Below are 57,671 nucleotides of genomic sequence, written 5' to 3' on the forward strand. Positions count from 1 at the left end.
AAATTTTGTCAATGCCCATTGAGCCCAAACCACCACAACTACTGGCCATGGATTTCTTTTGTACGATAACGCCTACTGCCATCGCAACAGCGATAAGCATAAGTAAACCGAAAGTAAGGAGGAATAAAGACATTATCTAGCCCCTTTTATTGCTACATTGAATTGAGTGACGACGCGCAAATTATACGCTTTCATGGCGTCACTCACAATTAAATTATGGGGTGTTGTACAGCTTAATTCAAGTACGGCTGAAATGCTTCACTCGCGTAACTCTTGATCCCTTCAGGACTTTTATACATCAAATACACGGGGAGTTGATGCTCAGTGGCATACGTCTTTGCACGCTCAGTGCCCATCACAGTCAATGCTGTCGCTAGGCCATCAGCCGTCATCGCAGATGGATGTAGTACCGTTACAGACACCAGCTCATGTTTAACTGGGCGACCCGTTGTAGGGTCAATAAGGTGTGTAAAGGTTTCACCATCCATTTCATAAAAAATACGGTAGTCACCTGAAGTTGCAATGCCATTTTTGCCAGGCTCTATCACGCGATGAATTTGGCGTTGACCAACAGGCGCATCGGGTTTCTCGATAGCAATACGCCACTCTCCATCCGGCTTCTTGCCAGAAACGCGAAGCTCGCCACCGATTTCTACCATATAGTCATGAATATCATGACTCTCAATCACCTCAGCCACCTTATCTATGCCATAGCCTTTAGCGGTTGCAGAAAATGATAATTCCAGCCCCGTAACTGTTTTCGCAAGACCACGGTCATTTAAAATAAGCTTATCAACACCGATACGAGTGCGCATATCGTCTAACTCGACCTGTGACGGACGCATTGTTGGTCTTTTGTCAGGACCAAATCCCCACAAATCGATAAGCGGTCCCATCGTAACATCAAGCGTTTTGGTCGACTTTCCAAGGCGGATAGATTCAGCAACTACCAAGCGAAAGTCTTCACTGATAGGCATAACGGTATTTGCGGCTAAACGGTTAAACTGGTTAATCTCAGAATTTGGGATATAGGTGGACATAGATTGATTAACAGCCTTTAATGCTTGCTCAACCTCCTCGTGCAACTGCGCTTGTTCGAGCGGCTTTTCACCGGGGAATACCTTGATGTTGTAAGTCGTGCCCATGGTTTTACCAGACAGCACGATCTCCTTGGCTTCAGGTTTGGCGTCTTGGCACCCTGTTAAAAAAACGAATAAAAACGAAATAATAAAAAATCGAGATAAAAAAGCGTAACTTGCTTGCATCAGAACTTCCTGAGTTTAGTACCAACGGGTATAAAAAAGCCCTCGAGCAAAGCATTTTGCTGGAGGGCTGATATTCTAACTTAAGTTCATTGTTAGACCGAAACCTAATTAACCACCGAAGTCATCAAGTAGGATGTTTTCGTCTTCAACACCTAAGTCTTTAAGCATGTTAATAACTGCCGCGTTCATCATTGGAGGACCACACATGTAGAACTCACAATCTTCCGGTGCTTCATGATCTTTCAAGTAGTTTTCATAAAGTACGTTATGAATGAAGCCTGTGTAACCTTCCCAGTTATCCTCTGGTTGAGGATCTGAAAGGGCAACATGCCATTGGAAGTTATCATTTTCTTCAGCTAGACCGTCAAAGTCTTCCACGTAGAACATTTCACGCTTAGAACGTGCACCGTACCAGAAAGACATCTTACGCTTAGAGTTAAGACGCTTAAGCTGATCGAAGATGTGTGAACGCATTGGCGCCATACCAGCACCACCACCAACAAATACCATTTCTGCATCTGTGTCTTTCGCGAAGAATTCACCGAATGGACCAGAAATAGTAACCTTATCACCTTCTTTAAGTGACCAGATGAATGATGACATCTTACCACAAGGTAATGTTAGGTTATTTGGCGGCGGAGTTGCGATACGTACGTTTAGCATGATGATGCCAAACTCTTCTGGGTAGTTAGCCATTGAGTATGCACGGATCGTTTCTTCGTCAACTTTAGACTCTAGCTTAAAGAAACCAAAACGTTCCCAGTCAGCACGATATTCTTCAGGAATATCATAGTCTGCATATTTAACATGGTGAGCTGGTGCTTCAATCTGAATGTAACCACCGGCACGGAAAGGTACAACTTCACCTTCAGGGATGCCTAGTTTTAGCTCCTTGATGAAAGTTGCTTTGTTATCGTTAGAGATAACAGTACATTCCCACTTTTTAACACCGAAGATTGATTCTTCAACTTCGATTTCCATGTCGTTTTTAACGTTAACCTGACACGCTAGACGACAGCCTTCACGTGCTTCACCTTTAGAGATGTGGTCAAGTTCGGTTGGTAGAATATCACCACCACCCTCTTTAATATGTACGCGACACTGACCACATGAGCCACCGCCACCACATGCAGACGATACGAAAATACCCGCGTTTGCAAGTGCACCTAGTAGCTTACCGCCAGCAGGAGTCTTGATCGCTTTTTCAGGATCGCCGTTAATATCAATTGTAACGTCACCGCTTGCTACAAGCTTCGATTTCGCTGCAATGATGATAAGCACTAGCATCACAACGATAGCGATGAACATGCTTACGCCTAATACAATAGTTTCCATCGTATAGTTTCCTCGCTACCTTACAGTGAAATACCAGAGAATGACATGAAGCCAAAGCCCATTAGACCTACAGTAACAAAGGTAATACCTAAGCCACGTAATCCATCAGGAACGTCTGCATACTTCATCTTCTCACGAATACCTGCTAACAATACGATAGCAAGTGCCCAGCCCACACCTGAACCTAGACCATAAACTACAGATTCACCGAAGTTTAAGTTACGCTCAACCATGAATGATACCGCACCGAAAATCGCACAGTTAACTGTGATTAGCGGTAGGAAGATACCTAGTGCGTTATATAGCGCAGGGAAGAACTTATCCAATGTCATTTCTAGAATTTGAACAAGCGCTGCGATTACACCGATAAACGTCAAGAAGCGTAGGAAGCTAAGATCCACTTCAGGGAAGCCTAACCATTCCAATGCGCCCGGCGCTAGCACTGCGTGATAAACCAAGTTGTTTACTGGTACAGAGATACCAAGAACTACAACTACCGCAATACCTAGACCTAGCGACGTTGTTACTTTCTTAGATACCGCCAAGAAAGTACACATACCTAAGAAGAAAGACAAAGCTAAGTTTTCAATGAAAACTGCTTTTATAAATAAATTGATATATTGTTCCATCTCTCTCCCCTTATGCCTTCGCTTCTACTTGCTCTTTCTTCCAAGTACGTAGTGCCCAAATAAATGCACCTACGATGAAGAACGAACTGAATGGCATAACTAGTAGACCCATAGGCTGATACCAACCACCTTCAGAGATAAGTGGTAAGATTTCAACGCCAAACAATGTTCCCGCACCGAATAGCTCACGAATAAAGCCAACTGTTAAAAGCACAACAGAATAGCCTAAACCGTTACCAATACCGTCAAGGAACGACATTGTTGGTGGTGACTTCATTGCGTATGCTTCTGCACGGCCCATTACGATACAGTTAGTAATGATAAGGCCGATGAACGTTGATAGTTCTTTTGCTGTTGAATAAACAACGGCTTGAAGCACTTGGTCTACAACGATTACTAAAGATGCAATAATCGTCATTTGGACAATGATACGCACACTTGAAGGAATGTGATTACGGATCATTGAGATAAATAAACTTGAAAACGCAGTAACCAATGTCAACGCAATTGACATGATAAGTGCATTTTTAAGGCTTGAAGTTACCGCTAGTGCAGAACAGATACCCAACACTTGCAGTGCAATCGGGTTGTTCGCAAAAACAGGACCAAACAAGACTTCCTTCATTTCTTTTGCATTAGCCATTAGTTCAATGCTCCTTTACGTACTTTCGCAAGGAATGGACCAAACGCTTTGTCGCTTGTCCAGAAATCTACTGTATGATCAACACCATTAGAAGTAAGTGTCGCACCAGATAGACCATCTACCTTGTGTTCGTTACCGCCAGCACTACCTTTAACAACGTCGATAGGAAGCTCTTTACCTTCCCAAAGTGCAGTCCACTTAGGGTTTTGGATTTCGCCACCAAGACCAGGAGTTTCACTGTGCTTATAAAAGTTGATTGACTTAATCGTCTCACCATCAGCTTCTAGCGCAAGGAAGCCATACATCACACCCCAAAGGCCATAACCTTGGATTGGTAGAATGATAGTAGACACTTTACCTTGGTCATCTTTTGCAAAATAAACTGGAGAGTTATTTGTGATACGTTGAATACCCGCTTTGTCTTCTTCTTTTGAAAGCTTGTAACTACGTTTGGCATCAAACTTAGTCGCTTCAAAATCAAAAGTTTCCGCTTTAACGTCTTCAACAAACTCACCCGTTTTAAGACTAACAACACGTGATTCGATATTTTGGTTAAAAACTTCAGATACGTTTTTAACTTTATCGTAGCCAGCAACGGCTAAAATGTTACGTTGAATATCTTCGTTTTTGTTTGCTTGCTGCATAGGACGAAGCTGAACCGAAGCAAAAGATACTACGATTGCACACACTAAACATAAGCCAACAACTACGCCGAGCGTTTTGCCCATTGATTCATTATTAGTTGACACGTGCCAATCTCCTCTTCACATTTGACTGCACTACGAAGTGGTCGAATAGTGGAGCAAAAAGGTTAGCGAATAAGATTGCTAACATCATGCCCTCTGGGTATGCCGGGTTAACAACACGGATAAGCACAACCATTACACCGATTAGCGCACCGTATAACCACTTACCTTTGTCTGTGAAAGACGCAGATACTGGGTCTGTTGCCATAAAGAACATACCAAATGCAAAACCACCAAGTACTAAGTGCCAGTGCCAAGGCATAGCAAACGCAGCATTTGTTTCAGAGCCAATTGCATTTAGAACGAATGACATTACAACCATACCAATGAATGTACCTAGCACGATGCGCCATGAAGCGATACGAACATAAACTAGGAACAAACCACCAAGTAAGATTGCCAGTGTTGATGTTTCACCTACAGAGCCTTGGATAAAGCCGTAAAACGCGTTAAACCAAAGGTCCATATTGCTGTAGTCTAGTGAACCTGCAGTCGCTTGACCTAAGTAAGTTGCACCAGAGAACGAATCAACAGCTGTCCACACTGTGTCACCAGAAATGTCAGCAGGGTATGCGAAGAATAAGAACGCACGGCCTGCAAGTGCTGGGTTTAGGAAGTTACGACCTGTACCACCGAAGATTTCCTTCGCGATTACAACACCGAACGTAATACCTAAAGCAGCTTGCCATAGCGGAATTGTTGCAGGCAGGATAAGCGCGAATAACACTGAGGTTACGAAGAAGCCTTCGTTTACTTCGTGCTTGCGAACTGACGCGAATAACACTTCCCAGAAGCCACCAACCGCAAACACGGTTGCGTAAATAGGCAAGAAGAAACACGCACCATAGAACATCTTGGCGCCCCAACCTGCATCAGCAGTTAATTCACCACCAAGCGCTTGGAAAATAGCTACCTGCCAAGTATTAGCAAGCTCAAAACCGTTACCTAGTGCAAGTGCAGCTTGGTGACCGATGTTGAACATACCAAAGAACATTGCAGGGAACGTCGCCATCCACACTAAAATCATAATACGTTTTAGGTCGATGTTATCACGAACGTGCGTTGCACCTTTGTTTACATAACCAGGAGTATAGAAGATAGTTGCTACGGCTTCGTAAAGCGCGTACCACTTCTCGTGTTTACCACCAGGTTCAAAGTGAGGTTCAATGTCTTCTAAAAATTTCTTTAAGGCCATTTTTAACCTTCCTTCTCGATAGTAGTCAGGCAATCGCGCAGGATTGAACCGTACTCATATTTGCCCGGACATACGTAAGTACATAGTGCTAAATCTTCTTCATCTAGCTCTAGTGCACCCAACGAAATCGCAGAATCTAGATCACGTGAAATAAGATCACGTAATAATAGCGTTGGCAAAATATCGAGTGGCATAACACGCTCATAGTTACCGATTGGTACCATCGCACGCTTAGAACCACCAGTAGACGTTGTCATCTTGAACAAACGGCTAGGTGTTAAGTGTGAAATGAATGTACGTGTTACTGAGAATTTGTCACTACCCGGAGCGATCCAGCCAAATAGCTCTTTCTCGCGACCTTCAAGTAAAACTGATACTTGAGTATGGTAACGACCAAGGTAAGCGTGAGGGCCAGTTGCTGTTTTACCAGCTAACACAGAGCCAGAAATGACTCGGTTATCACCGTCTTCAAGCTCGCCTGCAACTAAATCTGTTAGCGACGCACCGACATGAGTTTTTACTAAGCGAGGGTTCTTAACTCGAGGACCTGCTAGAGCAATAACTCTGTCTGAGTAGATTTCACCTGTCAGGAACAACTTACCAAACGCGATGACATCTTGGTAACCAATGTGCCAAACTTGCTTGTTTGTACCTACAGAATCTAGGAAGTGAATGTGAGTACCCACGTTACCTGCTGGATGCACACCTGCAAACTCATGAACTTCTACTTGTGAGATAGAAGAACTAGGTACGTTAGCACCCGCTTTCTTACACACAAATACTTTGCCTTCAGTCAAACGAGATACAACCGCTAGACCCGCTTCAAACGCTTCCACGTTTTCTGCGATGATAACAGCAGGATCTGCTGCTAACGGATTAGTATCTGTTGCTGTCACAAAGATTGAGCTAGGTGTTGCACTCGGCACAGCGACACGGCTGAATGGACGTGCACGAAGCGCTGGCCATTGACCAGACTCGATTAGCACTTCCTTCACTTTTTCAGAGTCTAAGTTGCTTAAATCAGCAGCTGAAAACTTCTCGAAAGTGATTTGCTCGTCGCCTTGAACTTCGATCACAACGGATTGAAGTACACGCTTAGCACCACGGTTAATTTCTTTAACTACACCAGAAGCTGGCGCAGTAAACTTGACGCCTGGGTTCTTTTTATCTTCAAAAAGAACTTGGCCTTTTTTGACTTGGTCATCCACACGAATATGCATGGTAGGACGCATACCGATGAATTCTTCACCTAGCACAGCTACTCGTTTGACAGCAGAACCATCATGAATAACTTGCTGAGGTGCGCCCTCTATTGGTAAGTCCAGACCTTTTTTTATGTTGATCATACGCACTTGCATTACATTAACGGAAAGAAACTGAAAATATCTTTAGTCACCACAGCGCCACCTCGTTTGTACTAAGTATTAGGTATAAAGAGCAGAAAGTTATGAGTCCGGATAGGGTTCCCAAACAAGCCCCTTTAAAATACCTCTCAACGCGCACAAAAAAGCAGCGTCGTGATAAAAGTCCTCACATATTTCTCTGATTTTAACATTAATCGTACTGAGTATGCGAGTGGAATTATGAAATTAATACGACTTTAACGTGGATTTAGATTAGTTGAAAAATCCATCACTGGAAGGAGTATAGACCAAAGTTGCATAGATAAAATTTTTCTTACCCTAATCTGCAAAATAAGTAAAAATTCACGGTCAAACAAAAACGGGCAAAGTACCAATTAGCACTTTGCCCGCAAAATCAAAAACAGTGAGATCAAAAACCGTGAAATTAAACGAGGTGATTAATTTCTACCGTTGCATCCACATCAGCTTCGTAATCTACGCCATCAACCCCGAAGCCGAATAGCTTCAAGAATTCGTTGTGATAACCAACATAATCCGTCAATTCATCAATTGTATCTGTGTCAACAGTATCCCAAATAGTTTGCACACGAGCTTGAACGCCGTCTTCTAGTTCTTTATAGTTTTGGAACAAGTGACCGCCATCATCAAAGCGTGGTGATTGACTATATAGATTTTCAGTAAACAACCCATGGATTTGCTCAATTGTGCCCTCATAAGTTCCATCACCTTTCATCACTTTGAATAGCGCAGAGATATAAAGAGGCATAATTGGAATAGCAGAGCTTGCCTGCGTCACTACTGCATTCAGTGAAGACACATACGCTTCGCCTTTAATATCCGCTGTGGTTTCACGAATTGCCTGCGTCGCACGGTCCAAGTCTTCTTTTGCTTTACCAATAGTCGCGTGACCGTATATCGGCCAAGTCAGCTCTTTACCAATATAAGTATATGCCGTTGTCTTGAAACCATCAGCCAGTACATCAGCTTGCTTAAGCGCATCAATCCAAAGTTCCCAGTCTTCACCACCCATCACTTTAACCGTATTAGCAATTTCGTCTTCGTTAGCAGCTTCAACTGTCATTTCATCAATGACGCGCTTTGAAGTATTTAGGTTTTTAGTTGTGATAGCTGAGCCAATTGGCTTAAGTGTTGAAGAGTAAACTTCATCAGATTTAGGGTCTTTACGACGAGGAGACGCAAGGCTATATACCACTAAATCTACTTTACCCAATTCAGCTTTGATTATGTCGATAGTTTTTTGCTTCAACTCATCAGAAAACGCATCACCATTGATATTTTTAGACCATAAACCCGCTTCTTCTGCAGCTTGCTGGAATGCAGCCGTATTATACCAACCCGCTGACGCGGTTTTCTTCTCTGAGCCTTCTTTTTCAAAGAAGATACCTAGCGTTTTCGCACCGGCACCAAATGCAGCGGTGATACGCGACGCCAAGCCATAGCCTGTCGATGCACCAATTACTAATACATTCTTAGGACCATTTTCGATTTGGCCTTGTTGTTTTACGTATTCAATCTGTTCTTGAACGTGTGCAGCACAGCCTACTGGATGCGCATTAGTACAAATAAATCCACGAATTTTTGGTTTGATGACCATAAGAGATCCTATCCATTGATTTGATACAAAATAAAAGTGAGATTGGTCTCACTTTATTAAAATTACTGCGTAGTGTACTGGCAGATATGTAAAACACACATCTGATCAGCTATCGAACTTAGAGCCACCCAAGCATTTTGGTGACTCTGGCGTCTGACCTTCTTTGTCCGAAAACTCTTCTGGTGTATAGGCATGAATGGCCAAAGCGTGAATATGGTTTTGTAATTCATCTTTTAGCACTTCATTGATCTTTCGGTGACGTTGCAGCAACCTCTGGCCGATAAATTGTTCGCTTACAACAATGACTTTAAAATGAGACTCTTCGCCACGGCTGTGCATATGGCTTTCATTGATAACGTTCAGATGCTTGCACGCAACGGCTTCAGCTATTTTGTCATAAATCTGTGATTGCATTGACATTATACTTTGTCTCCTTGAGCAATTCGTGACGCTACTATACGCCGTTCAGCGCGTATTTCCAACACTTCGAAAAGTAAGATTAATACGCCCCTGAGTCACCTTGGCCTGCTTTGGCAAAGCATGTTGATAGTCGCGCTGACTATCACCTTGCATTACCAATAGGCTGCCAGTTTCCAATAAAATGTCGGTTACAGAGTGGCTTACTTTGTGGCGTATTTTAAATTTGCGGGTCGCGCCAAGCGACAGTGAAGCGATTGTGGGCGTCAAACCAAGTTCGGGTTCATCATCACTGTGCCAGCCCATACTGTCTTGACCATCACGATAAAAATTAGCCAATACCGCATTAAAAGGAATATTAAATCTGCGTTCTAGCGTTTGTCTCATCCCAAGCAATACCGAAGGCCAAGGAGCATTTTCAAGTCGCTTTCCAGAATAACTGTAATGCACGTCAGGGTCGGCAATAAATCGTTCAAGTCGAGGCGTTTGATGGGTCTTACCAAATAAGGTGATGGTATTTTGCTGCCACGCAAGGCTATTCAGTAGTACATTATATAGCGCTAGACTTTTATCGAAGCTAATAGCCTGTGCTTGATAGCTAAAACCGCACGGCAAGTTCCGTGCTTTGTCTACTGCTCTCATGTTAAACTACCCGCTGCTTTTATTTATAGAACATTCACATGACGACTGATGCAATTCTAGCCGGAAACCCTTTTACGCTACATAGGTTTCCACTCGATCAAAAAAATCGTAGCTTACAAGCTTGGGATTCAGCCGACGAATACCTGTTAGATTATGTCTTTGAACATCACCGCGATGCAAATCGTATTCTCATTCTCAACGATAGTTTTGGCGCATTATGCTGTGCACTTGCTGACAAGCACTGTACGGTAGTGACCGACTCTTATGTAAGTACCCTCGCCTATGAGTATAATTTAGAGGCCAACGAACTTGCGGACGCTAAGGTTGATGTACTCACTAGCATGGATGAGCTGCCAAAAGATATCGATCTGATATTAATAAAAATTCCCAAAAATTCAGGGCTATTGCAATCGCAACTTGCACAATTAAGTAAACTGACTACAGACATTCCCGTAATTGCGGCTGGCAAAGCAAAAGAAATTCACACCTCAACATTAAAAAGCTTTAGCCACTTTTTGACGGAGCCAACGACTAGCTTAGCGGTAAAAAAATCGCGTTTAGTGTTCAGCAAGACGTCAGCCAAAGCCATTGATAGTAAATTCCCTGTGTCTTGGCCGCTGGAAAAAACCGATTTTGCCTTGTCGAATGAAGCAAATGTCTTCTCACGAGATTCTCTTGATATTGGCGCACGTTTTTTTATCAATTACCTTCCTATGGGGAAAAAACCATTGAAGGTCATTGATCTCGGCTGTGGTAACGGTGTTATTGGATTGATGACGCTCGCAAAAATGCCAAATGCCACCGTCACCTTTATCGACGAGTCCGCGATGGCAGTGCATAGCGCGGAGCAAAATATCGTCAATAACCTACCCGAGCGTGTTGCTGATTGTCAGTTCGTACAAAACGACTGCCTTACGGGTTTTGAAAATTACGGTGCGGATCTGATACTGTGTAACCCGCCATTCCATCAGGCCAATGCAATCACCGATCACATCGCTTGGCAGATGTTTTTACAAGCTAAGGCAGCGCTTCGCCATGGGGGAGAGTTAAGAATTATCGGTAACCGCCACTTGGAATATGACGACAAACTCAAGCGCTTATTCGGTAACAGCAAGACACTAGGCAACAACAAAAAATTCACTGTTTTAAGTGCAATAAAAAGGAGCTAACTTCATGCGTTTTTCATTGCTGATTATTCTGCTAACCTTGATACTCGTGGGCTGTGAAAGCTCACCACGCAGTGTCATTCTTCATCCGGAATATCAAGGTCCTTCGTCAAACGCGCTTGCCGCCAACGTGGCGGTACAAGTAAACGACCTACGGACTACAAAATACACCATTCGCGTGAAGAACCAAGAACCCGCACTTTACGTACCTGATGCTAATTTACCGGTTAACTTCAATCAGGTATTAACGCAAGCACTCACTGCACATGGCGCGCAAATAACACCGGTTGCAGCAACGCAAGTCACTGTGGATATCAATCGCTTTAAAGCCATTATTGAGGAGTCTTTCTCGACTCACCAAAGTGATGCTGAAGCTGACGTCACCGTACTTATAAAGCAAGGCACTCGCAGTTTCAAAAAGCAATATAAAGGTAGCGCTAATTTAAATGGTCCACTAAAACACGACCAAGCTAAAATCGAAGAACAGCTCAACAATCTAGCTCAACAGGTTGTTACTCGAATCATTCAAGATCCTGAATTTATTCAATTTGTGAGAGGAAGTTAATGAAAAAAATAATTCTAAGCTTAACCATCCTATTATTAAGTATGAATGTATTTGCCGAAATGAACGGTAAATTTGTACAAAAGAATAACCTATTCCCTCGAGTTCAAATCAATACTAGTAAAGGGCCTATTATTGTCGAACTAGACAGATCGAGAGCGCCTATAACAGTAAATAACTTTTTAACTTACGTTATTAACAAAGATTATAACGGCTCTGTCTTTCATCGAGTTGAGCGTGATGAAGCCAACGAAAAAGACTTTGTTATCCAAGGTGGAGGTTACGACAAAGAGTACGATGGTATGTTTGAGCGCGAAGCTATCTTCAATGAAAGCGGTAATGGCTTGAAAAATGATATGTATACTATTGCCATGGCCTACCAAGACAACAAACCACACTCAGGTACTAGGCAGTTTTTCTTTAATATGGATGACAACGATCACTTGAACCCGGGTAGAGGCTGGGGTTTTGCCGTATTCGGGAACGTCTCTGAAGGTTATGAAACACTGGACGCAATTATGAAGGTGGAAACCGGCTACAATGAAAAACTTGGCTATACCTTTATACCTAAAGAGCCCGTCATTATTCTTTCAGTTGAAGTATTAAAGCAGCCAGAGTAATTACCTTTTATGTTGATATCATCTAGCTTTTCGCAATATCTCGGTTATTACAAAGACAAACGTCTATTAACTGTCTTTGCTTTTGGAATAAGTAGCGGTTTTCCTTGGGTATTGATTGGCTCTGTGATGTCAGCTTGGCTTAAAGATGAAGGGTTAAGCCGTAGCACCATTGGCCTATTTGGCCTAGTATATGGTGCCTATACAATCAACTTTTTGTGGTCCCCACTCGTTGACCGAATAAAAATCCCCCTGCTGTACAATCGCTTAGGGCAACGACGAAGTTGGATAGCAGGTTGTCAGTTTATTATTATTATTGCCACCTTTGCATTAGCCACTATTTCAATTAAAGACCATCTTTCACATGCCGCATTATTGTGCTTTATTATTGCGTTATTTTCAGCTACCCAAGATATTGCAATAGATGCTTATCGCATCGACATTTTACCAGAAGACGAAAGTGAAAAGGCAACGGCAGCGGCAGCGATGGCGACTTCAGGTTGGTGGTCTGGCTATGCCTTACTTGGTGCAATTCCATTCTTTATGGCTGATTTACCTGGCTTTAGTTGGCCCATTATCTATCAGATGCTAAGCGTCATCGTAGTGTGTTTATTAGTTGTCACTTTGTTGGCAAAAGAACCAAAATCTCATCGGGAGCAAGTACAAGCACAGCTACAGAAGAGTTACGAGCATAAACTTAACCACAGCGCATCATCAAATGCTTCTAAAAAGATCTATGCCTGGCTTGCTGTGACTCTGGTTGAACCCTTTAAGCGATTTTTTGAAAAGAATGGGGTTAAAACTGCATGTGCACTACTCGCCTTTATTTTCCTATTTAAGATAGGAGAAGCTTTCTTAGCCCGTATGTCCATCGTATTTTATAAAGAAGTGGGGTTTTCAAACACCCAAATTGGGCAATATTCTAAGCTTGGTACCGGTGTGATCACTATCGTATTTGCTTTTCTTGGCAGTATCTTTAACCATAAATACGGTATCGTAAAGGGCTTATTTATTAGCGGCGTTGCTATGGCCGCATCAAATTTAATGTTCTCTTGGATTGCAATTGCAGGACCTAAAGAACACCTTTACGCACTGGCAATTGTAGTGGATGGCTTTACCCAAGCTTGGTCACTAGTAGCGATGGTAGCATTTATTTCTATGCTCTGTGATAGAGCGTTTAGCGCAACCCACTATGCCTTACTTGCATCACTTGGCAGTTTAGGCCGTACTGTGCTGTCAGGCTATAGTGGTTTTGTGATAGATGATTTGCTTGGAGGTAATTGGGCACTCTTCTTCGCGCTAACTGCGCTTATGGTGCTTCCGTCGTTATTGTTTTTATATTTAATTCGGCACAAGCTTTATGCTATTGAAAAGGCGTATCATGCTAACAAAGACTAGAGGTGCAGGTCCTTGCACCTTTTACGTTATTGCTAACTAAACGCTTATTGATCTTCTTTGATTAGCTGTAAGCCCTCATAAGGATCAACTTCTAACGCTTCGCAGTAACGTAAAAACTCAATGACATCCAATCGACGCTCTTGGTTTTCAATTTTACCGATGAATGAATGAGGCGTACCTAGCACCTGCGCAAGACTACGCATTGTGTGACCTTTCTCGTGGCGTTTCGATTTTAGCCACTTCGTTAGTTTGCCGTTTTCTTCAGAAGAAACCGTTTTACCCATCATAATTAAACATCTCCTACTAGATGAAAGACTAAATTATCTAAATGAAATATGCCCGTCTCATTTAGTTATTCTCTAAATATTACAGTTGTAGCTTATCGAAGAACTCTACAATGCAAGATGTTAAGCTTGTATGAACTCAGCATTTTGTCTTTAGAACTCGATCAAGCCTACAGTTTACCCCGAATGCGGTACAACTTACCAGCTAGCTGCGATAAATTGTGCCAAACCAGTAACACGTAGACAAAATGTTAACTTGTCCCTATGTACCCAATTAGGTATAGACTAAAACACGCGTAACACCTAATTAATTTTTACTTTTTATTAATTCATTAAGGGTTGTAATATCCAGTAACACTTTAACAAATTTTTTAAAAAATGTACCAGTATTTGAAATAAATTATTTTTCTTTAAAAAATAAAAACTTACAGCTAACATTTACTAAGTGGTTAAAAAAGAGGCTATTACTAGATGATTCGATTACTGTTTTTACTGCCAATTCTATTGTGCTTAGGCTGGGTTTACTTCCTTCGTTCAAACGGCGTGCCGCTTAAGCAAGGGAAAAAAGGCTTTATCTACATCTTAGTATTTTCATCTTTTGTTTTAGGTTTTTTTGTCTTAATGATGTATCTAACAGGTAGTTTGTGAAAAATAAAGCAAATTGAGTTTTGATGGGCAGAAACAAAAAGAGCCATGACAAAAGCATGACTCTTTAGCTTAGCAGAACGTAGTGCGAATAATGTCTAGACGCTGAAACTTGCACCACAGCCACAAGTGGTTGTTGCATTGGGATTATTCACAAAGAAACGTGCGCCCTCAAGCCCTTCGGTATAATCTACGATACCGTCAATTAGATACTGAATACTCATTGGATCGACAACCATAGTGACACCGTTTTTTACGATTTCCAAATCACCTGGATTTACTTTTTCATCGAAAGTGAAACCATATTGAAAGCCTGAGCAACCGCCACCCGTTACATACACGCGTAGCTTAAGATTGGCATTCTCTTCTTCTTCAATAAGTTCCTTTACGCGGCTTGCAGCAGCGTCAGAAAACTGAATTGGTAATTGTTCAGACATAGATTTAGACCCCTAATCCTGTAATCTGCAAATTATCTAATACCTGAGTATTTTAATCAAGTATAGCGTTTGTACCAGTCACATTTGTTAAGCTACCTCTTTTTAAAGAAAAAGAGAGCCCCATTGATTACACCGCAAAATTTTTCTATTTTTTCCCATCGAGAAACTTTTAACTCTATGTGCTGCAAACTTATGCGCCCATATTGATATAAATTGGTAATAGCACGTTTAACCAAGGAAAATATGACTATTGCCTTAGTTAAGTTGCGTTGACACAAGGACTTAGTATAAAAAATTTGATATTCTTAAACGGTTTACTATTGTGGAATGACGTTCATGTCGTTGGATACATTAAGACGAAGCCTTGCAAAACCTAAAACTTCAGCACAACTGTGCCTACTTGGTGCCGGTGCAGGCCTGCTTGCAGCGATACTTATCATTGCTTTTCGTCTTACTATTGAATTAATCCAAGGCACATTTCTCGATAAACCAGATGACTTTACTGAGCTTTCTGAGCTACATCGACTATTTTTGCCTGTCCTTGCCGCGCTACTCATCGCTGTCTTTGCTGCTTTGACAGGGTTTAAGCACTACCGTTTGGGCATTCCATATGTGATCAATCGGATCAAACACCACTACGGTCATATGCCAATTTGGAATTCTGCCAACCAGTTTTTTGGTGGTGCTGTTGCTTTGATCAGTGGTTTCTCTGTTGGTCGGGAAGGACCATCTGTACACATGGGGGCTACAGCTGCAAGCGTTCTATCAGAGCGTTTACATCTACCACTCAATGCTGCGCGAACTTTGGCCGGATGCGGTGTAGCTGCAGGTATTGCCGCCTCATTTAATACCCCACTCGCGGCAGTGATATTCGTCATGGAAGTCGTGCTCCGGGAGTATAAAATCCACATTTTCGTTCCCGTGATGTTGGCTTCAGTGATCGGTGCGATGAGCACGCAATATGTGTTTGGTAACAGTTCCGAGCTGGCACTCATTCATATCACCCCGTTGAGTTTTTGGCATTACCCTTATTTAATTATTTGTGGTGCAGCATTAGGGGCGGTTGCTTTTGCCTTTAATCAAAATCTAATGCTGATCATCAAAACTTTTAAGCCCATCAGTATGTTTCCTCGTCTTCTATTAGCGGGTTTAATTGCGGGATTAATTGGCTATGCCGTACCAGGGGCCATGGGCTCAGGTATGAGCGCTATCACCCAAGCAGTTGAATCTCCGCATAATTTACAACTACTTACCACAATTTTGATTGCCAAGCTGATGGCAACTTTATTTGCGATTGGACTTGGTATTCCCGGTGGTATTATTGGTCCAGTGATTGGGCTTGGGGTTATCATGGGCACCTTAATGTCTTTCTTTGCCCAGTTTATAGAACCAAGCGTTGATGTTGCAGGAACTTATGGTGTACTCGGTATGGCAGGCTTACTTGCTGCGACTTTGCACGCCCCGCTTGCTGCGCTTACTGCGGTGATGGAGCTGACTTCAAACCCAAAAATAATCGTTCCAGCTATGCTGGTGATCACCACCGCTTACGTTACGGCTTTACAGGCGTTTGGCAATCGCTCCATTTTTATTCAACAACTGGACTTTCAAGGACTACCTTACCAAGTATCGCCCGCAAAAGAGGCATTGCAGAAAGTGGGGATAGTGGCTGAGATGGATGAGAATTTTAAACTGCTCTATTCCGACGACAAAGAGCAAATAAAAGAAACCCTATCCGCGGTTGATAGCCAAACACCGCTTATTGTTTATGACGAACAAAGCGGCTACCGCTTAGCCGAATACGATTTGAACTTAATCTCCGAGGGCAGCGTATCGGTCTCTTATATCGAGCTGCAAGGATTAAGCACACAAGCGACCTTAGCAGATGCTTTTGATGTGCTAAAAGATAAACGTTCAGGCGCGGTGTATATATACAATCAAAAGGATGATAAACAAATACTTGGATTATTGCGATGGGACCAAATTCGTCACATACTCACCACCAGAAACAGTTTACTCTAGCCTAAAAAGTGGAATTTCTAATGAGCTTATTGCTAACGTATAAAGCCTTACATATCTTTTTTATGATTGCCTGGTTTGCAGGGATTTTTTATCTGCCACGTCTCTTTGTATATCACGCGATGACTGAAGAAAAATCTTGCAGCTCAATGCTCAAAATCATGGAGCGCCGCCTACTCTATTTTGTAACCCCATTTGCTATTCTCACCGCTGTGTTTGGAGTCTTAACGATTACAGAATACGGACGCGAATGGTTTAAGCACAGTATGTGGCTGCACTACAAGCTGACTTTAGTGATTTTACTTTATATTTATCATGGCTATTGCTTTAAATTGCTTGCCGATTTCAAACATGATCGCAATCGTAAAAGTGACAAGTTCTATCGTTTTTTCAACGAATTTCCCGTGCTAATCCTATTAGCCATTGTCTTTCTTGCCGTTTTAAAACCTGCACTGTAACCGTGCATTATTGGGGGTACTTGGGTATAATATGCGCCCAAGTAACCGCCCACAATCTGCGTGTTATCTGGTTGGGTAAGCGACCTGCAACCCGGTAGTCAATTTGTCTTTAGGAATCGCCAAATGTTCAGTTTCCAAGGTGAAAACATTCTTTCTGTCAATCAATTAGACAGAGATTCTATTGAACACATCTTCTCCATTGCCAAAAAAATGGAACCCTATGCTAAAAAGCAAAAACGTACCCAAGTACTCAATGGGGCGATTTTGGCAAATCTATTCTTTGAACCAAGTACGAGAACACGCGTAAGTTTCGGCACCGCATTTAACCTGCTCGGCGGCCTAGTCCGTGAAACCACAGGTATGCAAAGCTCAGCACTGACAAAAGGCGAATCTTTATATGATACCGCCCGTGTGATTTCCGCTTATGCTGACGCGGTGGCAATGCGCCACCCAGATGCAGGTTCAGTAGCCGAGTTTGCAACCGGTTCCGATGTTCCTGTCATAAACGGGGGCGATGGCCCTAATGAGCACCCTACCCAAGCTCTGTTGGACTTACTGACAATTGACCGAGAGCTTAGCCGCTTTGGTACTGGAATTGATAACATGCACATCGCCCTAGTCGGGGATTTAAAATACGGCCGCACCGTGCATTCTTTATCAAAGTTACTTAGCCACTACAAAGATATCCACTTTACAATGGTTGCACCGGATGGCTTACAAATGCCTCAGTCAATTTTAGATGTCGTAGACAATGCCGGTCACCGTATCGAAGTCGTGTCTAAGATGGAAGGCAATTTAGCTGCCGATATCGTTTACCAGACCCGTATTCAAGAAGAGCGTTTCCCTTCTCAAGAAGAAGCAAACAAATACCGTGGTGGTTTTAGGATCAGCCAAGCGATTTATGACGCTCACTGTAAACCTAGCTCAGTATTAATGCACCCATTACCTCGCGACAGCCGTAGCGATGCAAACGAGCTAGACAACGACCTAAATAACAACGACAACCTAGCTATCTTCCGCCAAGTTCAAAATGGTGTATTGATCCGTATGGCACTTTTTGCCCTAACGCTAGGTGTTGAAAACCAAGTGGAAAAACACGAGGTAGAAGTACCTTGGTTTAGCCGCAAACGTGAAAGCTAAAAAGGATCGACAATGACAATCAGTCAAGACTTATTCAAACGCGCCCAAGACTCAATCCCTGGAGGCGTTAACTCTCCTGTTCGCGCTTTTAATGGTGTAGGTGGTACGCCACTATTTATCACCAAAGCCGAAGGCGTTCACACCTTTGATGCCGATGGTAAACAGTACATTGATTATGTGGGTTCTTGGGGCCCGATGATCTTAGGTCATAACCATCCTGAGATTAAACAAGCAGTGCTTGAAGCGGTTGAAAATGGCCTATCGTACGGCGCGCCGACGGAAACTGAAATCCTAATGGCGGAAAAAGTAAAAGCGCTAGTACCATCTATTGAAAAAGTACGCATGGTAAGCTCTGGTACAGAAGCGACCATGAGCGCTATTCGCCTTGCTCGTGGTTACACCGGCCGCGATAAAATCTTAAAGTTTGAAGGCTGCTACCATGGTCACGCTGACTCTTTGCTTGTTAAAGCAGGCTCAGGAGCTCTAACCATGGGCGTGCCTAACTCACCGGGTATTCCTGCCGATTTTGCCAAGCATACGCTAACGGTTTCATTTAATAATCTTGATGAAGTAAAAGCGATTTTTGAGCAGTACAAAGATCAAATCGCCTGTGTGATCATCGAGCCAGTTGCTGGAAACATGAACTGTATTCCACCGGTAGAAGGCTTTTTAGAAGGCCTGCGCGAAGTATGTACTAACAATCAAAGTGTGCTTATCTTTGATGAAGTCATGACAGGCTTTCGTGTTGCACTTGGTGGTGCTCAACAATACTACAACATCACCCCAGACTTGACCTGTTTAGGTAAAGTGATTGGTGGCGGTATGCCAGTGGGTGCGTTTGGTGGTAAAAAAGAGATCATGGATTACATCGCACCTGTTGGTCCCGTTTATCAAGCAGGTACGCTATCTGGTAATCCAATTGCTATGGCTGCCGGTTTAAAAGCGCTAGAGCTGCTTTCAAAAGAAAGGCTACACGCAGAGCTTGAAGCTAAGAGTAAGGCCCTGTGTGAAGGCTTCCAAGCGGCTGCTGATGAAGCAGGTATCGCACTTACGACTAACTACGCAGGTGGTATGTTTGGCTTCTTCTTTACTGACGCTAAGAAAGTAACCAGCTATCAACAAGCAACTGAATGTGACCTAGAGCGCTTCAAAAAGTTCTTCCATCTGATGCTAGATGAAGGCGTTTATTTGGCCCCATCTGCATTCGAAGCGGGTTTCGTGAGCACAATGCATTCTGACAAAGAAATTGCTAACACTATTAATGCTGCAAAGCGTGCATTTGCCAAGTTGTAATCACTGATTGTAACCCACATTAGTTTGTATTTAAAAAGCCCGTTCAGGGCTTTTTTTGTTTTTTCAGCTACGCTTTGAATAAGCTTTTCAAAAGCTTCGGTCTAGTTAACCAAGGCGTACTTAATTAATAACGCTGTGCTAAGTTAAAACTATCATACAGAGGAAGTGATGGCTGGATTTAATACACTAATTAATCCTGCAACCCGTTTGATGGCGCGGTTGCGATACAAAACCAAAATGGCCGTTGTATTTGGTATTTTATTACTACCGCTAAGCCTCAGCTTGTTTTTTCTAAACAGTGTACTTAACCATTCTATTTCTGTCAGTGAGATGCAAAGGCAAGGGCTCACGCTTTACCCTAGTATGTTGGAAAACATTTTAGCGGGTAAAGCTTCCGATAATTCAATTTTATTGCAACGCGCTAAGTTACCCAAAGTGAGCGCCGCAGGTGCAAGCGCCCTTGAGCAGCTCTCAATTGCCTCTCAACTTGCCGTCGATGATGATCTTGGACGCAGTTACCTGAATCGCACACTTGTTGAGTCTGCGCCAAGACTTATATCGCAAATCAATGCAATTGAAGCGCAAGCAAGCGATATCATCAGTAGAGGCAGTTTTACTCCAGATAGTTTTATTGCGCTGTCCAATTTAAACAAAGGATTGCCAGGCGTCACGACACTATTTTCAGGCAAGCTTAACATTGCTATCAATGATAATCAGCGACTCAAAAAGCAGCTTAGTCAGCCCTTAGCTGAGCTTGAGTCTAGCCTCTCTGATTACCAGCAAGCGGTGAAAACAGGTTTGTTAGACCCTGATGAACTGGCACTCTCACAAGCGCAATTTAACCGTTACTACCAAAGTGCAAGTGATGCTATCAAGCAGTTTGTTAATGTTGCAACACCCACGCTTGCCGGGCTTGTCGCCGAAAAACAAAACCAGCAACGGTGGATCAGAAACACCGTTGCCATGGCTTCGCTACTCTCACTGATCATCGCTATTTATCTTATGGTTGGCTTTTACTTGTCGGTCATGGGCACCATCACGACTTTCTCACATGCCGCGCAGGCCGCCTCTCGAGGGGATTTAAGCATCAAAGCGCAGGCAACTGGCTCTGACGAGCTTAGCCAAATTATTGAACAATTTAATGCGGTACTACATGCCTTTATCTCTTTACTTGGTAGCGTTCGATTAAGTAGTGACGAGCTACAGCAAGCAACAAAAACACTCAATAAGATAAGCCAAGATACTGAGAAGGACGTCGCCCAGCAAGAGAATAAAATCCAGTCTATTCACCACTCACTCGAGAATATGGCACAATCCGCTCGCTCGGTTGAGGATGCCGCATTTAACGCCACAGAGCTGGCCTCCGTAGCAGCCAAACAAGTAAAGCAAAGTAGTGTCAATACCACAGCCCTAGCAGAACAAATGACCGAGCTACAAACTGAGTTTCAACAAAGTCGTGCGGCCTTAGATAAGCTCGCAGAAGACACGCAAAACATTAGTCAGGTGAGTTCCGCGATTAGAGAAATTGCCGAGCAAACCAATTTACTCGCGCTCAATGCCGCAATTGAGGCTGCTCGTGCAGGTGAACAGGGCCGAGGGTTTGCAGTAGTAGCGGATGAAGTTAGAACGCTTGCGCAAAGAACGCAGCAACAAACAGAGGAAATACACAATATTATTCAATCTTTACAAGCTGCATCCAGAGACACGCAAGACAAAATGCGCAGCAGTGAAGACAATATGGCACAAAGCGTTATCGCCGCGAATGATACTAATGAAGTCCTACAGCACGCCGAGCAAAGCATGCGAGACATAGACGAGCAAGGGAAACTGATAAGTCAGCTGGTACAACAACAAACTCAAGCAACAGAGCAGGCTTTAAATGAATCCTCTGAGATTAACGAGCTTGCTCAACACACATTGAGTTCAGCACGAGAAACTCAAGCTAATGCGTTCTTACTTACCGATACTGCAGCCGTTATGGAGGAAAATATAACTAAGTACAAAACGGAATAAAAAAGGGAAGCTAAGCTTCCCCTATAACATGGTATTAAGTATTAAAACTTAAATGTCGCACTCAAGCGAATCTTACGAGGCTCTTGGAAGTACTTAGGTAACAGGTAGTCTGGATCTGGATCACCACGATACCCTTCGAAATTATCACCTTCATCAGGTACTGTTTTTCTAATTTCAGAAACTTCATTATACTTGGTCGGTTTATCGTTATTAAACACGTTGAACACGTCCGCTCTGAATGTCAGATCGTGATCATAAACAGTCGTGTTATATTGTAAGCTCAAGTCTAGACTCCAAGTGTTAGGGGTAGTCCCTAAAGAGCCACGAGGTACGAGCTCGCCACCGCGATAAAATGACTCTGCATCGTAGTAAGATGCGAATACATCTGTCGGGTGATATCCATAAGCCCCATATGGACGACCCGTCTGCCATAAGAAGTTTGAACCTAACAGAATATTTTCTGTGATTTCGTAAGCAAACTGAGCTTTGATCTGATGACGTCTGTCATTAGGCAAGTTGCCTTTTGCACCATCAGTCAAGCCTGGTTGGTCAAAGTTGGTTGTTGCACCCGCATCATCTTGCTCGTTATCTGAGCGTACGAAACCTTCATTATTACCCCAGCTATGCGCCCAAGTATACGTTAGATCTAACATCCAACCATCGCCCCAAGCTTTGCTAAGGTTGATGTCAACTGCCCCATATTGACGCTCTGACTCTGGATAACCTAGGTATGAAGCTGGAATAGTATACTCTTGATTTGCTAGCGGTCCATCACCATCAGGGTCAGTCGCAAAGGTTACATCTGAACCAGGGTTGGTTAGCACATAGTAATGGAAACCATCACACACTGTACAACCACTGCCAAACTCAGCTTTTAAATAGTCGTCAAAGCCTTTGTCAACCGCAATGTCCTCAAGCGAGCTACCAAGATTACGGTAAGTCCCTTTAACACCTAAGCTCCAATCATCATCAAGCATCATCTGAAAACCTAAAATAAATTCATCTTGATACATAGGATCTAGGTCTTGATTAACGGTTTCAGCGGTGTTTTTCAAAGTACCATCTGCTAGTACCAATAAGCCACCTGTCGCTTCACCTAAAATTGGCTCTTTAGAAATATCATCGGCGATACCAAGTACTTCAAATTGCTGGCGAGTATAAAGCTCATCACCTGCCATACGAACGTTTGTATTCGTTGCAACCGGTAAGAAATAGCGGCCAAAATTAGCAAATACTTTAAACTCACCTTCCCCGTATGGGTCCCAACTTAAACCAACTCGAGGAGCCCATTGGTCGCTCACATCAATAAACTTTTCACCTGCTTTATTATAGTTTTCAAAGGTTTCGTTTCTTAAGCCTAAAGTAACAGTTAGATCGTCAGTGACAGTCCACGTATCAGTAATATAATAGGCTGAACTATTGGTTTCAAAATCACCGATATTGCGGTATATCTCTTTACGTACTGACGTACACGATGAAGGGTCTCCTGCACGTACAGCGTCCATATCCGCACAGCCTTCGTAACGATATGAAGCACCGCCAGCACGCTGTGTCTGGTTAACCGCCTCTAACTCTTCTCTATCAATACCAAAACGTAGAGTATGATTATCCGTCACATACCAATCAAAATCTAAGCGGTAAGCTGTTCGTTTATCTTCTTCCAAGCTAGGTGTACTTAGTGCCCAATCACCCAGATCAGTACTAGAGAAGCGCTCGTATACACGTGGATACTCACCAAAAGGTGAACTACCTGCGTTAACGTTACTGTAGTTTGCTTCATTTACACCATACATTGCGCTCATTGTGAATGTATCAGTCAAAATACCTGTATATTTGAATGAGTAAGTTTTACCACCACGCTTTTGAGTGTAGTCTCCTCGACGAGAAGTCGTTTTGTGCGCTTTTGAATCCCAGTTATATTTCACACTATCAAGATCACTTGAGCTATCCCACCCAGTAAACTCAATAATGTGATCATCTGTAATGTAATAATCTAATTTAAGAGCAAGGAACAAATCGCCTGATTCACGAACGTATTTTGTTGACTCCTCTGCGTAATCAGAATCACGTTCGTTATAATTAGCAAGGCCAAAGAAGAAAAGTTTATCTTCTATCAACGCACCACCAGCGTACAGTGTATATTCGTTTTTACCTACTTTTCGTTCTTCTTGGTCACGGTGATAAATATCCGTACCATAAAGAGCTTCACCTTCCGCCGAACGATAAGCCTGAGGACTAGTCTCGCGCAGTGAGCTTGGCTCTAAAACTACCCCGCCACCGTACTCAAAAGTATTGCTACCGCGACGTGTTGTGGCATTAATTACACCACCCGTTGAGCGACCAAACTCGGCAGAGTAACCACCTGTTTTCACCTCAAAGCTATCGTAAAAGTCAAACGGAACATCTGCACCACCTAGACCATTACGGAAGTTTGTGACATTCATACCGTTAACATAGTAGCTGTTTTCACCTACTGATGACCCACCAAACGAAGCGATATTACCGAATGATTCATCACCTTTTGTCGTGCCTGGTGCTAACATTGCAACTGAGGCAATATCTCGCGAAACAGGAACTCGAGCAAGGAACTCTTGGTCGACAATAGTCACCGCTTCACTGGATGCCACATCTATCGAACTAATGCGAGATCCTACAACCTCAATCACTTCAGTACCATTGCTAGAAGTAACAGAGAGTGGAATATTTGTACGTGTACCCACTCTAACATTTACATCTGTTTGCTGGTGTAATATTTGGCCATTCTTTTTAACGGTCACATCATAGGTACCCGCTGGCAACAACGGGAATCGGTAACTACCGTTATTACCTGTAGTAACTACACGCTGCAGTCCAGTATCTTTATTAAGTATCTCAATAGTAACGCCTGATACTGATTCTCCCGCAGTGTTCTCTACAACACCGTATAGAAACCCTGAAGATGTAGCGTCGGCTGCGATCGCGGTACCTGAAACCAAGGCACCAACTACAGCCAAAGAAAGGATATTTCTTTGAAATGTCTTCATTATTATATTTCCTTTGAACATTGTAATTGTTATATGTTCAGTTTCTGTTCCCTGAACGGAAATATACTATGACAAACAAGAGAATAATTAAAGATTAGTTTACAAAAATACTTTCAAGTTCCTAAATTACTAACAACCTGGTCTGGGTTCAAACATACTCTCTCTAATAGGTAGCTGTAATACAGGACCACAACTCGGAGGCGACTGCTTACCCGTTTTCGGATTGATAAAGGCCCAGCGAATGGACTTTGGACGCTCATCAACAATCGCTTGTGGATTCAGCGGCTTGAGATACCGAATATAAAGTTCAAGCGCTCCTTGACTGCCCGTTAATCCCGTTGGCTTATTATCATCACGGCCAATCCAAGCCACGGTGACCGTATTTTGGTCAAAACCTGCAAACCAGCTATCTCTTAAATCATTACTAGTCCCCGTTTTCCCTGCAAGTTGAATTGAGGGGAAGTGAAGGTTAAGACGTTTAGCAGTGCCTTTTTTAGTTACACGCTTCATGCCATATTTCGTCATGTATACCGCATCGCTGTCTAGCGTTTGGTTTTTTTGCACGGGATGTTCGTATACCAGCTTACCCAGTGAATCGGTGATCGCCATGACACTAGTCAACTCGCTCTGCTTACCATCTGCAGCAAGTGTGGTGTACGCCTGTGCAACATCAAAACTGGATAACTCTAACGCGCCCAACAATAAAGAAGGATAAAGTGGAATCGACTTAGAAACACCAAGGTCATTCAAAGTTTGCGCGACTCGATTCACACCCACATCCAAGCCAAGGTTTACTGCTGGAATATTGATACTATTGCTGAACGCTTCAAACATTGGTACTTGGCCTCTGAATTTATGATCAAAGTTCTCTGGAGACCAAACTTTACCTGAACCGTCAGTCACTTCGAGTGGACTGTCATCAAGTAGCATACCCAAATGGTAGTTTGGATTCGACAAAGCGCTCAAATAAATAGCGGGTTTAACCAGTGAACCTATATTGCGCTCGGTGTCTAATACCCGATTAAAACCTGAAAACTTCAACTGGCGACCAGCAACTAACGCCGATACGCCCGCTTTTTCAACATTAACTGACAGCATCGCGGTTTCTAGCTCTTCCGTTTTGAAACGGCGCTCTAAGTAAGGTAAGCCCTTTTTAACAGCATCTTCCATCGCCGTTTGCTTTTGTAAATCTAGGTAAGTAAAAATCCGAATTCCAGAGTCGACAATGTCATCATCAGGCACCAGTTTCTTTAACTCGCGATTCACCAACTCCAAATATCCAGGATAAGACTGCATACGGCTCGCTTTTAAAGGCTGTACATCAATCGGCCTAGAGAGCGCCGCGCGATACTCAGGGGTTGTGATGAGGCCATTTTCCACCATCAACCTTAAGACTAAATCGCGCCTTTCCATTACCCGCTCAGGATATCGTCTTGGGTTATAAAAAGACGGTCCTTTAACCATTGCAACTAACATAGCGACTTGGTCAAACTCAAGCTCGTCCACTGGTTTACCAAAATAAAAATCGGCCGCAAGCCCCATACCATGAACGCCTTGATTATAGGCTTGTCCCAAAAACACTTCGTTTAAATAGGCTTCAAGGATTTCATCTTTGCTATAACGGAAATCTAAAATCAATGCGATGAATGCTTCATTCACCTTGCGGATTAAGGTGCGATCTCTGGTGAGATAAAAGTTCTTTGCGAGCTGTTGCGTAAGCGTACTGCCACCTTGCACAGTTCGCCCCGCTTTGATGTTGGCATACAGCGCACGCAAAATAGACAGCGCAGAAACACCATGATGTTCGTAAAAGTCTCGATCTTCTACCACCAGCAGTGTTTCTTTTAAAATATTAGGGAATTTATCGAACGGAACAAACTCTCGGTCTTGGCGCGATTCATTGCCGATCCGAGCAATCTGCACCGGCTCTAAGCGAGCGCCGGCTAAGCGCCGACCTTGATTATCAACAATATTGGCAAGCTTTTTACCAGCAAAATTAAGCGTAAAAATACGCGCCACTTCTGGGCCATCGTAGAATTCGAACGCGCGACGATGGATGGTGATTGTGCGACCTTGAACGATATATTGACCGGTACGGCTGATACGATTTACACGAGAATAGTTAAGCCGCTTCAGCTCCCACAGCACTTCATCCTCATTAAGGAATTGATCGGGGAAAAACTGCATCGATCTGGCATAAACCTGAACGGGAAGTTCCCACTTATTGCCCTCAAACTGCCGGCTTATTTTGGCGTCTAAGTAGATGATATAGATTGCAACAAGGAATATCGCCGCAATAGTCCCTTTCCAAAAGAAAGACCACAACGTGCTCAGTACACGGCTTTTAACTCTTTGCATCTTAGAACCGTTTTGCTGGGTATTGTTTTTACGCGAAGTGTTCGCTTTGACGTTTGATTTGTTGGCAGGTTTTCGTTTCTTTTTATCCGTCATGACCCAAGTAAAACTAAAAAATGAATCGCAAGATGGTAGGGTAACCTAAATTAACAACTGCTGAAAGTAGAATAATATATATAAAGAAAAGTGAGCCCTGTTGGACTCACTTTGTTTAGACAACGAGAACTTTACAATATTGACTGAGAGCCAAATTGGTATTATTGTCCGCGAACTGTCACGAACTCGGGATAGGCATCTACGCCGCAATCATGTTGATCCATACCGCTTAGTTCTTCTTCTTCGCCAACGCGGATCCCCATGCTCGCTTTCAATACACTCCAGACAATATAAGAAGCAATGAAAACAAAACCTAAAATAGTGATAAGTCCCACAGCCTGACCTTGGAAAGTAGCGTCTGAGTTTGAAAATGGCACCATCATCACACCTAGCGCACCACATATACCGTGAACAGAGATAGCACCGACAGGATCATCAATTTTTGCCTTATCTAGTGCAACGATACTAAACACCACCAATGCACCGCCTATGGCACCGAGAATAAGCGCTAATACAGGTGTTGGAGAGGCAGGCTCAGCGGTAATAGTCACCAGACCTGCTAGCGCACCATTAAGTACCATAGTTAAATCCGCCTTGCCCCACATTAATTTACACACCAACAGTGCAGCAACCGCACCTGCCGCCGCCGCCGCATTGGTATTTAGCATGATTTGGCTGACCGCGATGGCATTTTCTTTGTCGGCAAGGAACAGTTGAGAGCCACCGTTAAAGCCAAACCATCCCATCCACAAAATAAAGGTGCCTAGTGTAGCCAGTGGCATGTTGGAACCAGGAATTGGGTAAATCTCACCATTTTTGCCATATTTTCCTTTGCGCGCACCAAGTAACAGAACACCCGCTAGTGCCGCAGCAGCACCGGCACCATGCACAATGGCTGAACCGGCAAAGTCAACAAAGCCAAGCTCAGATAAGAAACCACCGCCCCACGTCCAATAGCCTTCTAACGGGTAGATAAAACCAGTTAACACCACACAAAATGCTAAAAACGCCCACAATTTCATACGCTCGGCAACAGCGCCAGAGACAATTGACATAGCCGTTGCAACAAATACCACTTGGAAGAAAAAGTCGGATTGCAGTGCATGGTCGGCATCATCAGCTGCACTGCCAATGAGCGCACCGAGACTTGGTAAAACCCCACCTTCGGCATTATCGACATACATGATGTTGTAACCAATAAGCAGATACATAGTACAAGCAATGGCGTACAGTGCGACGTTCTTGGTAAGGATTTCAGTGGTATTTTTTGAGCGTACTAATCCCGCTTCAAGCATAGCGAATCCGGCAGCCATCCACATAACTAAGACACCAGAGATCAAAAAGTAAAAGGTATTTAATGAAAATTTTAGTTCTATTATTGTATTTTCCATTGTTCGGCTCCCCTTAAATGGCTTCTTCATCAAGTTCGCCGGTACGGATCCGAACAACTTGGTCTAAGTCGTAAACAAAGATTTTTCCGTCACCAATTTTTCCAGTGAACGCAGCCTTTGTAACCGTTTCCACAACGCGCTCGGCGTTTTCGCTTAATGTCGCAATTTCTATTTTTATTTTTGGAATGAAATCGACTTGATATTCTGCACCGCGATACAGTTCGGTATGACCGCGCTGACGTCCAAACCCTTTAACGTCAACAACCGTCATACCTTCAATCCCTAGATCGGCTAACGCTTCACGTACCTCATCAAGCTTAAATGGTTTTATTATTGCACTTATCATTTTCATGCTGAGTCCCCTTAGGACAGTTGATCCTGTTGTATGCAGTAATCCAACCTTTATGCCAAATTTTTTATTCCTTAATTAACAATGAATTAAAGTGAGAGGTGGAATTTCACGCATAAAAAATGCACCATCTAGGTGCATTGATATTAAGTCTGAACTGAATTGGTGCATAAACACCCAAATAACGAAAAGCTAATGCGCGATAACGCAATTTCGTTGTTTGTCCTTCGCTTTGTAGAGCGCCTTATCTGCCTTGCGCATTACTTCGCTTAAACTCTTTGATTGGCAAGCCGCGAGGCCAATACTGATGGTGCAATAATGCTTACCCTCAGGAATTTTGAATGCTTGCTGTGCAAGGCGCTCTCTAAAGTCTTCTAGCATGTGCTTTGCCATCTTCATATCTGAGCTTGGAATAAGCAAAGCAAACTCTTCCCCACCGATACGTGCGACAATGTAGTGACCAAATGCACTACGCAGTAAATCAGCAACTTGTTTAAGTACATCATCACCGCTTTCATGGCCATATTGATCATTAATAGACTTAAAGTGATCGAGGTCTAACAATGCCAATATATGCTGGCTCGGTTTGTTCTTGATTAAACGCTCTGCTTGCTGACAAAAATAGCGGCGGTTATAAAGCCCTGTTAAATAGTCTCGATGCGCATATTCTTTGATTTCTGCGATCAAATTGAGCTGTTCCATCGTCTGCATGATACGACAATGAAACTCTTCACTCATAAAAGGTTTTGCCAAAAAGTCATTGGCGCCGTATTTGATAAACTTTGCTGACAAACCATGACTTCCTGCGCCAGACAGACCAATAATCGCCAACTCATCTCGTCCACGACTATTACGAACGGATTTTACCAACTCAAAGCCATCCATCGTCGGCATCGCAAAGTCCGTCAGCAGTAGCTTAATTTCATGGTCAGATAGCAACATCTCCAATGCCTGTTCGCCATCTTGCGCCTCAAGCACTGTAAATAATTGCTTTTCAAGCATCTGCTTCATTACCGCTCGACTAATCACAGAATCATCGGCGATCAGCGCCTTGCAACCTTGGTTTCTCAATAGTCTAGATGCTAACTTGACCGCGTATAGGTATGAATCGCGGTTATCTTTAATCACATAATCCACCACACCCATTTCAAGCATTTGCTGGCGGCTATATTCATCTATTTTTGAGGTCAACACCACGGTGGGTATTTTGTGGCTAAGCGTGAGCTGCACGACCTCTGCGTCCATCGCATCGGGCAGCGTTAAATCTACCAGCGCCAATGTATATTGGTGCTGTGCTAAGAAGTCCTTACTTTCCTTGAGGGACCAAGCAAAATCGATTTCGACATCTAGATGCTGAGCAGCAAGGTGTCGCAATACCTGTTGTACGACTTTACTGTCTTCAACAATTAAAATTCTTTGCATGGATTGAGATCTCTTAAGTACAACGAGAAGCGCAGTGAAACAAGAATTTAATGAGGCTAAATACTTTATTACTACATAATTAAGTATTAAATATACGCGAATCTTGCACTAAAAAAAACCAAATCGGCTCAAATTCGTTACTTTTCGATAAACGAGGTTACAACAGCCTATTTTTCAAACCTGCCGTTTTTTTTGTTGAGTTTGTCTCAACGGCTTTGAATTTCAGATGAAATACTTCTTTAATGCAGACATACCTAATGCAATATCGAGGAAGCAATGAAAAAACTACTACCACTATTGCTCGTGAGTTGTGCCCTACTCTCAGCACCAAGCATAGCTGAAGAGCACAACCGCGCAATTGAGATAGATCATAAAATAACAACTGAGCATCGAGCCGAAATAAAAGGTGAACGTATTAACTACACCGCGACAACAGGCACGCAGCCGGTGTGGAATGAAAACGGCGACGCAGTTGCAACGTTGCATTACACCTACTACAAGCGCACAAAAATCAAAGATATGAGCAAACGTCCGCTGCTGATCTCATTTAACGGTGGTCCGGGCTCTGCTTCCGTGTGGATGCACATTGCCTATACAGGCCCAAGAGTATTAAAAATTGATGACGAAGGATATCCACTGCAACCTTACGGCTTGAAAGACAACCCATATTCAGTGCTAGATGTTGCCGATATTGTTTATGTAAACCCAGTCAACACAGGTTATTCTCGCGTACTCAAAAATGCTGAAGGTAAATATCCGAGTAAAGCCGAACAAACAAAGATGTTTTTTGGCGTCAACGCGGACGTGAAGTACTTAGCCGAATGGCTCAATACATTTATTCATCGCAATGAGCGTATGCTTTCTCCTAAGTACCTGATTGGTGAGAGCTACGGCACGACTCGAGTGTCAGGTCTTGCGCACGCGATGCAAAACAATCAGTGGCTTTATCTCAATGGCGTGGTGTTGGTATCTCCTACAGAAATCGGCATTAAACGAGAAGGTCCGGTTGAAGTGGCAAACCGTTTACCGTATTACGCTGCCGCCGCTTGGTACCACAAAGCGCTGTCTTCTGAATTGCAAAATAAAGATTTACTCGAAGTACTTGCAGAGGTTGAACAATATACGGTTGATCAGTATCTTCCCGCACTCGCCAAAGGCGCATTTATCAGTGCCCAAGAAAAGCAAAGTGTGACACAGGCCGTTGCTAAATATAGTGGCTTAAGCGAGCGCTTTGTAGCTCGAAACAACCTAGATATTCCTACTACGGCATTTTGGAAAGAGCTATTGCGTGAGCGTGGCTATACCCTAGGTCGGTTGGACTCACGCTATCTTGGTATTGATAAAAGAGACGCTGGTTCTCGCCCTGATTATTGGCCTGAGCTGACCTCTTGGTTGCACTCATTTACGCCAGCGATTAATCATTACTTCGCTACAGAACTCAACTATAAAACCGATGTAAAATATAATATGTTTGGTTCAGTTCACCCTTGGGATAGCAGCGATAATAATGTCGGTGAACAATTACGATTAGCGATGGCACAAAACCCTTACCTAAACGTGATGATCCAGTCTGGCTACTACGATGGCGCAACGAATTACTTTGATGCCAAGTACAATATGTGGCAACTCGATCCGAGCGGAAAAATGCGTGATCGCTTAAGCTTTAAAGGTTATCGCTCCGGACACATGATGTACCTGCGCCATGAAGATTTACAAAAATCGAACGAAGATCTCCGCGACTTTATCTTAAAAACAACACCCAAAGCAGATCAGTCAGCGCTTTACTAAATTCCCAACCCATTGTGGCCGCGCAAGCGGTCACTTATCTTAATGCTCACCGGGTTGTAAAAATTTCCTTTTATCCTTCTACAGTTACCTATAATCTAGATATACTCAATACTATCTCTCTACAACTTAGGCACGCACCATGAACGAGCAGTTTAAAGTCGTCTTCGTTGGCATGGCCGACGGTAAGGATCAACAAAGCGCCGCTATCGCGATGGCAGACAGGTTGAAAACCTCACCCTCAAAGATCCAGCAATTTTACGCTGGCAAGAACTTGTTTGCTCCTGCAGATAAAGCCAAAGCGCTAAAACAGGTAAAATTACTTGCAAGCGCGGGGATCAACGCCAAGCTACAAAGCCAAACAGCCGCTACCCCAACTAACGCAGATCAAGAGCGCGTATTTGAAGCGCTGGATTACATCACAAGCAGTCTAATACGTATCGAAGAGCGATTAGAAGAACTTGAGCAACGCGTAGCACCAACCGCTCATACTGAAATTGAAGATACAACTGACGAAGAGTGGGAGACGAAGGAGCTATTCGATGAGCTGGACTTTGAGCCTAGCCCTCCGGCTAAATCTAAAACTTGGCTATATTATCTGCTCGCTGTATTAATTATTTTATTTATTCTGCTTGGTGTAAGTTTGTTTTTCCCTGAGTGGCTCGCGTTAGAATGAATAAAACTAATAACAACATAAATAAATCTCAAGTTACTCGTGCTGATTTGAGAAAAATGATTAGAAACGCAAGAAACTCGCTATCAGCAGAGCAACAGAAGACAGCCGCGGCACACCTCAACATTAATTTTTTTCAACAAATAAACCTCCCAAAAAATGCCAATATAGGGGTCTATATTCAAAACGATGGCGAACTAGATACATCCCTTTTAATTCAATCGCTTTGGGATAAAAATCACCAGGTTTTCTTACCCGTAATCCATCCCTTCAACCCTGCAAATTTACTCTTCCAGAAGTATGAAAAAAACTCACCCATGAAGGCAAATCGCTATGCTATCTTGGAACCTAAGTTAGATTGTTCAGCTGTGGCACCGCTTGCATCACTGGATTTACTTTTGATGCCTCTGGTTGCTTTTGATGAGCAAGGTAATCGCCTCGGTATGGGCGGTGGGTACTACGATAGAACTTTAGCGTTACACTACGCTGAGCAGCGAGCTAAACCAGCACTTGTTGGCCTTGCTCATGATTGCCAGCAAGTTCCGAGCTTACCAACAGCAGCTTGGGATGTACCGCTCCCAACTATCCTCACTCCAACCCAACTATACACTTGGCCAAAAAATAATTGAGCAGGCAAATAGTTAAGCGCATTTTGAGGCGCTTTTGACCATGACGCTGACACTTTGATTGAGTTATACTCCATACAACTTCAATGACAACTAAGTGTAGCGTTATGACTCAAGATGAAATGAAAAAAGCCGCGGCATGGGCAGCTTTGAACTATGTAGAAGAAAACACCATTGTTGGGGTTGGTACAGGCTCAACGGTAAACCACTTTATTGATGCGCTTGGCAGTATCAAGGATCAAATCAAAGGGGCAGTATCAAGCTCTGAAGCTTCAACAGAGAAGCTAAAAGCACTTGGTATTGAAGTTTTCGAGCTAAACGATGTGTCAGAGCTTGCGGTATATGTTGATGGCGCAGATGAAATCAACAGCACCAATGAAATGATAAAAGGCGGTGGCGCAGCACTGACGCGCGAGAAAATCGTTGCAGCCGTTGCCAAGAAATTTGTTTGTATCGTTGATAATACAAAGCATGTTGAGACGCTAGGCGCATTTCCACTACCTGTTGAAGTGATCCCAATGGCGCGTAGTTACGTGGCAAGAGAGTTACTAAAATTAGGTGGCGATCCGGTTTACCGCCAAGGCGTTATCACTGATAACGGCAATGTCATTCTTGATGTGCATGGCCTAGAAATTAGCGCAGCAAAAGCGCTTGAAGAAAAAATTAACCAGATTGTTGGCGTCGTGACTAATGGCTTATTTGCCATGCGTGGCGCTGACGTTGTAATAACAGGCACTCCAGAAGGGCCTAAAATCAACTAGTGAGATTACAGATGAGCAAGGTTTCGTTATCAAAGGATAAAATTCGAATTTTGTTGTTAGAAGGCGTGCACCAAAGCGCCGTTGAGACACTAAAGCGCAACGGTTATAGCAACATAGACTACGTTAAAACATCCTTACCGGAGCCTGAGCTGATCGAGCGGATCAAAGATGCTCACTTTGTCGGGATCCGCTCACGTACCCACCTTACGGAAGCAGTATTAGAACAGGCTGAAAAGCTGGTCGCTGTTGGCTGTTTCTGCATCGGCACCAACCAAGTGGATTTGGATGCCGCTAAAAAACGTGGTATCGCCGTATTCAACGCACCATTTTCTAACACCCGCTCTGTGGCTGAGCTCGTACTAGGTGAAATTCTCTTGTTATTGCGCCGTGTTCCTGAGCGTAACGCAAAGGCGCATCGCGGTGAGTGGGATAAATCTGCCGACGGTTCATACGAAGCTCGTGGTAAAACGCTAGGTATTATTGGTTATGGTCACATTGGCACCCAGCTTGGCATTATGGCTGAGAATATCGGGATGAACGTCGAGTTTTATGACATCGAAGATAAGCTCACGCTCGGCAACGCAACGCAGTTACACACGCTTACGCAATTGTTACAAAGAGCGGACGTGGTCAGTTTGCATGTACCGGAGACATCACAGACCAAAAACCTTATCGGCATGGCTGAAATTGAAGTGATGAAGCAAGGCGCAATCCTAATTAACGCATCACGTGGAACGGTTGTTGATATCGACGCCTTAGCTGAAGCATTGGCGGCCAAGAAGCTTTCCGGCGCTGCTATTGATGTATTCCCCGTTGAGCCAAAATCTAATCATGAAGAATTCGTCTCACCACTACGCGAGTTTGACAATGTACTGCTAACACCACACGTCGGTGGTTCTACCCAAGAAGCACAAGAAAACATCGGTGTGGAAGTCGCGGGTAAGTTGGCGAAGTATTCAGATAACGGTTCAACAGTCACGGCAGTGAACTTCCCAGAGGTTTCTCTACCTGAATTATCAAACCGAAGTCGTTTATTACACGTACACGTAAACCGCCCAGGCGTACTAACACAAATCAACCAAGCGTTCGCTCAGCACGGTATCAATATTGCGGCGCAATACCTACAAACGGATGAATCTATTGGTTACGTGGTTATCGACGTCGATAGCGACCACTCTGAAGTGGCGTTGAAAGAGTTAAGTGCAGTTGAAGGAACTATCAGAGCACGTATTCTTCACTAAGAATAATCACACATAAAAAAACCAGTCACTGTGAGGCGACTGGTTTTTTTATATCAATCTGGCTTACGCCATGAAATCAACACCTTCTTTGATGTCTTTTTCAAGTGTCGCTAGCATGTCGTCTTTTGCTTTTTGCTCAAACGCGCTTAGCTCACCGTAAGGAAGTAACTTCTCTACACCGTTTTTACCAAGGATAACTGGCTGTGCAAAGAATGTTGCATCGCCTGTGTTACCTTCAACGTATGCGTACTCAAGTACTTCTTCACCTTGTAGACCTTTCACTAGTGAGAAGCAGAAACGTGCTGCTGCTGCACCCATTGAAAGTGTAGCTGAACCGCCACCCGCTTTAGCTTCAACCACTTCAGTACCCGCGTTTTGGATACGAGTCGTTAGTGCAGCAACTTCTTCGTCAGTGAACTCAACACCTTCAACTTGAGAAAGTAGAGGTAGAATTGTAGTACCTGAGTGACCACCAATTACTGGGATCTTAACTTCAGCAACGTCTAGACCTTTAAGCTCTGCGATGAAGGTTTCAGCGCGGATAACGTCAAGGGTTGTTACACCGAATACGCGAGCTGGATCATAAGTACCTGCTTTTTTGAACACTTCAGCAACGATTGGTACCGTGCCATTTACTGGGTTTGTGATGATACCAACAAGTGCTTTAGGGCAGCTTCTAACGATACCTTCAGCAAGTGTCTTGATGATACCTGCGTTAACGTTGAAAAGGTCAGCACGGTCCATACCAGGCTTACGAGGCATACCAGCAGGGATAAGCACTACGTCAGCACCTGCAAGAGCTGGGTCTAGGTCGTCTTTACCATAACCCGCTACTTTTACCGCAGTTGGGATGTGAGATAAGTCAACTGCAACACCAGGTACAACAGGTGCAACGTCATAAAGCGCTAACTCCGAGCCAGCTGGAAGACCATTTTTAAGCAATAAAGATAGAGCTTGACCGATACCGCCAGCGGCACCTAATACAGCAACTTTCATTTGAATTCTCCATAATTTGAAGGTGGAATTGAGTGTGCAGTAAAGATAATGAAAAGCGCTGTTAAACACAAATTAATCACGGTTATTTTCGAGATTTTTTGACTAATGTCTTAAATAAAAGTGTAAAGATCGCGACACTTTGTCCACTTATGCTTTACGACTGCCATTTTGGTCGCGCAAATTTGGGAATCTCGGTGGTTTTGTGTAGAATTTAAAGATTAGCCGTAAAAGAAGACAGACTATGCAGCCGCAAGAAAAACAAGAAGCACTGATCAAAGCATTTAAAGCCATTTTAAAAGAAGAAAACTTTGGCTCTCAAGGTGAAATTGTTGATGCTCTAAAACAACAAGGTTTTGACAACGTCAGTCAGAGTAAAGTATCGCGCATGCTGAGCAAGTTTGGTGCTGTACGTACACGTAATGCTAAGCAAGAAATGGTTTACTGTTTACCCGCAGAAATGAGCGTGCCAACAGCAAAAAGCCCTTTGCGTCAGTTAGTCGTTGATATTATGCACAACGAAATGATGATTATTATTCGAACCAGTCCTGGTGCTGCACAGTTAATTGCGAGACTACTTGACTCATTAGGCACCGCAGACGGCGTATTAGGTACCATCGCTGGCGATGACACGATTTTTATTGCCCCTGCCAAAGTATCTGAAATCGACGTTACTTTAGATAAAGTAAAAACCCTGTTCGATAACGTTTAGTCTATTATTTTTATCGGTGCTAACTCACAAGTTAGCACTTACTCTGGTACTTTCCTCCCAACAAACACGCTTTCCCACTATCACAATAAACAGAATAAACTGCTTATCTTTACAGCAAAAAAATGTTTGACATAATATGTCCTTGTGTGGCAACTTTAGAAACGCAAGGTGAGATTTTTCTCACTACGCATGGATAGTTTTTAAGCTGATTGACTAGCTTCTCGGACTTGTTTCCTGCGATGTCGATAACCCATCGGACACGCACGCTATTCTTTTCACTCATTCATCTCACTATCCTATGATGCGGAACTCACCGCTTTGATAGGCCCAAAAAGCGCCTGATGACGTTGAGTGGGCCAGTTTACTTGCTTACTTAACCACTTAAAAAGGAAAAGCAAGGAGTCAAGGAGCAACAATGGAATTTTTAAATACTGTATTTACGTTTCCCACTGTTATTTTTTCAACACTATTACTCATAGTGCTATTGTTCTGGTTAATTGCTTTACTCGGTTTTGCTGATATCGATATCTTAGAAGGCGATGTTGATATTGAAGCCGAAGGCGCAAGTTCTGGTTCTTTTTGGGAGGTTGCTTTTGGTGGCGTCCCAGTGAGTATTTCACTGAGCCTAATCATCGCGCTGGGCTGGATTGTCAGTATTTATGTACAACAATTTTTTGCTTACCTACTAGGTAATGGCATTTTTTACTACCTGGTGGGAACGGCATTTATGCTCGTCAGCCTCATTGTTGCACTACCACTAACCGCCGTGATTGTACGGCCATTACGGCGCTTTTTCGAAAGCCAAGAAACCACATCGAAGCAAGCGCTGGTTGGGCTCGAATGCGTCATTGCAACATCAAGAGTCAGTAACACTTTTGGCCAAGCCCGAGTATATATTCAAGGAACGGATCAACTCATTGAAGTACGCTCGGATGAAGATAACACCTTCACACTAGGAGACAGTGCCTTACTTATCGAACACGACCCCCTTACACATAGCTACACTATTGTGGCTAAACCTTGGTAATAATACAGAAAATAACGGAATTTAGGAACGAGTTGATACAGCTAATACCAACTCAAACAACATAGCGCAACGCAGGAAAAAACATGGAATTTCTAAACAACCTCGGACCAGTGCTCACAATCGTGGGTATATCCATCGTCATTATTTTTGCCATTCTACTTCTGATTGGAAAGTTCTACCGCAAGGTTGAACAAGGTCAGGCACTGATCATCAACAAGATGAAAAACGAACCTGATGTTACGACAACGGGCGGCATCGTACTACCTGTGATCCATAAAATGGAAGTCATGGATATTTCAACTAATCGCATGGTATTAGAGCGTCGTGAAAACAGCGGCCTGATCTGTAAAGATAATATCCGTGCTGACATCGCCATTACTTTTTACATTCGCGTAAATGAAAACAAAGAAGATATCCTACGTGTTGCGAAACAAGTTGGCTGTGCCCGCGCATCTGCACCAGAAACCTTACAAGCATTATTTGAGGCAAAATTCTCCGAAGCCTTGAAAACCGTTGGTAAGCGCATGAATTTTGAGGAGCTATTTACACATCGTAATGAGTTCCGAGATTCTATTAAAGAAGTGATTGGACAAGATTTATCTGGCTATACGTTAGAGGATGTGGCGATTGATTATCTTGAACAAACCTCTATCGAAAAGTTAGATCCAAATAACATTCTTGACGCTGAAGGTATTCGCCGTATTACCGAAAAAACCTCGCGCCAAAACGTGGAAACTAACCAACTTAAATGCGATGAAAAAGCGCAAATCGACAACCAAAACCAAGCAGCCTTTGAAAAAGCCGCAGAAGTCGAGCGTCAACGAGAAGATGCCAGCGCGAGACAGCGCCGTGAAATCGAATCAGTGCGCGCTCGTGAAGCCGCTGAAGCTGAACGTGTTAAGCATGAAGAGCGCTTAAAAGCCGAAGAAGCACGCCTCAAAGCAGACGAAGCAATTGCAATTGCAGAACACAACAAACAACGCGAAATCGATGTTGCAGAGCAAAATCGCCTTCGCTTACTCGGCATAGAAGAAGAAAAAGTCACGCGTTCTCGCCAAATTGAAATTATCGAACGCGAACGCGAAACCGAAATTTTACGTATCCAAAAAGCCAAAGCACTGGAAGTCGAGCAAAAAGAAATCGCCGATGTTCAGCGTGAACGGGTTGCCGTAGAGAAAACCGTTGCCGAGGAACAAGAGCGCATCAAAGACGTGCAATGTATTGCTGAAGCCGAGCGTGAGAAGCAAGCGAAAATTATTCTTGCTCAAGCTGAGGCCGAAGAAGCGCTGGTTAAAGATATTGAAGCGGCTAAAGCTAAAGAGCAAGCTGCCGAATTTAAAGCCCGTGAAATGGAAAAAATGGCCGCAGCAGAACTACGTATTGCGAACCAAACCGCAGAGTCGAAGAAGATTCTTGCCGAAGCTGCCCAAGTTGAAGCGGCTGCGCCTGGTCTTGCAGAAGCAGATATCATCAAGGCAAAAGCAACTGCTAGTGCGATACAAGGCGAAACAGACGCTAAAGTGCTACAGCAAAAACTAGAAGCCGAAGCACAAGGCAAACGTGATATTGGCCGCGCCGAAGCCGAAGTACAAGCTGCAATGGCAGAGGCAACCAAGAAGCAAAGTGAAGCCGAGGCACAAGGCAAACGTGAAATTGGTTTAGCAGAAGCTGAGGTTCAATCAGCAATGGCTGAAGCAATTGAAAAACAAGGTGAAGCAGAAGCTATCAACCTTGAGCGTAAGATGTCAGCAGAAGCCAAAGGTCTTACAGAGAAGCTGGAAGCACTTAATAAGATGGATAAAGACGCCCGTGAATACGAAGGCTTTACACTACAGCTAAATCAACAGAAAGAGCTGACGCTTGCGAGTATCGAGGCAAACAAACAAGTTTCTGCAAGTCAGGCTGAAGTATTAGGTAAAGCACTAAGCGGTGCTGATATCAACTTTATGGGCGGCGACGGCCAGTTCTTTAACCAGTTTATGAATGCCATCACAGTGGGCAAGTCAATTGACGGCTTAGTCGGCGAAAGTAAGACGGTACAAACCGTATTTAAAGATCACCTAAACGGTGAGCGTAATTTGATGGACGACCTAAAAGGGGTGTTGGCTGGTGCAAATGCGTCGTCGGAAACGCTAAAAAACATCAACATGAGTAAGTTCTTCCAACAACTAAGCAATAGCTCAGATGCGGACAAACAGCAGCTACTCAAGTTACTTGGCGGCTCGTTAAATGGCAGTAAACAAAGCGAACCACTAGAGTAATTAACCCTGAGGAGTCAATCTGCTTGGCTCCTCTCCCCCATTTGCGACAGCGCACATAGGAAAGCAAAGAATGACGGAAGCAACGCAACAAGCGCCAGAGCGAACGCTCGAACAAGACTCTTATCAACTGATTAAACGCCGACTTAGTAACTTTGGCAGCGAACTGAAAAGTCAAATAGATAAACTCAACCAACAGCGTGTTGATACTTTTGGCAGCACCGAGCTTAAAGTGAAAGGTCGAGCAAGAGTTCGTACTGAGCATAACTGCGTACCGCGCGACATCGTACTGATCGGCGACAAGCTTATCTTTGCTTATAATGTCTTTATGGGGCTTAAACAAAATACCCAAGTCAGCGATGTATTCACCGTACAAAAGCTACACTTGCAAGAAGACCACTACGAAATAGAACCTTATCCGCAAGAAACCAAATTCCTCACTGACCAGCGTTTCTTACGGGACTTTGATGAACTATACACGTATTACAAAGACACCCGGCTACAACACCTATTTGTTAAATCAAACAAGCTCTTTGCGCTATTTCAGATTGGCGAAAAACTCTCCGATGTTCGTGTGTTCCGCTGGCAAATCGCCAAAGATGACACCTTAGATTATATTGATAATCGAGGAGAGCGTGACCTAGGCGAAGTGGAAAACTTTGACTTTGAATGGCAAAAAACCGATCGCGCCGATCACGTCGAAGGCCGTCACCCACATATTAATGTAAACGACAAAGTATTTATTGAAGTATCGAGTGGCAAACTCACCGTAAAAATAGAAAACAATACCCAAAGCGGTGAAGGTATTTATCAAGAAGCCGTTGATGACGCCAGTCAATCACTCGCAGATTGCGATTTACGTTTTGCCGAAGTTGGCGAAATGGTGTTGTTAAAATTACTTCCCTACCGAGAAAAACAGTGGCGTTATTTTATTTATAATTGCCGCACCCAGCAGGTATTGCGCCAAGATGCATTGGGTGGTGCCTGTGTTCAATTACCTGAGAACCAGGGAATTATTTTTCCTGGTGGCTATTATTTACAATCTGGGCAAACACGCTATTTTGACGACCAACTGGACGATTTAATTTTCCATCGCCAGATCAAATCACCCAATGGTGAAGATGTACTGTATATCTTCTACGAACCAAACGAGGGTCGCTACGCACTTTTCTCTTACAATATTATTGAGAAAAACCTGCAAAATCCTATTTATTGTCATGGCTATGGAATTTATGACGATGGCTTAGCGCTAACCTTTAAAGCAGAGCCTGAGCCTGAGCGCGTGCACCCTATTCAAATCTGGCAAAGCCCATTTTGTGGCAGCGAGTTTGCCGCACAAGCCCCTCGCGCAACAGGCATATTTGGCCGGATCGGCAACCCGGATTTAGTACGCGCAATCTCTGATTTATACAGTGTGTTCAAGGCCATTAATGAACAAAGCCCCACAGTCTTTCATTATGAAGATTTAATTGCTCTCACCCGCAGTATTTTAGACCGCTATCATTGGCTTGCTGAAGCGGACTTTGCAGATGTCACAGCAAAACTACATGAAATTTTTGAAACCTCGGAGCAGGTACTAGACGAATTTGAAAAGGTAAGCCAAATTGAGGCCGACGCTCGGCGCGCAGAAACCGAAATAGAGCAAGCCATGCAAGATGTGCTTCGCGAGGTGAGACCAGATAGCTTTAAAACAGCAGAGCAATTCGTTCAGAGCTTAGAATCTCTCAAACGCTTAAAAGGCAAAGTGATAAGCCTTGAAGAAGTGAAGTATATCAATCTTGACGCGCTATCTGCCATGCAGCAGCAGGTTGATGAGCAAACCTTAAGCTTAAGCCATAAAACCGCGGAGTTTTTGCAGCAAGATAGTGCTTTGGCGCCCTACTACGAGCAGCTAGACTCCTTAGAGCAAGCCAGAGCGCAAACAGAGAGTGTCACCGAGCTTAACGGCTTTTTGGCGACCTTGGAAACCTTAAGCGCTGAACTTGATTTGCTCAACCATACCATGCTGGATCTCGATATTGACGATAGCCGCATTCGCACTAAAATTTTGGAAGATGTCAGCGCCATTTATGGTCAAGTAAACCGCGCCAAAGCAGCGTTAGAAATCCAGAAAAAGAGCGTGGGCAGTGTTGAAGCAAAAGCCGAATTTGCGGCTCGTTTTAAGCTTTTCAGCCAAAGTATTACCAGCGGTCTAAGCGCTGCCAAAACCCCAGAGCAATGTGACGACCAACTATCTCGCTTACTCATTCAATTAGAAGAGCTCGAGTCTCAATTTAGTCAGTATGATGAATTTTTAACAGAGATCTTGGCTAAACGTGATGACGTTTATGAAAGCTTTGAGGCGCACAAACAGCAGCTCATTGACGAAAGACAGCGCCGCGCGCTGAGCCTAGCAAACGCAGCAGAGCGGATTTTACAGGGGGTGACGCGACGCTCGCAAAGTTTTAAAACCTTAGATGACATCAATAGCTATTTTGCCTCCGATCCTATGATTGGCAAGCTTCGCGATTTAACGCAAGAGCTAAAAAGCCTAAGCGATGAAGTGAAGGCGGATGATATTCAAGCCAAACTCAAGGCCTGCAAAGATCAAGCGATCCGCGCTTTGCGAGACAAGCAAGATATTTATATTGATGGTGGCAATACCGTTAAAGTCGGCAAACATGCGTTTAGTTTCAATAAACAAATCCTTGATTTGACTTTGCTGCCTCGTGGTGAACAGCTGATGTTACACCTCACTGGCACTGAGTATTTTGATACCATTCCTGACGCCAAGGTCAATCAACAACTCAATGACGCAAGCACATACTGGCAGCAAAACCTGATCTCAGAAAATCGTCACTTATATCGAGGCGAGTACCTTGCAGCTCAAGTATTAGCGGCTGCAGAGCAAGATGGCAACGACTTTAGTCTAGCGGATTTAGAACTTGCCGTTGATGAGGGAAGTTTACTGTCTATCGTACAAAAATTTGCAGAACCTCGATATCAAGAAGGCTATGAAAAAGGCATTCATGATCAAGATGCCAGCCTGATCTTAGCAAATTTACTAAAACAAAAACGACAGCTTGAGTTACTCGTCTACCCTGCCAGCTGTCGAATTGCGGCACAGCTATTTTATACTCAACAAAGCAAGGCTGAGCTAGCTGAATTGGCGTTTCAGGCCACACAAGCAGAGCTGATGGCAACGAAGTTAGATGACCATAGTTTTAGCCAACAGCTAAGCAAAGAATTAAGTGAAAAAATCACCGCATTTTGCCAACAAAATTTATCGAGCTATTTAACCGAGCTACACCGCTTTTCAGGCGAGTTAAGCGCAACTTACTTAATTAAAGCCCTTGCTAAGCAAGTCAAGCCGAGACAATTTGATTTGGCTTCACCTGCAAAACACACCAGCGAGCAGTTTATCTCGATGGCAAAGGCCAAAGGCGTCTGGCAACAGCTTGAAGACTCATTAACACATTTGACTAAACTTGCGGACAAATGCCGCCTGTTAAGCAGCTGGCTGCGCGCCTATGGCAGTAAGCAAAATGAAAGTGCTGAGACCTTGCTTGAGGCAGCTAACTGCATTTTGCTTTCCACCCAGTTAGATATCACCTACCAAGTCAAAGAAGCCGAAATAAAAACCGAGATCTCAGGTTTAATGGGCCAACACCCACGGATCGAGAACCAAGTGCTACACCTAGATTACGCAGACTTTTTTGCCCGTAGTAACGAGTATCTCACGGTTCATGTTCCGGCCTACAAACAGTACCAACAGTTAAAAGCACAAGTGCTTGAGGCACAAAAGCAGCGCTTGCAATTGGATGAGTTTAAACCCAGACCACTAAGCTCATTTGTACGTAACCAGCTGATTGACAAAGTCTACTTCCCTATTATTGGCGATAACTTAGCAAAACAAATAGGGGCTGCAGGAAACAATAAACGCACCGACTTAATGGGCATGTTGCTGCTTATCTCCCCTCCGGGCTATGGTAAAACCACGTTAATAGAGTATGTGGCCAACCGCTTAGGACTCACCTTTGTTAAGGTCAACTGTCCATCCATTGGTCACGACCAAGTCTCTTTGGATCCTGCTCAAGCCATCAACGCGACCGCCGCAAAAGAAATTGAGAAGATCAACCAAAGCTTTGAGATGGGCAATAATGTGATGCTGTACCTTGACGATATTCAGCACACCAACCCCGAATTTTTACAAAAGTTCATCTCTTTATGTGACGGCTCAAGACGCATAGATGGTGTGTGGAATGGCCGCAGTAAAACCTATGATCTGAGAGGCAAAAAATTTGCCGTTGTGATGGCAGGAAACCCCTACACCGAATCCGGTGAATCTTTTAAGATCCCAGATATGCTTGCCAACCGTGCGGATATTTACAACCTCGGTGACACCCTCAGTGGCTGCGAACAAGAATTTGCCATGAGCTTTATTGAAAATACGCTTACTTCCAATGCGGTGCTCGCGCCACTTGCCAATCGTGGTATGGAAGACTTGTACAAGCTAGTACGCATTGCCGACGGAGAAGACATCTCCATCAATGAATTGGAATTTAATTACTCTCAAGCGCAAGTGAATGAAATTGTCAGCGTACTGAAAAAGCTGCTCACCATTCGCAACACCGTGCTCAAAGTAAATGCCCAATATATAGCCTCAGCAGCGCAAGATGATAACTATCGAACCGAGCCGCCGTTTAAGCTACAAGGCAGTTACCGTAACATGAATAAGATGGCTGAAAAGGTGGTTGCTGCTATGAATGACAGTGAACTTGAAAATCTAATTCAAGATCACTATCGCGGTGAAGCACAAACACTTAGCAAAGGCAGCGAAGAAAACTTACTGAAACTGGCTGAATTACGCGGTACCTTAACGGCTGAAGAAGCTACGCGCTGGCATGAAATCAAGGCCGAATATGCCCGCCTGCACCGCAATAGCGACGAAGGAAGCCCTGCGCAATTGGCAGTTGAACAACTAAGCTTTGTCAATAAATCCCTTTCGCAAATCGCCGCTAAACTCGATAAAGAGCAGCTTAGCTTTGATTACAGTGCGCTGTTGCAACAATTGGCTCAAGTGCTTAACGAGCAAGAGTTTGCCACGCAGTTAACTGAGCTACGTGAGGCCTTAACGCAGCAACCTTACGCTACACCGCTAAAGCAATTGATAGCTTCACAGCAACAAGTCGCAGAAGAAATTGCGGGGCTGCAAAACGCTATCAAACGCACTGCGAACAACGAGCAGCTACTCGCTAACCTTGGCAAACTCAATGACTTACTCAGCACCCAAGCGCAAATACAACAAGCGTTGGGTCAACAAGGTCAGCAGCAAAATACGCTATTTGAAAACCTGTCTGAGCGCTTAGAAGCGGTGGCACAACCGCATATTCAAGTCGACAATCACGTTGATGATAGCAGTACAAAAGCGCTTGAAGCCGTTACCACTTTGCTGACAAATACCTTAGCAAACTCAAGCGCTGAACAAGTCCAGCAGCGACAGCTAAAAGACATTTTACAAAAGCTGGAGGATATTCAATCAAGACCTGGTGTTAGTAACGGATCACCTGCGAAAAACCCGTATATGTTGTAACGGCAAAAAAACGCTTGCGAAACAAGTCAAAGCCCATGGATGGGCTTTGGAGATGTAAAGCTAAAAAACCTGAACTCGGGTTAAAAAGTAACTTACTCCGGCATTTTTGCCATCACCGCCAAAAACTCTAGTGAGGGTGCAAAAAACGCAGAACCCATATCGGCACTGGAATAATCTAATATGGGGTCGTATTCATCCCCTTCACCCAATCGGCTTCTTAGTACCTGCTCAAAAGCATCGCCTTTGGCGCTGCAACTTAGCGACAAGCTTCCTTGTTCAAATACATCACCAAATGGCATGCTTTGGTTAAGCAGTAGCGCATTACCATTTAGGTCTTTCAATTCGGTTAATGCTGCATGATTACAGGGTTCGCAATCTTCAATTAGGTCATTGTCTAGACGTGTACGCCCCATCAATTGCTCTTGCTCAGCGAGCGGCAACGCCTGCCAACGCAGTAAATCAAACTTCACCCGCTGTACGTGAATATAACTACCAAGATGGTCGGCTGCATTCGGGTTGTGCACAAGTGCAACTTCTCGCTTATTGCGCCCTCTAGGTGTGTCTGCGCCATAAATAAAGCCATTAAAATCACGACCGTCTAAGAAACGAAAAGCTCGCACATGTGCCACCATTTCGACTAGGCCATTTAGCATGTGTAGCACACTTTGAGCAAAGATATGATTAACGTCTTCTCGGTCGGAGCGGATCACGTAAAGCAAGTCAAAAGGCTGGGTATGCACGGTGTGCTCAGCCTCAACAATATGTGGAAAGCTTTTCAGCTCTTTAGGAATAAACTCAGGATAAATGTGCGGCCAGTATTGCGCACCCACCGCGACAAAGCTCGACAGCATAGACTCGGAGAATCTATCTTCCAACTCCTCTTGCAAGCGTCCACAATTGGCGAGCGCCGTTCTTAGCGCCTCATCTTGTCCTTCAAGCACATTGAAGAACAAGTGTAAGCCGTGCAAATTGGCTTCAGCACACACACCTGATTGGGCAAGCGCCATGCTCTACTCCCTGCGTTTATTCATTTGCTATTAAGAAAAGAAATTTACAGCATGTGCCTTAATTTTTAAAGAGATTGGTTGATTTAAGTCGAGCGGTTCATGCGCTGGATGCGGGACTTCGAGCTCTTGTCCCTCTAATGCAACACGATAAATGTACTCTGTTCCCATAAAGCGCTGATTGAGTACTTTAACGCTGCCAAGCTCGGCGTTTTCTAACGTAATGTGCTGTGGCCTCACATACATTTCGCCCTTCGCGTCGATATTACCGAGCTCAACGAGAGACTTTACAGCACCAAATTGGGTTTCTACCGAAGCGCCATTCATTCGCTGTGCAGGAATATAAATACCCTGACCCAAAAACTCGGCAACCATTTTGCTCTTTGGTCGTTGGAATAACGTTCTCGGCTCGCCCACTTGTGCGATCTTCCCTTTATCCATAATTGCCAACCGATCAGCAAAAGCAAAAGCTTCTTCTTTCGAGTGACTAACAAAAATCGCGGAAACTTGCTGATCTTTGATTATACGGCGAATATCGTTAATTAACTGAAACCGCACTTGAGCATCTATATTTGAAAACGGCTCATCAAGAAGCAACAAATTTGGCTTGTACGCCAGTGCTCGCGCAATTGCGACACGTTGTTGCTGGCCACCTGAAAGCTCGTGTGGAAAGCGGTCGCTATAGTCTTGCAGCTGCACCAAATGGAGCATTTCAGCCACTCGGTCTTGACGTTCACGCTTGCTTTTTGAGGTTAAACCAAACGCGACATTTTGCGCCACAGTGAGGTGTGGGAATAGCGCATAGTCTTGAAACATCATGCCAATATTGCGTTTTTGTGGAGGTACAAAAGTGCCATGACCATTCATGGCTTTGCCTAAAATACTCACCGAGCCTTGAAATGGTTCAATCAAGCCCGCTATCGCCTTCAGCGTGGTCGTTTTACCGCAGCCACTGGCACCAAGCAAACAAACAATCTCGTTTTGTTCTACAGTCAGATTTAGGCTATCCACAACGGCTTCACCGTCATAGCGATAAGAGAGATTTTCAAGCACTAAACTATGCATTAACTTCGCTGCTCCATAGAACGGTTTACAACATAAAGCGGAATTAAACCAACCAACACAATAAATAACGCAGAGACAGAAGCCAACTCCAGCTGCTCATCACTCACATATTGGAAAACATGTGTTGCTAGTGTTTCATAATTAAAGGGTCGTAATAACAATGCCGCTGGAAGTTCTTTCATACACTCAATAAAAACCAGCAGTGCTGCGGTTAAAATACCGCGACGCAGCAATGGCAAATGTATTGATAACATGGTTTTGAAACGATTGCGACCCAACGAAAAACTTGCCATATCTAGACTTGGACTGATCCGCTGATAACTTGATTCGACCGCGCCTTGCGCAATCGCATAAAATCGTACAACGTAAGCGAAAACCAGCGCAAAAATCGTCCCGCTGAACAGCAAACCAGGCTCAAATGAAGTACCTTCAAGCCAAGCATTTAGCTTGTCGTCTAATAAAGTGAGTGGAATAAGTACCGCAATTGCCAGCACCGTGCCCGGTAGCGCATATCCGGTACTTGCAAGCTTGCCCGGTAGCGTGACCCGTTTACCACTGCTAACTCGCTGGTTAAACACCACCAGCATGCTCATGATAATTAATACCACGCTCACCCAAAACGCTATTTTTAAACTTTGCCACGCATACAAGAAAAAATCGTCATTCCAAGCTTGTTCAAAATAGTCAATGGCGTAATCTGCAAGCACCCATGTAGGCACGATAAAAGCCGCAATAAGAATAAGCCAACAAAAAGCGCTAGCGAGCCAAGCCTGCGCGCCTTTAAGATGATAAAGCGTGGTACTGTTAACACTCGACTGGCGCTCATGCACTACCTGAGTTGGGCGGCTCACTCGCTCCAGTGTTAGGGCTAAAAATAAAAACAGTAACATAATGCCTGAAATTTTAGCCGCTGCGGTAAGTGAATAATAGCCCAACCAAGTATCGTAAACGGCGGTGGTTAGTGTGCTCACAGCAAAGTAATGTACGGTTGCAAAATCTGCCATGCTTTCCATGGCGATCAGTGCCAGCCCCGCCACAATCGCCCCTCGCGACAAAGGTAAACTTACCTTAAAGAAGCTCTGTGAAGGCGACTTGCCCATCAATTGGCTGGCTTGCACCAGCTTAAACGACTGCTCTCTTAGCGCCGTTCTAAAAATCAAAAACAAATAAGGATAAAGCACCAGTGCAATCATCACGATAGCACCTGACAAAGTGCGAATATCAAAAAACCAATAATCGTCTGGAGATTGCCAACCAAACCACTCTCGCAGCGCTATTTGTACAGGCCCTGCATAATCTAGCAAATCGGTATACACGTAAGCAATCAAATAGGTTGGCATCGCTAGGGGTAGCATCAACGACCACTCGAAAAAGCGCCGTCCAGGAAACTCACAATATGCAGTTAGCCAGCCAAGTGGTAGCGCGATTAAAGCGCAAAGGATGCATACACCCACAATCAGCAAAATCGTATTGCGGACATAATCCCACAGAACGGTATCCCAAAGGTGAGCAAAGACTTCGGAGTCAGGTTGTAGCGACTCAAAGATTAAAAACATCAGCGGGACTGATAGGCTAAGCCCTATCAGCCACGCAAAACTCTGCCATTTAGACAGTGAAAATGATAATTGCATTAAAGGTCAAATTTTACCTCATCGATTAGCTTAAGCGCTAACGGACGGTATTTACTGATCTCTGACAATGGTAGGCTGTCTTCCTTAAACTCACCCCAAGATGCCACAAGTTTCGATAACTCGACGCCAGGTTTAACCGGGTATTCCATATTCATCGACGCATACATATTTTGCGCCTTATTGTCGGTCATAAACTCAATGAGTTTCAAGGCATTTTCTGTATTTTTAGCGTGCTTGGTCAAGACAACACCAGAAACGTTGATATGTGAACCACGATCTTGTTGATTTGGGAAGTTAATATATACCGCTTCAGCCCAGGCTTTTTGTTTCTCATCTTCCATCATCTTACCGAAATAATAGCTGTTTCCGATGGCTAAATCACACAGTCCTTCTTTTACCGCTTTGACTTGTGCACGGTCATTACCTTGAGGCTTACGAGCTAAGTTTTTCTTCACGCCTTCAAGCCACTCTTTGGTTTTTGCTTCGCCATGATGGGCAATCATAGAGGCCACTAAACCAAGGTTATAGGGATGTTTACCTGAGCGCGTACATATTTTTCCGCGGTATTGTTCATCTGCTAGCGCTTCATACGTAAGCGCATCTAACTTGCCTACACGGTCTTTTGCAGAATATATATTGCGTACACGCTTAGTAAGCGCAACCCACTGGCCTTCAGGATCTCTGAAGTTCGCTGGGATATTCTTAGTGACGGTTTCGCTGTTAATTGCTTGTGTTAGGTTTTCATCTTCAAGTTGAATTAGCGCACTGAAGTTTGAAGTGAGTACAAGATCGGCACGGCTATGCTTGCCTTCACGCTTAACACGCTCGATTAAGCCTTTTTTTGCAAAAACCACATTGGTCTTGATACCGGTTTGCTTGGTGAAGTCATCCAAAATAGGTTGGATCAGAAAAGGTTGTCTAAACGAGTAGATATTAACTTCCTCTGCAGCCATTGCTGGTAGGCAAGTAAGCGTTGCCAGTATAGTAACAAGTGCTTTTTTCATAAAGACTCCATTAGGTAAACAATAATTATTATCAACTAATTCTACCTGTAATTGTGCCGTTTTACACCCTGAATATTTGAAACTACGCTCAAGATAAAATTAGCGTTGTAGAAAACGGGAGAATTACCTGTGAGATATATCTCACTTAACTACCAGAAATTGAGTAAAGACATGCTGAAATAACACTCGGAATTAAAGTAACCAATTAAAAAATAAAGAGTTATTCATTATTACCAGAAAAAGACGCAAAAAAGATTGAATTTCACTGCTCCCGATTTTTTTTAGTCTGCTTATACTTAACAACATCTCAGGAAGAGAGATAGAGGATACACAGGATACGCTCAGGGCAGGATTTGCTAATGGATAAGCACCCACTTAAAGGAATATAGGGAAAAGCGAGCGAGATTGTATGTCACATGGTGTGATTACATTAAAGGACAGGGATTAAAGGTTCATGATGAACCTAAGGATTGCTTCAGGGGAGAGGCTAAACGTTGAGGGATAACGTTACTGCATTGGATATGCAGGTGGTTAAGGATGAGGAAGGAAGGTACATTGGATGTACTGGTAAAATGTGGCTTAGGAGATGCCAATTGTTGCAATTAACAGTGCAACACCTAGCTTGAAGCAACACGTTCAGGCTACCAAGTGCCAAGGTAAAACAAGGTGATGATTGGCACTGCTATTTTGGAAAGTAGCAAACAAGGACAATTAGAACAAGGGCTTGTTCTTAGCAAGTGGATGGCAATGGATAAGACAACGGACGTGTAAAAGGAAGATGGACACAGGGCAAGATGCCTTTATTCGCAAAACGAGAACACCAAGCGATGCCATGGAAGAGGAAAGATTCAGGACGTTGAACTACTCAACTTTGCAGGATGCATTTAGAAGATTCCGTAAGCGCGACTCAGCAATGAGTCGCGCGCTTCTTATTTTATTTTTATTCCTATCTGTCGCGTGATATTGCGCTTGTGTTGTCGAGATAAATTTCGACCTACAGTTTGCTGCGCTTACCTTTTAAGTAGGCATCTCTAAAATCGATAAAATGCGCGGTTAATTTATCTGCCGCATCCTGCTCGCCGCATTCGGCAAACAATACACACGCGACTTCTGCCGTACCAAGTTGATGTTCATGCGGCGCTACTCGAAGCTTGTAATCCGAGAGCTTTTCAGGGGCGATGGATAACACAGGTAAATTATCGAGGTAGGGGCTCTTTCTGAACATTTTCTTAGCTTCACGCCATGTGCCATCCAAAAAGATAAATAGTGGTGTTTTACTTTCAGTGCGAGTCACCTTAGTAATTACTCGTTCAGGCTCTACGCCCAGCTCTGGAAAAACGACTATTGGTGCATATTGCTCGTCCGAAAGAAGCGCTAATAACGCAGCGTCAGGCTCAGTTCTGTCCCAACGAAAGGCATGATTATCAGGGATCACATCGGCAATTAAGCGTCCAGTGTTAGAGGGCTTAAAGCTTTCATTATGATACATAAGCAAACACACTGCACAGTCTGCTTTGGCCATTTCGACTTTATCGCAAATACATAGAGTCGTGGCTAATAAGCAGCATTCACAACGCGCAAGCTTTGATCCCCTTGCCTTATATTCGCGTTGAGCCGCAGCGATTTGACGCTGTCTAAGCGCTAGTACTGAATTATTCACTCTGTTCCCCCTCTAAAAATGCCGGCGTATTTTAGTAAAGCGCTCGGCTGGCGTCTACGCAAACTTATGTAACATCTTTACTCATGACATAAGCTTTTGTACTCTAAAGTTTTATTGGGTTTCATTAGGAGTAAAAAATGCAAGTAAAGGATTCTGCAAGACTGAGTTATCGCCTACTCACCCCACAAGATGCACAGCTACTCGCCGATCTTGATAGCGATCCTGAAGTAATGAAATACATCACAGGCGGTCAGACTAACTCACTTGAAGAAGTAAAAGCCGTATATATTCCACGTTTAACCGAGTATACGGACGAGATCAAAGGTTGGGGGCTTTGGGGCTGTTTCGAGCTGCCAAACAAGGCATTTATTGGTTGGATTTTGGTTCGCCCTGCTAACTTCTTTTCAGAACAAAGAAACGATCAGGATTTAGAGCTCGGTTGGCGTTTTAAAAAAGTGTCTTGGGGCAAAGGGTTTGCAACAGAGGCCGCACAACATCTTATTCCAGACCTAATAGCAGTAAATCCTACTTTGACACACTTGAGCGCTATCGCTGAAGAAGAGAACCTTGGCTCCATCAATATTATGAAAAAACTTGGGATGAGCTATGTGAAAAAAGGGCTTCACAAAGATATTTTAGGAGATATGGAAGTCGTTTATTATCATAAAGTTCTTAATTAACCGAACAAAAGCGCAACCACTTAACACCACGGTTGCGCATGCTCACTACTATTAAATGCCTTTGCGACGCAGTGGTTCGGCATACATGCTCAACACCAATTGCTTCAGCTCTTCCGGTACAGACTCTAGTTTAGAGATAAAGTCCTCTTTATCTTCTGGACTCACTTGCGCATCATCGCCTGCTGCTAGATGATTGGTTGAATGCAGATAGTATAAATCTAAAATCTGTTTATCAATGACATTCGCCAGCTCATCTGGGTTTTCAACATCCGCAGTGATAGGGTCGCCAAATGCGATATGCACATGGCCTTTATCTGAACTAAAGCCCTCGACAATGCTAGCAATGTCTTCGCCTTGTGCTTTCACATATTGGCCAAACTGCTTTTTATGGTATAGCTCTTTAGCCTTAGCAACCGCACATGGCTCATATTGATAGGAGATAGCAACGGGCACAATTCTGAGCTGCTTTACATAATCTGAAAAATCTAGCTTCTGTTTGCGACCATTGAGCTGTAGCATTTTTAACAGTGCCGGATCGGTTTGATCCACCCCATCCTTCGCACGCCCCTCTTTTTGCGCAATCCAAATGGAGTTACCTTCACTTAATGAGTCAGAAATATAGGCTGAAAGCTGGGTTAATGCTTTTAGCATTTCTTTCGGCGCCTTTGCCGAACGTTTTACAATAAAACTCTTATTAAGACGCATAAGCTCAGTGATATAAGGTACTTGCAGTAAGTTATCACCAATAGCGATACGCACCGTACGCATATCTTGCTGATGCAAACCCCAGTTAACAAGTGCAGGGTCTAATACGATGTCACGGTGATTTGAAATAAATAAATACGAGGTATTCGAGTCTAATGTTTCAAGGCCAGAATAAGTCACTTTAGACGTCGTTTTATTGATTAAAATTTGCAGATAGTACGCCACTTCATCTTGTACTTGTTCAATCGTACAAAAATCTCCCCACTTCTTTTTTAGTTTCATTCTTACGAGTGGGCGTGCAATTGCTGGCCAAGCATTTAACCAAGCTGGCAGGTTATATTTGGCGATCACATCAATGAATTGATCATCACCTAGTAGACGTGCCAGTGCTGGCACTACTTCATCATCATTATACGGTCTAATGTCAGCGTATTTATCCACTCTACTTCTCAAATTGTCGGATTAACGAATACTGGAACGCATTCTATCGTGTCAAATAAACAGACGCTAAGCATTTCATGTCTGACCACCAAGGCGATATACCAAGTTGGAACATTAAATGCTTAAGCGTCATGCAATTGTAATACGGTAAAAAGTACCACAATAGTTTATCTTCTAACAACTTTACCTAATTTGAGTATAGCTAATCTTAGTAAGAGTGCTGCTAATAATGCGCCCATCGATACTGTTAACCAATGTGGTAGCACTTCGTGTTCTTCACCTATCATCGGCGTTACAACAAAACCATAAGTATTGACTAAGTAATCAGTTAAATAGCCAAAGATAAGTGCAACCCCGATGACACCGCCCAAGTAGGCAAACACGGCACGACGCCCTAACTCTTTACCAACTACCCCAATTGTGGCGATGTTAGTTGCAGGGCCTGCGAGCATAAACACCAATACTGCACCGGGTGACACACCTGCCATTAATAAACCCGCAGCGATTGGAGTTGAAGCGGTCGCACAAATATACATTGGGATACTGATAAGAATAACCACTAGCATGGCGATAATACCGTCGCCCCACTGAGATAAGAAAGACTCAGGCACAAAGGTTTGCACTAACGCTGCAAAGAATAAACCGATAAGTAGCCAAACTGCGGTGTCGGACAGTAATTGATTACAGCTGAACTTAACAGCTTCCATAATTTTGCCAAAAGCCCCTTGATTTTTAGGCTTAGGAGCTGGCTCACAACAGCTTGTCGTGGCTGATGAAGCATCGCAACAACTGGTTACGGTAGGCTCCGTAGTATCACAACAAGACATATTCGTCCCTACCATTGCTAATTGCGGGCTTGCAGGCGCACAGCAGCTTGAGCTTACTTTTGCGGTTTCCACTTTAGCGCTGGCGCAACAGCTATCATGGCTGTGATGCTTTTCAGCAGGCTTTGGCTCTGAGTGATGATTAGCGTCACAACAACCGCTAGTCGCGCTTGGTTCCTCTGAGGTATTAAGGTGCTTTAGTGGCACAGGCTTATCATCTTTCTCACTGCCAACGAGTAACCCAGCCGCAATTGCGCTAACCACAGCCGCAATTGGCCTAATTATCGCCATAAAAGGACCAAGTAGTACATAAGAAACTGAGATAGAGTCCACTCCAGTTTCAGGCGTTGAGACTAAAAATGCGGTTGTCGCACTTTTCGAGCCCCCCGCTCTTCTCAGTCCCACCGCAGCAGGAATAACGCCGCAAGAGCACAGTGGCATAGGCGCCCCAATCAGCGCAGCCTTTATCGTTGTCCAAAATCCTTCTTTTCCTAAGTGCTTTTGCAACAAATCTTTTGGAATAAATACATTAAGTAACCCAGCCAATATTAGGCCAAGCAGTAACCACGGGGCAGATACTAAAAATAGCTGCCAAAAATTTACTATCAGTTCATTCATCGATAGCCTCCAAGGCCGTTAAAATCGAGCAGCTCACTGCCGCTTCCTTACCGCCGCAGCATTGCTCTGCTAGCGTCGATAACGATTGTTCAAATTTTTGTAACTCAGCGATCCGCGCTCTCACTAAATCCCGTTTAGTGATAGTCAGCGCTTTCACTTCTTCACAACTGTGCTGATACTTTTCAAACTTTATCTTTAGCAAGTCTTGCACTTCTTTGAGGCTAAACCCTACTTCCTTCGCGCGAAGAATAAAGCGCATTTGCTTTTCACTTTGCTCATCAAACAACCGATACCCGCCCTCGCTCCTTGTGCAAGGGTGTAGAAGATCGTTTGCTTCATAATACCTTAACGTGTCAGTTGATACGTTAAGCCGCTTTGCCAGCTCACCAATCTTTACCACTTTACACTCCCAAGTCCTGAAGATTATCCTAGTCGACATCACAAGTATAAACCTTAGAGTTAACTCCAAAGTCAAGAAAAGGATAAAAATAATGCAAATCGTGGTATTAGACGCTAAAACCCTTGCAGGAACCGATCTTTCCCCCATTGCCAAACTAGGCACATTAACGTCTTACGACACCACACCCAGTGAGGACATCATCACACGCTGTAAAGATGCAGCAGTCATCATCACCAATAAAGTACAGTTAACTGAACAAACAATCGCGGCGTTACCGCAATTACGCCTGATTTGTGTTGCGGCCACAGGCGTCAACAACATCGATTTGGCAGCCGCAAAAGCCCATCAAATTGCGGTGGCTAATGTGGCTGGTTATTCGACCCCTTCTGTCGTGCAGCACACCTTTACTATGCTTGGTAACTTAATGACAAATATTCATCGTTACCAGCAAGACTGCCGTGCAGGGCTTTGGCAGCAAAGTGATATGTTTTGTCGCTTGGACTACAGCATCAACGAAATTGCAGGCAAAAACTTTGTGATCGTAGGCTATGGAACGTTAGGAGAAGCCGTTGCAAAAGTCGCACAAGCATTTGGAGCTCAGGTAATTGTTGCCGAACGTAGGGGCGTAACTGAGGTTAGAGCAGGACGAATGGCTTTTGAAGAAGCACTGCAGATTGCGGATATTGTATCGATTCACTGCCCGCTTACCGCTGAAACAGAAAACCTGATTTCGAGAGCTGAATTCGCTCTACTTCCAAATCATGCTTATCTTATCAACACCGCGAGAGGCGGAATAGTCAATGAGCAAGCGCTGGTGGATGCGCTAACTAACAAGCAAATAGCTGGTGCTGCTGTGGATGTCCTCACTCAAGAGCCGGCCCAAGCAAGCAACCCACTTGTTCAATACCAAGGGGAAAACTTGCTTTTAACACCGCATACGGCATGGGCAAGTAAAGAAGCCATCGAACGTTTAGTCGGCGAAATTGCCATTAATATTGAAAGTTTTGTGGCAGGCACAACGAGAAACCGAGTGGTCTAGATTATTGTTTTAGTGAGTGATATCGCTAAAAGTTAGTGAAAACCATCAACCACAAACTGATTAAAAAACAACAACAAACTGATATTTATAAACTTTATTAGTTGGCAAAGAGTTTGCAACTCTTGTGATAATTCAAGCAAAAAATAAATGGCTGTTTGCATTACTTGCTCAGCAACAAAATTAAAAAGGAAAACAACAATGAAAAAATTAATGTTAGTGGCTGCGCTTAGCTCTACTCTATTATCAGGCTGTATCGTTGCTGTATCCGACGGTGAAGTAGAACACGGTTGGGCTTCTGAATACAACTCGTCTAACTGGGAACATAAACAGCGTAAAAATCGTGAAAAGATTGCTAACCTTGAAATGGGCGCGTCTTACTCATCAGTAAAAGACATGTTTGCAACTCCTGACTTTAGCGAGTTGGTGTCAAAAGACG

General features: G+C 43.7%; 49 protein-coding genes (2 of these 49 running past the window's edge). 22 read left to right on the plus strand and 27 right to left on the minus strand.

The window, feature by feature from the left end:
- From nqrM to ABMY45_RS11760, 11 genes are all read right to left on the minus strand, one after another.
- Positions 1-133, minus strand: partial view of a (Na+)-NQR maturation NqrM gene (gene nqrM, locus ABMY45_RS11710; RefSeq protein ID WP_010372193.1) — the 5' portion only. Its footprint begins 80 nt before the window's first position; the window shows 133 of its 213 coding nt (coding positions 1-133); it begins with the start codon at positions 131-133; the stop codon falls past the left edge of the window.
- 100 nt (positions 134-233) lie between these two features.
- Entirely contained in the window at positions 234-1,265 is a 1,032-nt protein-coding gene (locus ABMY45_RS11715) for an FAD:protein FMN transferase (RefSeq protein ID WP_349288913.1), read from the minus strand.
- Positions 1,266-1,373: 108 nt separating this feature from the next.
- Positions 1,374-2,600 (minus strand): NADH:ubiquinone reductase (Na(+)-transporting) subunit F, encoded by a 1,227-nt coding sequence (gene nqrF, locus ABMY45_RS11720; protein ID WP_174169844.1) that lies wholly within the window; start codon positions 2,598-2,600, stop codon positions 1,374-1,376.
- A 20-nt stretch (positions 2,601-2,620) separates the two neighbouring features.
- Entirely contained in the window at positions 2,621-3,229 is a 609-nt protein-coding gene (gene nqrE, locus ABMY45_RS11725) for an NADH:ubiquinone reductase (Na(+)-transporting) subunit E (RefSeq protein WP_010372198.1), read from the minus strand.
- Positions 3,230-3,239: 10 nt separating this feature from the next.
- A complete protein-coding gene (locus ABMY45_RS11730; protein WP_010372200.1) occupies positions 3,240-3,872 on the minus strand; it encodes an NADH:ubiquinone reductase (Na(+)-transporting) subunit D in 633 nt (210 codons plus the stop codon).
- Positions 3,872-4,621, minus strand: coding sequence for a Na(+)-translocating NADH-quinone reductase subunit C (locus ABMY45_RS11735; protein ID WP_095729564.1), 750 nt, complete (start codon positions 4,619-4,621; stop codon positions 3,872-3,874). The genes ABMY45_RS11730 and ABMY45_RS11735 overlap by 1 nt, the downstream gene beginning before the upstream one ends.
- Positions 4,611-5,813: an NADH:ubiquinone reductase (Na(+)-transporting) subunit B gene (locus ABMY45_RS11740; protein WP_017216396.1), complete on the minus strand. Its 1,203-nt coding sequence runs from the start codon at positions 5,811-5,813 to the stop codon at positions 4,611-4,613. The genes ABMY45_RS11735 and ABMY45_RS11740 overlap by 11 nt, the downstream gene beginning before the upstream one ends.
- Before the next feature lie 2 nt (positions 5,814-5,815).
- A complete protein-coding gene (locus ABMY45_RS11745) occupies positions 5,816-7,159 on the minus strand; it encodes a Na(+)-translocating NADH-quinone reductase subunit A (RefSeq protein WP_010372207.1) in 1,344 nt (447 codons plus the stop codon).
- A 442-nt stretch (positions 7,160-7,601) separates the two neighbouring features.
- Entirely contained in the window at positions 7,602-8,792 is a 1,191-nt protein-coding gene (gene fabV, locus ABMY45_RS11750; RefSeq protein WP_211866815.1) for an enoyl-ACP reductase FabV, read from the minus strand.
- A gap of 105 nt (positions 8,793-8,897) precedes the next feature.
- A complete protein-coding gene (locus ABMY45_RS11755) occupies positions 8,898-9,212 on the minus strand; it encodes a BolA family protein (RefSeq protein WP_010372214.1) in 315 nt (104 codons plus the stop codon).
- 45 nt (positions 9,213-9,257) lie between these two features.
- Positions 9,258-9,851: an alpha-ketoglutarate-dependent dioxygenase AlkB gene (locus ABMY45_RS11760; protein ID WP_010606095.1), complete on the minus strand. Its 594-nt coding sequence runs from the start codon at positions 9,849-9,851 to the stop codon at positions 9,258-9,260.
- 38 nt (positions 9,852-9,889) lie between these two features.
- Here ABMY45_RS11760 and ABMY45_RS11765 point away from each other — a divergent pair, with 38 nt between their 5' ends.
- The 4 genes from ABMY45_RS11765 to ABMY45_RS11780 are packed head-to-tail and all read left to right on the plus strand — an operon-like array spanning position 9,890 to position 13,594.
- Positions 9,890-11,020: a methyltransferase gene (locus ABMY45_RS11765; protein WP_010606094.1), complete on the plus strand. Its 1,131-nt coding sequence runs from the start codon at positions 9,890-9,892 to the stop codon at positions 11,018-11,020.
- Positions 11,021-11,024: 4 nt separating this feature from the next.
- Complete coding sequence (locus ABMY45_RS11770) at positions 11,025-11,582, plus strand: YajG family lipoprotein (RefSeq protein ID WP_010606093.1); 558 nt, start codon at positions 11,025-11,027, stop codon at positions 11,580-11,582.
- Positions 11,582-12,199, plus strand: coding sequence for a peptidylprolyl isomerase (locus ABMY45_RS11775; protein ID WP_010606092.1), 618 nt, complete (start codon positions 11,582-11,584; stop codon positions 12,197-12,199). Before ABMY45_RS11770 ends, ABMY45_RS11775 begins: the two co-directional genes overlap by 1 nt.
- Before the next feature lie 9 nt (positions 12,200-12,208).
- Positions 12,209-13,594, plus strand: coding sequence for an MFS transporter (locus ABMY45_RS11780; RefSeq protein WP_010606091.1), 1,386 nt, complete (start codon positions 12,209-12,211; stop codon positions 13,592-13,594).
- 44 nt (positions 13,595-13,638) lie between these two features.
- On the opposite strand, the gene ABMY45_RS11785 is transcribed toward ABMY45_RS11780, so the two are convergent.
- Entirely contained in the window at positions 13,639-13,881 is a 243-nt protein-coding gene (locus tag ABMY45_RS11785; RefSeq protein ID WP_017216404.1) for a helix-turn-helix transcriptional regulator, read from the minus strand.
- Between the two features lie 740 nt (positions 13,882-14,621).
- Positions 14,622-14,960 carry an iron-sulfur cluster insertion protein ErpA gene (erpA, locus tag ABMY45_RS11790; RefSeq protein WP_010372235.1) on the minus strand — a complete coding sequence of 113 codons (339 nt, stop codon included), beginning with the start codon at positions 14,958-14,960 and terminating at the stop codon, positions 14,622-14,624.
- A gap of 336 nt (positions 14,961-15,296) precedes the next feature.
- On the opposite strand from erpA, the gene ABMY45_RS11795 reads away from it, so the two are divergent.
- The 5 genes from ABMY45_RS11795 (at position 15,297) to ABMY45_RS11815 (ending at position 21,880) form a co-directional block, all read left to right on the plus strand.
- Positions 15,297-16,979 (plus strand): chloride channel protein, encoded by a 1,683-nt coding sequence (locus ABMY45_RS11795; protein ID WP_010606088.1) that lies wholly within the window; start codon positions 15,297-15,299, stop codon positions 16,977-16,979.
- 20 nt (positions 16,980-16,999) lie between these two features.
- On the plus strand, positions 17,000-17,434 hold the full coding sequence (locus ABMY45_RS11800; RefSeq protein WP_010606087.1) for a CopD family protein: 435 nt from the start codon (positions 17,000-17,002) through the stop codon (positions 17,432-17,434).
- 123 nt (positions 17,435-17,557) lie between these two features.
- Positions 17,558-18,574: an aspartate carbamoyltransferase gene (locus ABMY45_RS11805; protein WP_010606086.1), complete on the plus strand. Its 1,017-nt coding sequence runs from the start codon at positions 17,558-17,560 to the stop codon at positions 18,572-18,574.
- 12 nt (positions 18,575-18,586) lie between these two features.
- On the plus strand, positions 18,587-19,867 hold the full coding sequence (gene hemL, locus ABMY45_RS11810; RefSeq protein WP_010606085.1) for a glutamate-1-semialdehyde 2,1-aminomutase: 1,281 nt from the start codon (positions 18,587-18,589) through the stop codon (positions 19,865-19,867).
- Positions 19,868-20,035: 168 nt separating this feature from the next.
- Positions 20,036-21,880 (plus strand): methyl-accepting chemotaxis protein, encoded by a 1,845-nt coding sequence (locus ABMY45_RS11815; protein WP_227386911.1) that lies wholly within the window; start codon positions 20,036-20,038, stop codon positions 21,878-21,880.
- Between the two features lie 41 nt (positions 21,881-21,921).
- Here the strand turns inward: ABMY45_RS11815 and ABMY45_RS11820 are convergent, their stop codons facing one another.
- The 5 genes from ABMY45_RS11820 to ABMY45_RS11840 all read right to left on the minus strand — a co-directional run bounded on the left by ABMY45_RS11820 (position 21,922) and on the right by ABMY45_RS11840 (position 30,516).
- Positions 21,922-24,903 (minus strand): TonB-dependent receptor, encoded by a 2,982-nt coding sequence (locus tag ABMY45_RS11820; protein ID WP_174169839.1) that lies wholly within the window; start codon positions 24,901-24,903, stop codon positions 21,922-21,924.
- 129 nt (positions 24,904-25,032) lie between these two features.
- The gene (gene mrcB / locus ABMY45_RS11825; RefSeq protein ID WP_206472230.1) at positions 25,033-27,354 is read right to left on the minus strand and encodes a penicillin-binding protein 1B; all 2,322 of its coding nucleotides are present in this window, start codon (positions 27,352-27,354) and stop codon (positions 25,033-25,035) included.
- Between the two features lie 161 nt (positions 27,355-27,515).
- On the minus strand, positions 27,516-28,745 hold the full coding sequence (locus ABMY45_RS11830) for an ammonium transporter (RefSeq protein ID WP_010606081.1): 1,230 nt from the start codon (positions 28,743-28,745) through the stop codon (positions 27,516-27,518).
- 13 nt (positions 28,746-28,758) lie between these two features.
- Positions 28,759-29,097 carry a P-II family nitrogen regulator gene (locus ABMY45_RS11835; protein ID WP_010372259.1) on the minus strand — a complete coding sequence of 113 codons (339 nt, stop codon included), beginning with the start codon at positions 29,095-29,097 and terminating at the stop codon, positions 28,759-28,761.
- 189 nt (positions 29,098-29,286) lie between these two features.
- A complete protein-coding gene (locus ABMY45_RS11840; protein WP_010372263.1) occupies positions 29,287-30,516 on the minus strand; it encodes a diguanylate cyclase in 1,230 nt (409 codons plus the stop codon).
- Positions 30,517-30,792: 276 nt separating this feature from the next.
- Here ABMY45_RS11840 and ABMY45_RS11845 point away from each other — a divergent pair, with 276 nt between their 5' ends.
- The 5 genes from ABMY45_RS11845 to serA all read left to right on the plus strand — a co-directional run bounded on the left by ABMY45_RS11845 (position 30,793) and on the right by serA (position 35,602).
- Positions 30,793-32,304: a carboxypeptidase gene (locus tag ABMY45_RS11845; protein ID WP_349288914.1), complete on the plus strand. Its 1,512-nt coding sequence runs from the start codon at positions 30,793-30,795 to the stop codon at positions 32,302-32,304.
- 139 nt (positions 32,305-32,443) lie between these two features.
- On the plus strand, positions 32,444-32,977 hold the full coding sequence (locus ABMY45_RS11850; protein WP_010606079.1) for a hypothetical protein: 534 nt from the start codon (positions 32,444-32,446) through the stop codon (positions 32,975-32,977).
- Positions 32,974-33,603, plus strand: a complete 630-nt coding sequence (locus tag ABMY45_RS11855; RefSeq protein WP_010606078.1) for a 5-formyltetrahydrofolate cyclo-ligase — start codon at positions 32,974-32,976, stop codon at positions 33,601-33,603. Before ABMY45_RS11850 ends, ABMY45_RS11855 begins: the two co-directional genes overlap by 4 nt.
- 104 nt (positions 33,604-33,707) lie before the next feature.
- Positions 33,708-34,361, plus strand: a complete 654-nt coding sequence (gene rpiA / locus ABMY45_RS11860) for a ribose-5-phosphate isomerase RpiA (RefSeq protein WP_130163537.1) — start codon at positions 33,708-33,710, stop codon at positions 34,359-34,361.
- Between the two features lie 11 nt (positions 34,362-34,372).
- A complete protein-coding gene (serA, locus tag ABMY45_RS11865) occupies positions 34,373-35,602 on the plus strand; it encodes a phosphoglycerate dehydrogenase (RefSeq protein ID WP_039493776.1) in 1,230 nt (409 codons plus the stop codon).
- A 63-nt stretch (positions 35,603-35,665) separates the two neighbouring features.
- Here the strand turns inward: serA and mdh are convergent, their stop codons facing one another.
- Positions 35,666-36,598, minus strand: coding sequence for a malate dehydrogenase (gene mdh, locus ABMY45_RS11870; RefSeq protein WP_010372282.1), 933 nt, complete (start codon positions 36,596-36,598; stop codon positions 35,666-35,668).
- 241 nt (positions 36,599-36,839) lie between these two features.
- On the opposite strand from mdh, the gene argR reads away from it, so the two are divergent.
- The 4 genes from argR (at position 36,840) to ABMY45_RS11890 (ending at position 46,164) form a co-directional block, all read left to right on the plus strand.
- Complete coding sequence (argR, locus tag ABMY45_RS11875) at positions 36,840-37,307, plus strand: transcriptional regulator ArgR (RefSeq protein WP_010372285.1); 468 nt, start codon at positions 36,840-36,842, stop codon at positions 37,305-37,307.
- Between the two features lie 415 nt (positions 37,308-37,722).
- Positions 37,723-38,334, plus strand: coding sequence for an OB-fold-containig protein (locus tag ABMY45_RS11880; protein WP_010606077.1), 612 nt, complete (start codon positions 37,723-37,725; stop codon positions 38,332-38,334).
- Between the two features lie 83 nt (positions 38,335-38,417).
- A complete protein-coding gene (locus ABMY45_RS11885) occupies positions 38,418-40,595 on the plus strand; it encodes an SPFH domain-containing protein (protein WP_102057381.1) in 2,178 nt (725 codons plus the stop codon).
- A 70-nt stretch (positions 40,596-40,665) separates the two neighbouring features.
- On the plus strand, positions 40,666-46,164 hold the full coding sequence (locus ABMY45_RS11890; protein ID WP_349288915.1) for a DNA repair ATPase: 5,499 nt from the start codon (positions 40,666-40,668) through the stop codon (positions 46,162-46,164).
- 92 nt (positions 46,165-46,256) lie between these two features.
- On the opposite strand, the gene ABMY45_RS11895 is transcribed toward ABMY45_RS11890, so the two are convergent.
- Genes ABMY45_RS11895 through ABMY45_RS11910 form a run of 4 tightly spaced genes read right to left on the minus strand, consistent with a single transcriptional unit; the run spans position 46,257 to position 50,817 of the window.
- On the minus strand, positions 46,257-47,171 hold the full coding sequence (locus ABMY45_RS11895; protein ID WP_174169831.1) for a Dyp-type peroxidase: 915 nt from the start codon (positions 47,169-47,171) through the stop codon (positions 46,257-46,259).
- Between the two features lie 30 nt (positions 47,172-47,201).
- Positions 47,202-48,233 (minus strand): ABC transporter ATP-binding protein, encoded by a 1,032-nt coding sequence (locus ABMY45_RS11900; RefSeq protein WP_102057384.1) that lies wholly within the window; start codon positions 48,231-48,233, stop codon positions 47,202-47,204.
- Positions 48,233-49,864: an iron ABC transporter permease gene (locus ABMY45_RS11905; RefSeq protein WP_206472220.1), complete on the minus strand. Its 1,632-nt coding sequence runs from the start codon at positions 49,862-49,864 to the stop codon at positions 48,233-48,235. The genes ABMY45_RS11900 and ABMY45_RS11905 overlap by 1 nt, the downstream gene beginning before the upstream one ends.
- Positions 49,864-50,817: a Fe(3+) ABC transporter substrate-binding protein gene (locus ABMY45_RS11910; RefSeq protein WP_227387669.1), complete on the minus strand. Its 954-nt coding sequence runs from the start codon at positions 50,815-50,817 to the stop codon at positions 49,864-49,866. The genes ABMY45_RS11905 and ABMY45_RS11910 overlap by 1 nt, the downstream gene beginning before the upstream one ends.
- 829 nt (positions 50,818-51,646) lie before the next feature.
- Between ABMY45_RS11910 and ABMY45_RS11915 the strand changes: the two genes are divergently transcribed.
- Positions 51,647-51,829 carry a hypothetical protein gene (locus tag ABMY45_RS11915; RefSeq protein ID WP_239421187.1) on the plus strand — a complete coding sequence of 61 codons (183 nt, stop codon included), beginning with the start codon at positions 51,647-51,649 and terminating at the stop codon, positions 51,827-51,829.
- 33 nt (positions 51,830-51,862) lie between these two features.
- On the opposite strand, the gene ABMY45_RS11920 is transcribed toward ABMY45_RS11915, so the two are convergent.
- Entirely contained in the window at positions 51,863-52,528 is a 666-nt protein-coding gene (locus ABMY45_RS11920; protein WP_174169828.1) for a DTW domain-containing protein, read from the minus strand.
- Between the two features lie 137 nt (positions 52,529-52,665).
- Between ABMY45_RS11920 and ABMY45_RS11925 the strand changes: the two genes are divergently transcribed.
- Positions 52,666-53,208: a GNAT family N-acetyltransferase gene (locus tag ABMY45_RS11925; protein WP_174169827.1), complete on the plus strand. Its 543-nt coding sequence runs from the start codon at positions 52,666-52,668 to the stop codon at positions 53,206-53,208.
- A 51-nt stretch (positions 53,209-53,259) separates the two neighbouring features.
- Here ABMY45_RS11925 and ABMY45_RS11930 read toward each other — a convergent pair whose 3' ends face one another.
- From ABMY45_RS11930 to zntR, 3 genes are all read right to left on the minus strand, one after another.
- Positions 53,260-54,354 (minus strand): 1-acyl-sn-glycerol-3-phosphate acyltransferase, encoded by a 1,095-nt coding sequence (locus tag ABMY45_RS11930; RefSeq protein WP_039493796.1) that lies wholly within the window; start codon positions 54,352-54,354, stop codon positions 53,260-53,262.
- A gap of 167 nt (positions 54,355-54,521) precedes the next feature.
- Positions 54,522-55,796 (minus strand): SO_0444 family Cu/Zn efflux transporter, encoded by a 1,275-nt coding sequence (locus ABMY45_RS11935; RefSeq protein ID WP_174169826.1) that lies wholly within the window; start codon positions 55,794-55,796, stop codon positions 54,522-54,524.
- The gene (gene zntR, locus ABMY45_RS11940) at positions 55,789-56,196 is read right to left on the minus strand and encodes a Zn(2+)-responsive transcriptional regulator (protein WP_174169825.1); all 408 of its coding nucleotides are present in this window, start codon (positions 56,194-56,196) and stop codon (positions 55,789-55,791) included. The genes ABMY45_RS11935 and zntR overlap by 8 nt, the downstream gene beginning before the upstream one ends.
- A gap of 91 nt (positions 56,197-56,287) precedes the next feature.
- Between zntR and ABMY45_RS11945 the strand changes: the two genes are divergently transcribed.
- Positions 56,288-57,235, plus strand: a complete 948-nt coding sequence (locus tag ABMY45_RS11945) for a D-2-hydroxyacid dehydrogenase (RefSeq protein ID WP_174169824.1) — start codon at positions 56,288-56,290, stop codon at positions 57,233-57,235.
- A 198-nt stretch (positions 57,236-57,433) separates the two neighbouring features.
- Positions 57,434-57,671, plus strand: partial view of a DUF3192 domain-containing protein gene (locus ABMY45_RS11950; protein ID WP_010606064.1) — the 5' portion only. Its footprint extends 143 nt past the window's final position; only the first 238 of its 381 coding nucleotides appear in the window; its start codon is at positions 57,434-57,436; the stop codon falls past the right edge of the window.

It is taken from the genome of Pseudoalteromonas sp. XMcav11-Q (assembly GCF_040104525.1).
In the GTDB taxonomy this organism is placed as follows: domain Bacteria; phylum Pseudomonadota; class Gammaproteobacteria; order Enterobacterales; family Alteromonadaceae; genus Pseudoalteromonas.

Coding starts and splice junctions, on each gene's coding strand:
- ABMY45_RS11715 (WP_349288913.1), bottom strand. CDS start 1,265: ATGCAAGCAAGTTACGCTTTTTTATCTCGATTTTTTATTATTTCGTTT.
- nqrF (WP_174169844.1), bottom strand. CDS start 2,600: ATGGAAACTATTGTATTAGGCGTAAGCATGTTCATCGCTATCGTTGTG.
- nqrE (WP_010372198.1), bottom strand. CDS start 3,229: ATGGAACAATATATCAATTTATTTATAAAAGCAGTTTTCATTGAAAAC.
- ABMY45_RS11730 (WP_010372200.1), bottom strand. CDS start 3,872: ATGGCTAATGCAAAAGAAATGAAGGAAGTCTTGTTTGGTCCTGTTTTT.
- ABMY45_RS11740 (WP_017216396.1), bottom strand. CDS start 5,813: ATGGCCTTAAAGAAATTTTTAGAAGACATTGAACCTCACTTTGAACCT.
- ABMY45_RS11745 (WP_010372207.1), bottom strand. CDS start 7,159: ATGATCAACATAAAAAAAGGTCTGGACTTACCAATAGAGGGCGCACCT.
- fabV (WP_211866815.1), bottom strand. CDS start 8,792: ATGGTCATCAAACCAAAAATTCGTGGATTTATTTGTACTAATGCGCAT.
- ABMY45_RS11755 (WP_010372214.1), bottom strand. CDS start 9,212: ATGTCAATGCAATCACAGATTTATGACAAAATAGCTGAAGCCGTTGCG.
- ABMY45_RS11760 (WP_010606095.1), bottom strand. CDS start 9,851: ATGAGAGCAGTAGACAAAGCACGGAACTTGCCGTGCGGTTTTAGCTAT.
- ABMY45_RS11765 (WP_010606094.1), top strand. CDS start 9,890: ATGACGACTGATGCAATTCTAGCCGGAAACCCTTTTACGCTACATAGG.
- ABMY45_RS11770 (WP_010606093.1), top strand. CDS start 11,025: ATGCGTTTTTCATTGCTGATTATTCTGCTAACCTTGATACTCGTGGGC.
- ABMY45_RS11775 (WP_010606092.1), top strand. CDS start 11,582: ATGAAAAAAATAATTCTAAGCTTAACCATCCTATTATTAAGTATGAAT.
- ABMY45_RS11780 (WP_010606091.1), top strand. CDS start 12,209: ATGTTGATATCATCTAGCTTTTCGCAATATCTCGGTTATTACAAAGAC.
- ABMY45_RS11785 (WP_017216404.1), bottom strand. CDS start 13,881: ATGATGGGTAAAACGGTTTCTTCTGAAGAAAACGGCAAACTAACGAAG.
- erpA (WP_010372235.1), bottom strand. CDS start 14,960: ATGTCTGAACAATTACCAATTCAGTTTTCTGACGCTGCTGCAAGCCGC.
- ABMY45_RS11795 (WP_010606088.1), top strand. CDS start 15,297: ATGTCGTTGGATACATTAAGACGAAGCCTTGCAAAACCTAAAACTTCA.
- ABMY45_RS11800 (WP_010606087.1), top strand. CDS start 17,000: ATGAGCTTATTGCTAACGTATAAAGCCTTACATATCTTTTTTATGATT.
- ABMY45_RS11805 (WP_010606086.1), top strand. CDS start 17,558: ATGTTCAGTTTCCAAGGTGAAAACATTCTTTCTGTCAATCAATTAGAC.
- hemL (WP_010606085.1), top strand. CDS start 18,587: ATGACAATCAGTCAAGACTTATTCAAACGCGCCCAAGACTCAATCCCT.
- ABMY45_RS11815 (WP_227386911.1), top strand. CDS start 20,036: ATGGCTGGATTTAATACACTAATTAATCCTGCAACCCGTTTGATGGCG.
- ABMY45_RS11820 (WP_174169839.1), bottom strand. CDS start 24,903: ATGAAGACATTTCAAAGAAATATCCTTTCTTTGGCTGTAGTTGGTGCC.
- mrcB (WP_206472230.1), bottom strand. CDS start 27,354: ATGACGGATAAAAAGAAACGAAAACCTGCCAACAAATCAAACGTCAAA.
- ABMY45_RS11830 (WP_010606081.1), bottom strand. CDS start 28,745: ATGGAAAATACAATAATAGAACTAAAATTTTCATTAAATACCTTTTAC.
- ABMY45_RS11835 (WP_010372259.1), bottom strand. CDS start 29,097: ATGAAAATGATAAGTGCAATAATAAAACCATTTAAGCTTGATGAGGTA.
- ABMY45_RS11840 (WP_010372263.1), bottom strand. CDS start 30,516: ATGCAAAGAATTTTAATTGTTGAAGACAGTAAAGTCGTACAACAGGTA.
- ABMY45_RS11845 (WP_349288914.1), top strand. CDS start 30,793: ATGAAAAAACTACTACCACTATTGCTCGTGAGTTGTGCCCTACTCTCA.
- ABMY45_RS11850 (WP_010606079.1), top strand. CDS start 32,444: ATGAACGAGCAGTTTAAAGTCGTCTTCGTTGGCATGGCCGACGGTAAG.
- ABMY45_RS11855 (WP_010606078.1), top strand. CDS start 32,974: ATGAATAAAACTAATAACAACATAAATAAATCTCAAGTTACTCGTGCT.
- rpiA (WP_130163537.1), top strand. CDS start 33,708: ATGACTCAAGATGAAATGAAAAAAGCCGCGGCATGGGCAGCTTTGAAC.
- serA (WP_039493776.1), top strand. CDS start 34,373: ATGAGCAAGGTTTCGTTATCAAAGGATAAAATTCGAATTTTGTTGTTA.
- mdh (WP_010372282.1), bottom strand. CDS start 36,598: ATGAAAGTTGCTGTATTAGGTGCCGCTGGCGGTATCGGTCAAGCTCTA.
- argR (WP_010372285.1), top strand. CDS start 36,840: ATGCAGCCGCAAGAAAAACAAGAAGCACTGATCAAAGCATTTAAAGCC.
- ABMY45_RS11880 (WP_010606077.1), top strand. CDS start 37,723: ATGGAATTTTTAAATACTGTATTTACGTTTCCCACTGTTATTTTTTCA.
- ABMY45_RS11885 (WP_102057381.1), top strand. CDS start 38,418: ATGGAATTTCTAAACAACCTCGGACCAGTGCTCACAATCGTGGGTATA.
- ABMY45_RS11890 (WP_349288915.1), top strand. CDS start 40,666: ATGACGGAAGCAACGCAACAAGCGCCAGAGCGAACGCTCGAACAAGAC.
- ABMY45_RS11895 (WP_174169831.1), bottom strand. CDS start 47,171: ATGGCGCTTGCCCAATCAGGTGTGTGTGCTGAAGCCAATTTGCACGGC.
- ABMY45_RS11900 (WP_102057384.1), bottom strand. CDS start 48,233: ATGCATAGTTTAGTGCTTGAAAATCTCTCTTATCGCTATGACGGTGAA.
- ABMY45_RS11905 (WP_206472220.1), bottom strand. CDS start 49,864: ATGCAATTATCATTTTCACTGTCTAAATGGCAGAGTTTTGCGTGGCTG.
- ABMY45_RS11910 (WP_227387669.1), bottom strand. CDS start 50,817: ATGGCTGCAGAGGAAGTTAATATCTACTCGTTTAGACAACCTTTTCTG.
- ABMY45_RS11915 (WP_239421187.1), top strand. CDS start 51,647: ATGGACACAGGGCAAGATGCCTTTATTCGCAAAACGAGAACACCAAGC.
- ABMY45_RS11925 (WP_174169827.1), top strand. CDS start 52,666: ATGCAAGTAAAGGATTCTGCAAGACTGAGTTATCGCCTACTCACCCCA.
- ABMY45_RS11935 (WP_174169826.1), bottom strand. CDS start 55,796: ATGAATGAACTGATAGTAAATTTTTGGCAGCTATTTTTAGTATCTGCC.
- ABMY45_RS11945 (WP_174169824.1), top strand. CDS start 56,288: ATGCAAATCGTGGTATTAGACGCTAAAACCCTTGCAGGAACCGATCTT.